We start from the raw sequence: 57671 nt of genomic DNA on the forward strand, positions 1-57671 counted from the left end.
ATGTGGGAGAGTATGTCGTCGCCTTTCTTTTGAGAATCCTCATCATTCATTTGATGGGGATTTTTTGGTTTATAATGAGTTTTTTTTACTACCATACTTACATCTTTCCGTTGGTAATAATTGCATATTGGGTTTGGTGTTTATAGCCGGTGAAGTCGAAATAAAGGAACGTGACAAAATTATTGATTTCGTGAAATCTTCAAAAAGAGGAATTATAAAAGGTTTTAATTATTGATGTTTTTATTCAAATCCTTTTTCAAAAACGGAATCAGCTGTTTTAATTTTTTTTGATGGCAATATAGATTTACATTGTTCATTTTCGATTATGGGATTCCAATCTTCTTCAAGTTTGTTGGCTGTAGTTGTATTTGCTGCAAATATTTTTTCTTTTGTGTATTCTGAAGCTTCCGTTTTATTTAATTGATGTGACCATGAAATACGATTTTTTGGATTATAACCCGGACCGTAACAATTGTATTCGGCATAAAAAGTAGTTTTCCAATTATTGTATGCTTTATGTTCTGGATCTTCGGACCATACTGACCAGCCTTCGGGTATAATATGTGATTCTTCAAAACAATGAATGAAAACTACATTGGCACCTGCTCCCCATGGTCTTCCTAGAGAAACACTTTTAGTAGCCTCGTTCGGATATGCCATTATAACACAATCTTTAAATACAAAACCAAATTTGTTTTTACCAACATCCTGATTGCTTGCTGTGATGTACGAATCTCTTTTGCTTTGTATAAAACAGTTTTCAAATAAAGCGATACCCGAGCCAAAAATAAAATCTGTAGTACCGTCAATGATACAATCCTTAATATATGTCCTTTTGTTTGCCTTTAGATAAAAAGTGTCCTGAAAACCGCTTATTTTGCAATTGTGAAAAATTGATCGGTCACCATTTACCATTAATGCAACTGCCTGACCGCCTTTTTTATATTGAGGCAAATTACTGTCTATTGTATTTTCGAAAGTGATATTTTCGGCAAAGAAATCATTTGCTTCGATCAGAGTACTGAATGATTTGCTTGTACCTCCTGCAATTTCTGCATAATCATCATAAGTAAGAATAGTGTTTTTATAAGATTCTCCAAGTAAAATTACATTTTGCTTGGCAGAATTTAGCTTTATTTTTTCTTTATAAACCCCACCTTTCACATAAATAATAGTACGTTTTATGCTATTGTCTGGAACGGCATCAAACGCATCTTGTAATTTAGTAAAAGTTCCACTTCCATCTTTAGCAACAATAATGTCGTAAATCTGTTTGTTTTTTTGTGCAAATAATGTACTGCTCAAAACAAGTAGAAGTAGAGAAGTGGTTTTAATTATCTTTTTCATTTTGGGTACAAGAATTTAATTATAAAAGAATTCCCAAGCTGATCTAACTTGGGAATTATAGAAAATCAAAAATTAATTATTAAGAAACGACATTTTTTACTTTATGTCCAAACACTCCAAAATAAAGAATAATAACAAAGCACAACAGTGGAATAATATAGCCGGATTGAATATCATCGTGCTTCATATCAATTAAAGTTCCCATTCCATATGGCAGGATCGCACCACCTACAATTGACATAACCAGCCATGAAGATCCAGTTTCTGTATTTGATTTTAAACCAACCAAGCCTAATGAAAAAATAGTGGGAAACATGATTGACATAAAAAATCCAATTCCGCCAAGTGCATAAATCACGTAAATTCCAGTTCCGTAAATTGCTACCAAACAAAGGAAGATACTAATAACACAATAGATTGAAAGCAAGACATAATCCTTCACGAACTTCAAAAAGAAAGTTCCAATAAAACGGCCGGCCATAAAAAGGAAGCCATAAATACCCAAATAATATCCTGCTGTTTTTTCATCTAATCCTGCTCCTTGTTGAGCAATTCTAATAAAAAAGCTTGTGATACAAACTTGTGCACCTACATAAAAAAATTGTGCAACAACTGCCCAACTTAAATGAGAAAATTTTAAAACAGAGAAAAAACCAGGTTTAACTTCAACTTCTGTGTGTTGTGGTTTCATAGAAGGCAAATGCATAAAGTAGAATAATATAGCTACTAAAACCAACACACTTCCCAAAATGATATAAGGTAACTTTACAGCAGAGGCTTCTTCTAATAAATAAGCTGCTTTTGTAGCATCCGGCATCGCGGCCATTTGTTCTGGTGTATGTGTTTTTCCGGATAAGATAAATAACGAACCAACAATTGGTGCAACCATTGCCGCTAAACCATTAAATGATGCTGCTAAATTTAATCTTTTTGAAGACGATTCTGCAGGTCCTAAAATGGCAGCGTACGGATTTGCACTTGTTTCTAAAATGGTTAATCCGCAGCCAATTACGAATAAAGCAAATAGAAATAATTCGTAAGTTCTTGTATTTGCAGCAGGAACAAATAGAAAAGCACCGGTAGCAAAAACTAATAATCCGGTAATAATGCTATTTTTATAACCAAACCTTTTAATCAGCATTCCTGCGGGAATCGCCATTATAAAATAAGCAAAAAACACAGCAGTGTCAATTAAAGTAGATTGGCGATTGTTTAATTCACATGCTTTTTTAAGATGCGGTATTAAAATAGAATCCAGATTATGTGCCATTCCCCAAAGGAAAAATAAGCTGGTAATTAAAATAAAAGGCAATAGATATTTATTTCCTGTTCCTTTTTCTGTAGCGACTTCATGTTGATCGCCCGTTTGGTTGGTTATTTGCATAGTTAGTTTTTTTGCCACGAAGGCACAAAGTCACAAAGTTTTATTTGAATTTTTCTTTGCGTTTTTGCTTCTTTGCGAGATTGTTTTAATATTTAGAACTTAGAATCTTAGGAACTCAGCAACTTAGATGCTTTTTTTAACTAATAATAAATGATCACATACAAGAACCACTTCACCACGTTGATTAATAATTTCTACATGTTCTGTAACAGTTCCCATATCTGGTTTTTTGGCTTCTCCTTTTTCAGAAATTGTAATTTCAGAATGGATAGTATCACCAATATGAACTGGTTTTACAAATCGCATTCGATCGTATCCCTTAGAAAAAGCTTCAGGATTTATTTCTGATGCGGTCAGGCCGATTCCAATACTAAAAACCATAGTTCCGTGCGCAATGCGTTGTCCGAATGGCTGTGTTTTACACCATTCTTCATCCATATGATGCGGAAAAAAATCTCCGGTATGCCCAGCGTGAACCACAAAATCGGTTTCGGTAATTGTTCTGCCAAAAGTGACGCGTTTATCGCCAATTTGATAATCTTCAAAAAATGTTGATTTGAAATACATAGTTTTTTGTTTTCACCATATAAGTGATATAAGTTCATTTAATACTTTATGTGAAGCTTAACAGACTTATATTAATTAGATGGTTTATTAATTCTTTTGATTGTAAATTATATGATTTTAAATTTTTCTTTGCGCAAACTGTTTAAATGACTTATATGGTAAAATATAATTCATTAAGCGAAACTCCGCAAGTTTCGTTACTGATGTAACAAGCTTCAACAACTTTCATCGTATCTAAAACATCTTGAACGCTTGCTAATAATTTGACATCAGAACCTTCTTTGAACCGCATTAGGTTTGACATTGTTCCGATGAACGCTTCGGGAAACCATGAACCTTCCAATTCAATTTTTTTCCATTCGTATTCGCCATTTTCATTTTGTACTGAATATTCAAATTCGTCTGGCAAACCATCAGGATAATTCATTAATAAACCCATTTTTGCTTTAATAGCACCTTTTGTTCCTTCCCACTTAATGTAACTTTCTTCGTGTTTTGGTCCAAAATGATGATCGTGATTCGTATTAATGATCACATGTTTGTCTTCTCCATAATCTAAAATAATAGTAGATCGGCTTGAGGATAATTTTTTCAGTGGATGTTTGGCCGTTTTTGCCATCACACTTTTCGGATTACCTAAAAACGAACGTATGCAATCGATATAGTGAACACTGTGAAAAAGAATTTCCAATCTGGGATGTTCCTTAATAAGCGGAAACAATTCCCAAGGCGTATTTACGGTAACTTTAAATTCTAAATCATATAAATCTCCAATAATTCCTTCATTGATTAAATGTCTTGCAGCGCTTACAAAAGAGGCAAAACGCAATTGAAAATTGATTCCGGCAACTAATTTTTTCCTTTCACAAACCGCAACAATTTCTCGGGCTTGCGCCAAATCATTTCCCATAGGCTTTTGAATAAGCACAGCCGCACCATCAGGAAGTTGTTCTAAAATTTCAATGTATTGATCAGGTAGCACCGTAATATCATAAACAGCATTTGAAGGTGCATTTTTTACAGCATCGGAAACATTTTCAAAAACATGCTCAATTTTAAACTGTTTTGCCAAATCGTGTGCTTTAGAAATAGTTCTGTTTGTAATGCCAAAAACGGTAAAACCCGCCATTTCATAAGCAGGCAAATGGGCATCTTTCACAATTCCGCTTGCGCCAATAATAATAATGGGCTGATTCGTTTCAGGTAATTTAGGTTTATATGGAATATTCATATTTAATATTTTTAAGTTCGCTTGGTAATCTTTATCAAAGTTTTAAACTTTGACAAAGATGTCACAACGCGATTAATTCGCTATTTCTTCAATTTTGTTCTGAGTTTCTTCTAATAATTTTTCTGATGCAATATCACTTTCAATTGCCTGTAAAACCATTTGATCTATTAACTCTGCTACTTTTGGCCAAACCGGAGTTTGTGGTAAAGTCAATGCATTTTCGTGAAGCATTTCGAGTTTATGATAAAACGGAATAATTTTATTGATATCCTCATCATTCCAGGTTGATTTTCTACAGCCAATTCCGCCTTCATTTGTCAATAATTTATCGCTTTTTGGAGAAGTCGCAAATCGTAAAAAATCATAAGCAAGTTCTTTTTGTTTACTTCCAATGCCAATGGTATACAACCAATAAACATTCAAAGAAGCCGTTTTGTGATTCGGATCGGAGGGAAGTTCTGTAATATCAACTTTGCCTTTTACCTTCGATTCTTCAATTACTTCGCACATCGAAGCAAATCCAAACCAGTTAATTGCCATCGCAGCTTGTCCTTCGGCGAAAGCCAAACCCGCTTCTACAGAACCAAAACTTTTCGATTTTGGATGAACGGCATTTTTATTGTTTACAATATTTCTATAAAAATCTAAAGCTTCAATTGCTACAGATTGATTAATGTTAATTTTATTTTGATGATCAAATAACGATCCGCCTCGTGTCCACAATTGCAGGCAAAAATCAAAAACCATATTGTGACCATCCGGATAATTGGCAAAAACACAACCGTATAGATTTTCTTTCGGACGATTAAAAAACTCAGCTATCTGAACAAATTGTTCCCATGTTTTTGGAGGATTTAATTCGTAGCCAAATTGATTTTTGAAGTTTTGCTTTTCAGTAAAATCTTCAAATAAATCTTTTCTAAAAATCAAACATTCCGGTCCATCATGAAAAGGAAGTCCGTAAACACTATTATTTATTTTCTGTAACTTTAATAGTGATTCGTGCCATCCTTCAGGATAATCCTGTGGAGGATTTTGGTTGATAAAGGATGTTAAATCCAGAACCGCTTTTTCATTTACGGCATCAAAAATCCAGTCGGTATTAATGTGGGCAATATCCCAGGTTCCATTTTTTAAACCTTTACTCGTAATGGTTTCTTCATAAAGGTCATGCAATTCAAGAGGAATCATTTCGGCTTCAGCCTGAATGTTATTCTCCAGGCAAAACAAATCCCATAACTTTTGAAGCGTGCTCTCAAAAGGATCAAATTTTCTAACTGCAATTCTTATTTTCTTCATTATACAGCTATAAATTCTTTAATAATCTTTTCATTATCCTGACCGAGTTTTGGAGAACCTTTTCCTGAAGTCAAATATTCACCATCAATTTTTATCGGACATCTTGAGGTTTGGTACGAATAGCCATCGAGCATTTCGACTTTTTGTGTGAAATCTAAAACTTTAAATCCTTCTTCGGCAAAAAGTTGTTGATAGTTTAAAACGCCCGCACACCAAATATCTGCGGGTTCTAAAATATTCAGCCAAAAATCAGTATTCTGAGTTTGTAAATGTTCTGCCAGAATATTTTTGATTTCATCTCGTAAATGAAATTTATTTTCAGGGAATTGTAATAATGCGTCACATTTTAAAAGCGAAGCCAAAACAGGAATCGAGCCCATTGCCAAAGCCAAATAACCATTCTTAGTTTTATAAATTCCGTAAGGCGCGCCCAAATAAGCATGCGCATTATTGGTTTTGGTACGAACGGGTAATTCACCGCCATCATTAAAAAAAGTAGTAATGGTTTCAAATTGAAAATCAAAAGCAGATTCCAGCATACTTACCTGAACAGAAGCTCCGACATTTTGTGTCGCTTTTCGATATAGAGCCGCTAAAATTCCCTGAGCCAAATGTGCTCCGGCCAACATATCGACAATCGATAATCCCATTGGTACAGGACCATCTTCCTGATTTCCACTCAGCCATGTTAAAGCTGTCAAGGATTGCAATAATAAATCTTGTCCCGGTAAATCTTTTAAATCCGGATGAGTGCCAAAACCAGAGATCGATCCATAAATCACATTTGGATTTATTGCTTTAACTTCTTCATAACTCAATCCAACGCGTTCCATAACGCCCGGTCTGAAATTATGCATGACAACATCGGCTTTAGCCAATAATTTTTTTAATTTTTCGAGTTCTTCAGGTTGTTTAAAATCAATGGCGAATGATTCTTTATTTCTGTTAATCGTATGAAAAACAGAAGATTCTCCGTTCATAATTAAATCAGAAGTATATAAAGTTCTGCAGATATCTCCCGTTCCCGGTTTCTCAATTTTTATAACGCGCGCGCCCAGATCAGCCAAACGTAAACTCGCCGACGGACCAGAAAGAAACTGGCTAAAATCTACTATTAAATAATCTTCTAAAGGTTTCATTTCTTTTATTCGCTTAAAAATTGTTCGTGTATTTTTATATTATCTTCCCCAACAGATGGAGCTGCTTTTTTACTAGTTAAAATTTTTCCATCAAGCTGAATGGGACTTCTTGTCGTAACCAATTTTTCTCCGGCAGAATTTTGAATCGTTTGTTTCAATTGTAATTCACTCACAAAAGATTGATTGTCCAATTCTTCATAATTGAGAACTTTTCCACACCAGATTCCTTCTTTCTGAAGCAAATTCAACCAATAATCGGCTGTTTGCGTTATTATTTTTTCAGCTAATAATTCTCTGATTTCATCTCTAAAAGTAAACCAGTCTTGTTTATCAGCATATTTCGTTAAATCAACTCCCAAAGTGTTTCCAATGAAAATTAAATCGCCCATTGCCAGGGAAATATAACCCTCCTGAGTTTGGTAAACTCCGTAAGGTGCACTAAGAAATGCATGCGCACTTCCTTTTACATCGCCTCTTTCCGGTAATTGTCCGCCATCATTTAAGAAAGAAGTAATTGCTTCAAACTGAACATCCAAAACAGATTCTAACAAACTAACTTCTACCAAAACACCTTTTCCGGTTTTGGCTCTTTTCAATAAAGCTGCTAAAATTCCCTGAACAAAATGGTTTCCGCACATTAAATCGGCTACAGCCAAACCAAACGGAACCGGTCCCTGACTTTTTCTACCGCTCAACCAGCTTAATCCGGAAAGCGATTGCAATAATAAATCCTGTCCGGGTTTCTTTGCCCACGGACCAATATTGCCGTAACCTGTAATGGTGCCGTAAATTATTTTCGGATTAATAGTCAGGGTTTCATTAAAATCCAATCCTATTTTTTCCATCACACCCGGTCTGAAATTATGCGTCATAATATCAGCTTTGGCAATTAATTTTTTGATTAGAATTAAATCTTCCGGATTTTTAAGATCCGCCGCAAAAGATTCTTTATTTCTGTTAATCGTATGAAATAATAAACTGCTGTCGTCAACAAAAAGATCTTTGATGCTCAATTGTCGGCAAGCTTCACCTTTTATCGGTCGTTCAATTTTAATAACGCGCGCGCCTAAATCGGCTAATTTTAATCCCGCAGAAGGCCCTGCCAAAAACTGGCAAAACTCTAAAACGATTAATCCTTCTAGTGGTTTCATGCCGTTATTAAATTTAGAGATTTCGCATAAAGCGAATTCATTACTTCTAAAACCAAATTTTCATCTCCACCTTTCATCAAATAATCACGAACTACATCGCCCGCATGATCCTGAAAATACATATGTCCGGAATATCTTGGACGAAGAAAAGCTCTTTCTAAAGTCGGTAACGTATTTTTAAAATAATCATGAGTTAATGAATTGATTCGGTCACTTTTCCAAGCCTTAAGATGTCCGGGTTGTCCGCCATTATCAGCAAAAATATTTTGTTGCGTATGAGATGATCCCGTAAATTCAGCATATTGAATAGCTTCAGGAATGTGTTTGCTGAAAGAAGAAACTGCCAATCCGGTTCCGCCCAAAGAGCTAATCATTGCATGATTATTCAAACGAACTAAGTCATAAAAATGAAGTAATTTTCTACCGTATCCGGTTCTCGAATAATTAGAATATCCGTAAGCAAAAGGGCAGTAGGCAATTTCATCTGAATTTACCATCGCCTCATAAACCTGAATCGGGTTTCGGTTAAAATTTGCCGGATCAATTAATTGTGCTAATTCTCTAAACATCTGCAAAGCTTTTTTTCCTGTTTCAGGAGAAATAACTTTTTCTGTCGATTGAAAAGGAGCTTCACCCAAACTACAGCAAAACATATAAAAACTCATTAAAACATCCACCGGAATTCCGGCAAAAGCAACCAATCCTTTTTTGGCAAGAGCCAATAAATCATCATAAGTCTGCGGCACTTTTAAGCCTTCTTTTTCTAAAATATCCAAACGAGCTGCCGCAACCGGAGTAGCTGCATCAATAGGCAATGCCCATAATTTGTCGTTAAAAACATAACTTCCGTAAGAACGCCCAACGGTATTTACTTCCTGATCTTTTATATATTCTGATGATAAATAATCTGATAAAGGCAAGATGCTTTTTGAGTGCGCACCAAAGCCTGTCCACGGATGATCGATTACAAGCAGATCAAATCTTTTTGCTAAATCTTCGATCGAAGCATCTGCAAATTCCTGTAAACTTCTTTTCTCCCAGGTAATTTCAACTCCCGGATTTAATTCTGTAAATCGCTGAGCCGTAGCAACCATTGGCAATAAACCTCTTGTATGATTCCAGGTTATCCCTTTTAATATCGTCATTTTTGGTAAAATTTATATGGATGGATTTTATTCGAAAAATAATAAATGTAAAAAACACAATTACAAAAATAGAAATAAGATTGAATTGAACAACAGTTGATGACTTTATTAACACTCATTTTTTGAAGTATGTTAATCTTAATGGTAATTTTTTTACAAACGGTGTAAAAAATGTTATAATTTATTAAAGTTTACTCATTTTAGGGCATTCATATGAAAATATATCTCAAATATTAATATTAAAATATACTTTTGTAATTGTGGTTTTCACATTTATTAAATTGAAATGATTTTTTGAATGTTAGAGCGACATCAAATACTAAATGACTTAATAATTATAACATGTTTTCATTAAAAAATAAAAAAGCAGTCGTAACCGGAGGAGGCAGCGGAATAGGAAGAGCAATTGCAACTTTGTTCGCCAAACAAGGTGCAGAAGTTCACATTATAGATTTAACAATCGAAAGTGCGAAAGAGGCATTAGACGAAATTTTAAATTCTGGAGGCAAAGCTTTTTCTTATGCCTGTAATGTGGCAAATCAGGAAGAAGTAGTAGCAACATTCGAAAAAATTGGTAACATTCATATTCTAATAAACAATGCCGGAATCGCACATGTTGGAAAAGTAGATACAACACCAGCAGTTGATTTTGATCGTGTTATGGATGTAAATGTAAAAGGCGTTTACAACAGTTTGTTTGCTGCGATTCCACAATTCCGACTTTCAAATGGCGGGGTAATTATCAACATGGCGTCTATCGCGGCATGGGTTGGTATTCCCGATCGCTTTGCTTATTCTACAGCAAAAGGCGCCGTTATGGCCATGACATTATCTGTAGCGAAAGATTATATAGGAGAAAATATTCGTTGCAATTCTATTTCTCCGGCAAGAGTTCATACGCCATTTGTTGATGGTTTTATTTCGAAAAACTACGCAGGTAAAGAAGCAGAAATGTTCGAAAAATTATCGCAATCACAACCAATCGGCAGAATGGGAAAACCAGATGAAATTGCAGCTCTCGCATTATACCTATGCAGCGACGAAGCCGGATTTATCACAGGCTGCGATTACCCAATCGACGGAGGATTTATTAAATTAAATAATTAACAAAGTTGCTAAGAGGCTAAGGTTCTAAGTTGCTAAGATTTTTAGCCTTAGAGCCTTATCAACTAAGAACTTAAAAAATAAATAATTAACAAAGTTGCCAACAACTAAGCAATAAATTCTAAGCAAAAAAACTTAGAACCTTAGCGACTTAGTGCCTTAGTGGCTAAAAAATAAAAGATATGAAATTAATACGTTTTGGAGAAATCGGAAAAGAAAAACCAGGAGTTTTAATTGGTGAAAAAAGATATGATGTTTCGTCAATTGTAACAGATTTTAACGAAAGTTTTTTTGAAGAAAACGGTTTAGAAAAATTACAAAAAGCATTAGAAAGTAATCCGACTTTACCAGAAGTTGATGCAAATGCACGTTTAGGTTCTCCAGTGGCGAGACCTTCAAAAATAATCTGTATCGGTTTAAATTATGTAGATCACTGTAAAGAAACTGGCGCGCCAATTCCAACAGAACCGATCATCTTTTTTAAATCGACGACTTCATTATGCGGTCCTGACGATGATGTAATTATTCCAAAAAACAGTGTAAAAACAGATTGGGAAGTAGAGCTTGCATTTGTTGTAGGGAAAAAAGCAAGTTATGTTGAAGAAGCAGAAGCTTTAGATTATGTTGCAGGTTACGCTTTATTGAACGATTACAGCGAAAGAGAATTTCAAATTGAGCGTGGCGGACAATGGGCAAAAGGAAAAGGATGCGATACATTTGCACCACTTGGACCCTTTTTGGCGACAAAAGATGAAGTGAAAGATGTTGATAATTTATCAATGTGGCTTAGTGTGAATGGTAAAAAATACCAAGACAGTAACACGTTGAATTTAGTTTTTAAGATTCCGTTTTTGGTTCACTATTTAAGTCAGTTTATGACATTGCTTCCTGGCGACATCATTAGTACGGGAACGCCTCCGGGAGTTGGTTTGGGAATTAAACCAGATCCAATTTACCTAAAAGCCGGCGATGTTGTAGAACTTGGAATTGAAGGTTTGGGCACAAGCAAACAAACAGCAGTAGCATACTCTAAATAATTAAAGAAAAATCTAAGATGAAATTTATAGTATGTGAAAAACCACAGGAATTTATTCTGAAAGAAAAGCCAATTCCCGAACCAAAAGAAGGAGAAGTTTTACTGAAGATAAAAAGAATAGGAATTTGTGGTACCGATATTCACGCTTTTGGCGGAACGCAGCCTTATTTTGAATATCCAAGAATTTTAGGCCATGAACTTGCTGCAGAATATATTAAGGGAAATGCCAAAGGTTTTGAACCCGGCGATAAAGTAACTTTTATTCCGTATTTCAATTGTGGAAAATGTGTTGCCTGCAGAAACGGATTGACAAATTGCTGCGTTAATATTAAAGTTTTCGGAGTTCATATTGATGGCGGAATGGCAGAGTATGTAACTATTCCAGAGCAATATTTACTTCACGGTCAAGGTCTTGATTATGATCAATTGACATTGGTTGAACCATTAGCAATTGCTGCTCACGGAGTTCGAAGAGCAGCAGTAAAACCAACAGACACTGTTTTAGTAATGGGCGCCGGACCAATTGGTATCGGACTGATTCAGTTTGCTAAAATTGCCGGAGCCAAAGTTATCGTAATGGATATCAACGAATACAGATTGAATTTCTGTAAAGAGGAATTGAATGCCGATGAAACTATAAATCCGTTGCACGATGATGTCGCTCAAAAACTGGCAGAAATTACAAACGGCGATATGGCCAATGTTGTAATTGATGCAACAGGAAACCAAAAAGTCATGAACAGTGCATTTAATTATATTTCGCATGGCGGAAGATTTGTTTTGGTTGGACTTCAAAAAGGAGAATTGAGTTTTAGTCATCCTGATTTTCATAAAAGAGAATCGACTTTAATGAGCAGCAGAAATGCGACTATTGAAGATTTTGAATATGTAATGGATTGCCTGAAAACAGGAAAAATTGATCCGAAGAAATACATTACACACAGAACAAGTTTCTCAGAAATGATTACTGATTTTGGACAATTAATTGATCCAAAAAATAATGTAATCAAAGCATTGATTGAGATAGAATAACTCACACTCAAAGAAACCTGACAGATTTTTATTCCGAGATTTCGGGACTGTCAGGTTTAGCTAGATAACCGTAATAACCACAAAAAATGGATTTAAATTTAAAAAACAAGATAATTGTTGTTTCTGGTTCTGCCGGAAAGCAGGGAAGTATTGGAGAAACGATCCTTAACCGAATTGCTGATGAAGGTGGAATTCCGGTAATAGTGGACAGAAACAGCAGAGGATTTGGTTATGCAGAAGCAATTCAGAAAAAAGGAATTGATGCCTTATTTGTGCAGACCGATGTTACCAATCCTGATGAAGTTGAAAATGCCGTAAAGAAAATCATTGAAAAATACGGAAGAATCGACGCAGTTATCAATAACGTTGGTGTAAATGATGGAGCAGGTTTAGATGCCACTTACGAACAATTTATGGATTCATTAAAACTGAATCTAGTGAGTTATTTTTTATTGGTAAAATATGCACTTCCATACCTAAAAGAATCAAAAGGAAATATACTGAATATTGGTTCAAAAGTAGCTTTAACCGGGCAAGGCGGAACTTCGGGTTACGCTGCTGCGAAAGGCGGAGTTTTAGGACTTACGAGAGAATGGGCGGTAGATTTAATTCAATTCGGAATTCGTTCGAACGCGATTATTATTGCCGAAAGTTATACGCCGGCCTACGAAGACTGGATTGAGACATTACCCGATGGTGAAGCGGTTTTGAAAAAAATCAATAAAAGTATTCCGTTTGAAGGCAGAATGACTAAAACAGAAGAAATTGCAGATACCGCACTTTTCATAATTTCAGATCGTTCGTCGCACACAACAGGACAATTTGTTTTTGTTGATGGCGGATACGTGCATTTAGATCGCGCATTAATCAACGATGTAAATTAAAAAAGCATGAATAACCGAATTGATGCACATCAGCATTTTTGGAAATTCGATCCCGTAAGAGATAGCTGGATAGATGAATCGATGCAGAAAATTCAAAGGGATTTTTTGCCCGAAGATCTTTTGCCGTTGCTTCACGAAAATCAGTTTTCAGGTTGTGTCGCTGTTCAGGCAAATCAGTCCGAAGACGAAACTAATTTTTTAGTAAATCTGGCAGTAAAAAATGATTTCATAAAGGGAGTTGTCGGTTGGGTCGATTTGCGCGGTGTAACAATCGAAGAACGATTACATCATTTTTCTTCCAATAAAATAATTAAAGGATTTCGACATGTTGTTCAAGGTGAATCTGATGATTTTATGTTGAGAAAAGATTTTCAAAATGGAATTTCAGCCTTAAAACAATTCAATTTTACGTACGATATTCTTATTTTTCATCGGCAATTGCCTGCTGCGATAGAATTGGCAAATCAGTTTCCGGATCAGCCTTTTGTAATAGATCATATTGCGAAACCTGATATTAAATCAGGCGATATTTTGTCCTGGAAAAAAGGAATTCAGGAAATTGCAAAAGCTGAAAATGTCTCCTGCAAAATTTCAGGAATGGTCACAGAAGCCGATTGGAAAAACTGGAAAACCGATGATTTAAAACCATATTTAGATGTTATTTTCGAAAATTTTTCTACAGATAAATTAATGTTCGGATCAGATTGGCCGGTTCTCAATGTGGCTTCAGATTATACAGAAGTTGTAAAAAATTTGGAAGATTATATCGCACAATTATCGGTTGAAAATCAGAATAAAATCTGGTATGAAAATGCCAAATCATTTTATAGGCTTTAATTTTAAAGTGATAATTTTAAACAAAGTGCTTTCAAATTTCATCAATTTGAAAGCACTTTTTTGTTTTTTGCACTTAATTTTTTAGAATTTCTATAGATGAAGTATATTTTAAATTCATTTCAAAAAACACTTTTCTTAGTCATTTTTGCCTCTTTTTTTAATTATAAAATTTTAGAGTTTCTGCCTAATTTTCATGTAATTACGAGCTTTTTCAGATTTATTATTTCGAATTCTTTTATCCTTTTCTGTATAGGATTTAGCTGTTAATATTTAGTTTTCAATTAAATACGTTTTTTTTCATAAAGGATAGTACAGGATAGTTATGTTTTTTACATTCTCTTATTTTACACAACAAGATTACAACCAAAAACAATATAGATGTCGAATACAAATACCAAACATATGAATTTTAAGCACGTGAGCTACTTTTGGGATGAAGCCAAAGCAGCGGCCTTGGCAGGGGATGAAGTAGCGCTTTTCATTTATCGTTCTAATTTACTTGGAGCCGATTTAAGATTGACCAATTACGGAGGAGGAAATACTTCGGTAAAAATCACGGACAAAGATCCTTTAACCGGAGCAAGCTCTGAAGTAATGTGGATCAAAGGTTCAGGCGGCGATATCGGAACTCTGACCAAATCGGGCTGTGCGGCATTGTATTTAGAAAGACTTCGTAATCTGGAGAATGTTTACAGAGGCATCGAATTCGAAGATGAAATGGTGGAATTGTTCAATCATTGTATTTTTGATCTGGCTTCAAAAGCACCATCAATCGACACACCTTTACACGGATTTTTACCTTTCAAACATATCGACCATTTGCATCCCGATGCAGCTATTGCAATTGCGGCGGCCAAAGACGGTGCAAAAATCACCGAAGAATTATTCGACGGCGAAATCGGCTGGGTAGGCTGGCAGCGTCCGGGTTTTGATCTTGGATTACAACTAAGATCTTGCCTTGAAGAAGCAGAGAAAAAAGGAAAAAAATTAAGAGGAATCATGCTGGGTTCTCACGGTTTATTCACTTGGGGAGATACTTCTTACGAAAGTTATATCAACACATTGGAAGTAATCGAGAAATGTGCGACTTACCTTGAGAATAACTACGGAAAAAAACGTCCAGTTTTTGGAGGACAAAAAATAAACAGTTTACCGGAAAACGAACGTAAACTAAAAGCTGCAAAAGTTGCTCCGATTCTAAGAGGATTCTGCTCATCAGAACGCCAAATGATCGGACATTATACAGATGATGCAAGAGTTTTGGAATTCATCAATTCGAATGATTTAGAGAAATTAGCTCCGCTTGGAACTTCTTGTCCGGATCATTTTTTAAGAACCAAAATCAGTCCGCTTGTTTTGGAACTCGATCCAAACGAAGATTTATCAGATGTAAACGCCATCAAAGCAAAACTACAACCTGCTTTTAAAGCTTACAGAGCAATGTACAAAGATTATTACAACGCTTGTAAAAAAGATAATTCACCAGCGATGCGTGATCCAAACCCTGTGGTTATTTTATATCCGGGAGTTGGAATGTTCACTTTTGCCAAAGATAAAACGATGGCACGTTTGGCATCAGAATATTATGTGAATGCGGTAAATGTAATGAAAGGCGCAGAAGCCGTTTCAGAATATACTTCACTTCCGCATCAGGAAGCTTTTGATATTGAATATTGGTTATTGGAAGAAGCAAAATTGCAAAGAATGCCAAAACCAAAAGCACTTTCAGGAAGAGTTGCCCTTATTACCGGATCAGCCGGAGGAATAGGAAAAGCAATTGCCAAGAAATTTGCTCAGGAAGGCGCTTGTGTAATCATCAACGATATTAACGAAGAAAGACTGGAAGAAGCTACAAAAGACTTCATAAAAGCTTTCGGAAAAGATGCAGTTTCAAGCACACTTTTAAATGTGACCAACGAAAGCAGTACAGAAAAAGCACTCGACGAAGCCTGTCTTGCTTTTGGTGGAGTTGATATTGTGGTGAACAACGCCGGAATCAGCATTTCAAAATCAATTGCTGAACATACCCTTGAAGAATGGGACAGATTATACGATATTCTGGTAAAAGGACAATTCATCGTTTCAAAAGCCGGAATCGAGGTAATGCGTAAACAAGGCTTTGGCGGAGATATTGTAAACATTGTTTCCAAGAATGCAGTTGTAGCAGGACCAAACAATCCAGGTTACGGATCGGCAAAAGCAGCCCAGGCACATTTAACACGTCTTATGGCAGCAGAATTGGGAGCGGATAAAATCCGTGTCAATACGGTAAATCCTGATGCTGTAATTTCAGATTCAAATATTTGGTCTGGAGGCTGGGCAGAAGGACGAGCCAAAGCGTATGGTATTACGGTGGAAGAATTACCGGCGTATTATGCCAAACGCACTTTATTAAATGAAATCATATTACCGGATGATATTGCCAATGCATGTTTTGCGTTTACAGGAGGATTGTTGAGTAAATCAACAGGAAACGCACTAAACGTAGACGGTGGAGTATCAATGGGTTTCTATAGATAAAAATAGTTTTTTTTAAGTTTGTTTAAGCAAAAGTGGTTTTTTGTGATCTAGCGTCCGACATTGTCGGACGTTATTTTTTATATCTATTTATTTTACCGCAAATAGCGCAAAGTTTTTTTTACTCTTAGCTTTCATGACAAAGGAAAGTTCGCAAAGCTTGTATTGATTTAGCTTTGCGAACTTTGTGCTTTTCAAAAGCATTCTTGGATAAAAATCTTTCCGTTCTTTGCGGTAAAAATGTATAATGTGTAAAAAACACACTTATTTTAACAATTTGCAGGAAGGTACAGGACACTTATGTTTTAGCCTTACTTTAAATTGGTGCCAATTAATGGTAAAAATGTTAAAATTGTCGAGATTATAAGTTTTTGATTCATAAAATTTATAGTTTGAATTATTTTTAAGCATTATAAAAATCAAAAAGATAAAATGCGTTTAACGATCCTACATAAAGTATTTCTAGCTTTTTTAATGACATTTTCTGTTTCTTCAGTTTCGGCTGCTGAGATTTGGGTTTCAACAACCGGAAAAGATACAAATGATGGTACCAAAGCAAATCCTTTGGCAACCGTGCATATGGCAATGAGAAAAGCCAGAGAATTGCGTCGCCTAAAAGATCCTTCCATAAAAGACGGTATTCATATTATAGTACAAAACGGAACATATTATTTAAATGAATCCTTGTTTATAAGACCCGAAGATTCCGGAACTCCAGAAAGTCCAACCACAATTGAAGCCGATGCAAATGCAAGACCTATAATCAGCGGTGGATTTGAAATTAAAAACTGGAAAAAAGGTGCCACTATAAACGGAGTAAAAAAAGCAAATATCTGGGTAGCCGATGCACCTCAAAAAGCAGGCGAAATTATCAATTACAGACAACTTTGGGTAAACGGAAAAAAAGCCGTTAGAGCCAAAAGTACCTCCGGAAATCAAATGGACAGAATTCTTTCCTGGGATGCCGCAACAGAAACTTGTTGGATTCCATTCAAAGATAAATCCATAAAGTACGAACCCGGAATGGAAATGTTTATCATTCAATGGTGGTCGACTGCCAATCTTCGTATCAAAAATATCGAAGTTCAAAAAGATAGCGCGAGACTTTCATTTGAACAGCCGGAAAGCCGAATTCAAAGTGAACATCCATGGCCAGCGCCGTGGATTTCAAAAAACAACGGAAATTCTGCCTTCTTTTTAAACAATGGAATCTCCATGTTGAATGAAGCCGGAGAATGGTATTTGGATAAAAAAAATGCCAAAATCTATTATATCCCAAGAGAAGGAGAAGATTTAACTTCTGCAAAAGTTACCGTTCCCGTTTTAGAGAATTTAGTCGAAATCAAAGGAACTATCGATTCTCGGGTTCATCATTTTAATTTTAAAGGAATTTCATTTCAATACAGCAACTGGCTTCGTCCTTCACACCAAGGTCATGTTCCGTTGCAGGCCGGAATGTATTTGTTGGATGCTTATAAATTAAAAATTCCCGGAACTCCAAATCAGGCAAATTTAGAAAATCAGGGTTGGGTTGGAAGACCAAGAGCAGCTGTTGAAGTAAATTATGCACATAACAATCAATTCGAATCGTGTCGTTTTGAACATTTATCTTCAACCGGATTAGATTTGAATAAAGGTACCAATCACAATACCATCAAAGGAAATTTATTCAAAGATATTGGCGGAAACGCTATAAACGTAGGCGTTTTCTCAGAAGAAGGTTTCGAAGCGCATTTGCCTTTAGTTATTAAAGATGAAAGAGAAATTTGTTCTGATGAATTAATTGCAGATAATCTGATCACAAATGTTGCCAATGAAGATTGGGGATGTTTAGGAATTGCAGCCGGTTTTGTAAAAAATCTAACTATTGAACACAACGAAATTTCGGATGTTGCTTATAGTGGAATTTCAATGGGCTGGGGTTGGACGCATACCAAAAATGTCATGGAAAACAATAAAATCATCGGAAATAAAATTCATCATTATGCCAAACATTTGCATGATGTTTCCGGAATTTACACACTTTCGTCACAGCCAAACAGTCGAATAGAAGAAAATTATATTGATAAAGTATACAATAGTCCATACGCACACGATCCGTTTTTATGGTTGTATTTGTATACAGATGAAGGAAGTCAGGGTTTTACAATCAAAAATAATTGGATTGCAACGGAAAAAATCCTAAAAAACAACAACGGTCCGGAAGGCAATATCTGGGAGAATAATAATCCGTACGTAAGCACAAAAATTAAAGAGGCTGCTGGAATCAGAGCACCTTACATCAATTTAACAAAAGAAGTTGCTATTGATGAAAAATGGGGCTTACAGGAATTACCAAAAGCCGTTGCAATCGAAATGATAGGTTCTGATTTTGATATCGAAAAAGTAAAATCAACTATAAAAGGTTTCAGAATTGTTGGTGAATCATTGTACCAATGGAAAAATCATTTGGTGATTTACGGAAAAATGAATCAGCCTGAAAGAACGAAAAAGAAATTGGCTCTCGCTTATCCATCGGCACAAATAAAAATTTACGAAAACCCAATTTACGATTTCCAGAATTTTGAAAGATGCAAAGATTCAAAACCGGCATCAGAATGGGAAAATATTGTTTTAACTGCCAATTTGGTTCAGGACGAAAAACTGCAAAAAGAGTATGTAGATTATCATACCACACAATTTGAAAAATGGCCTGAAATCGCAAAAGGTTTCTGTAATGCCGATTTTCAGCAATTGCAGGTTTTCAAAAACGATAGACAATTAATGTTGGTCATCAGTATTCCGAAAGGAGAAAATCTGGATAAACTGAATCCGAAAACAACAGAAAATAATCCCCGTGTAGACGATTGGAACGCCTTAATGAAAAAATACCAAACCGGAATCGAAGGCGCAAAACCAGATGAAACCTGGATTTTCTTAAATAAAGTAAGCTAATAAAAGGCCACGAATTCACGAATTTTACTAATCGTTGAGCTAATGATTTTATTAATTCGAATTGTATTATAGGAATATTAAAAGAAGAATTGTAGGAAAATAAATTCGTGAATTCGTGGCGGAAAATAATTTAAACCAATAACAAAAATGTTGAAAATTGCCATTCTTGGACTTGGAGAAGGTCGCAGCACAATGTCGGCAGCTTTAAAAAGCTCGAAATTGGAGCTCGTAAAAGTATGTGATCGAAACGAAGACTTGTGTAAACAAAGAGCAAAAGAATTTGATTTTCATTCATACACAACAAATTACGATGATTTATTGAATGATGATGCAATCGATATCATTGCGATTTACACACCGGACCATCTTCATGCCGATCATGTGAAGCAAGCTTTGCTTCACGGAAAACATGTCGTTTGTACCAAACCTTTTATCGATAATTTGGCAGATGCAAAAGAGTTATTAGCCTTGAGCGAGAAAACGGGAAAGAAAGTATTCATTGGTCAGAGTTCAAGATTTTTTGAGCCCGCAAAAAGACAAAGAAATGATTTTGAAGCAGGTTTAATTGGCGATTTAATTACAATCGAAGCGCAATATCACGCAGACCACAGATGGTTTTTAGAAAAAGAATGGTCATTATTGCAATCTTTCAAATGGCTTTACGGAGGTTTAAGTCATCCTGTAGATTTTATCAGATGGTATTTGCCAAACATTGAGGAAGTAATGGGGTACGGAATGATCAGCAGTAACGGAAGTGTCGCTGGATTAAAAAATGAAGATACGATGCATTTTATTTTCAAAGCAACCGACGGAAGAATTGCCCGAGTTAGCGGAGTATATACATCACCAACACAACCTGCACAAAGAGACAGCGGAATGAGTACGATTCTTAGAGCGACAGAAGGCGCAAGCCAGGCCGATTATCATGAATTGCGTTACGCCGTTACAACAAAAGATGGAGAAGAAAAAATAATAACGTGGGGTGATGCCACCTTAAAACATTATTTCCGTTTTGAAGGGCAAAGTCATCACGCAGGAGAATATCAAAATTATCTGGAATATTTCGTAGACAGTATCGAACAAAATTTCACTGCCTATCCGGACATGAAAGAAGGTATTGGTACCGTAGCTTTATTACAGGCGATGGACAAATCGTTACAAACCGGAATGCCAGTTAAAATAGCTGATGTTTTAAAAGAGTATGAGCTATGAACAGTATTTACGATAAGTTAACAACCTTAGATTTTATCATTGTTGCCGTTTATTTAGTAGCCTTATTAATTATTGGTTACGTAGTAAGTGTGAAACAAAGCAAGAAAAATGAAACACTTTTTCTGGCCGGGAATTCGCTAAAATGGTACAGCATTGGGTTTAATATGTGGGGCACCAATGTTGGTCCGTCCTCCTTATTGGCTTTTGCAAGTATTGGTTATGCAACCGGAATTGTAGCAGGAAATTTTGAGTGGTATGCTTTTGTTTTTTTACTGCTTTTGGCGATGGTTTTTGCACCGCGTTATATTGCGAGCAAAGTGAGTACCATGCCAGAATATATGGGAAAACGTTACGGCGACAGCACACAAAATATTTTGGCCTGGTATGCTTTAGTGAAAATCTTGGTAAGTTGGTTATCGTTAGGATTATTTAGCGGGGGTATTTTGGTACGTCAGATTCTCGGAATTCCGATGTGGCAAAGTGTTACCGTTTTAGTGATTTTTTCGGGAATTTTCACCTTCGCAGGAGGATTAAAAGCTATTGCAAAAGTGAATGTTTTTCAGATGATTTTATTAATTGTCGTTTCATTGACATTATCCTATTTAGGATTGCAAAAAGTGGGAGGTATTAGCGCCTTAATTGCCAAAACGCCTCCTAATTTCTGGAATTTAGTACAGCCTGCAAACGATGCGCACTATCCGTGGCCGGCTATTTTGTTGGGATACCCGGTTGCGGCGGTTGCTTTTTTCTGTACCGATCAATCGATGGTGCAGAGTGTTTTGGGAGCCAAGAATTTAGAGCACGGACAATTGGGCGTAAATTTCATTGGCTGGCTAAAAGTATTGGCGTTGCCTTTGTTTATTTTACCGGGAATTCTGTGTTATGTTTTATATCCTGAATTAGGCAAAAATTCTGATCTCGCGTATATGACAATGGTGACTAATTTATTCCCAAGTGGAATGAATGGTTTGGTTATTTGTGTTATGATCGCAGTTTTGGTAGGAACAATTGGTTCGTCATTAAATGCCTTAAGTACAGTTTTTACCAATGATATTTATGTGAAGAAAATAAATCCGACGGCGACTATCAAGGAACAAATTAAGATTGGACGCATCACAATTGCAGCCGGATGTTTGTTCGCCATTTTGATTGCCGTTGCGATTGATAATATAAAAGGACAAAATTTATTTAATATTTTTCAGGCTGTTTTAGGATTTTTAGCGCCTTCATTATCTGTGGTTTTTCTGCTGAGTATTTTTTGGAAGCGTATTACTAAAAAAGCTGTAAATGCAACACTTTCTTGGGGATCAGCTTTTAGTTTATTTGTTGGGGTTTTATATTTATGGATTTTTCCTGCTGATAAATATCCGTTTTGGCCACACTTTTTATTAATCTCATTTTACATTTTTGCGACATTATTAGTGTCGGCACTTGTTATTTCATTAGCAGATAAAAATCCTGAGATTAATTTTTCAGATGAAACTGATATTCCTAAAACTAGTAAGAAAGTCAAATTGTTGTTTGGTTTATTGGGATTGACGATTTTGGCTTTGTATTTGATTTTTAATGGGAATTAGAAATTTTGCTAAATAAAAATAATGATAGGAACGCTTTCTTTTTTAAGGAAGCGTTTTTTTAATCGATAAAAAATATGAACATTATATTTGTAGGTTAATTTTTATAAATTTGACAAATGAATTACTTGTTCGATTAAGAACAGTTAATAATAAGTTCGGTTTATATCAGAACTTTATTTATATTTGCAAAGTCATTATTATGAGAATTATTGGGAAAAAGACAATTTTAAAAATTCAAAAGAAAAACATTGGCAATAGAAAGTTATGTGCTGAAATTGATAAATTAATCAATGATTTAGAAAAATTTAATCCTGGCGAAGAAAATATCAATGATATTAGAAATGATGCAGACTGTGTTCATAGCGATGGATTTTATTTTTTTGATATCAATATTCATAGAACGCTTATATTGATTGAATTTGATGATGATGGAGAAGCTACAATATTGTGGGCTGGCACTCATCAGGAATATGAAGCAACATTTAAAAATAATAAATTAACCATTGAAAAATGGTTAAGAAAAAATGGTTACATAGAATAATGAAAACACATTTTGACATAGAAAAAATAGTAGAAAAGGGTATAATCACTAATGAATTAGATTATGAAAGGGCTCTTATTTCTGATGGAAAATTAAGACTTCTTTCTAAAGAAAATCTTCATTTTAAAAATTTAAGAACGAAACTACGTGATATAATTGAAAAATATGAAAATTCTGAATGGAATGATGTAGACAAAATTGATGAGAATAAACTTTTAGAAAGTGATAAGGCTGAACGTATTGCTGAATTAGAAAGAATATTTCTGGAAAACAGAAAACAAGCAATAAGAAAAAAGCTCAAGGAACTTGAATTAACTCAGGAAAACTTAGCCTCAATTTTAGGTCATAAAAGTAAGACTCATATGTCTGAACTAATGAATGGAATTAAACCATTCACTTTAAAAGATCTAATTATTATTAATCGATTATTAAAAATTGAAATAGCAATTTTAATACCTGTTTTTCTTTCTAAAGAGGATCAAATTAAGGTAAAAGAAGCTGTGATGAAATTAGGTAAGCCAAAAATAAAATTAACAAGTGAGGACTTGGTTTTATATTAATTAAATTCTATAGAACTAAAAAAACACATAGCATTTCAACAGAACGCTATGTGTTTTTTATTTAAATGAAATGCCTTTTTCAGACAATCCAGATACTATGTTTCTATGTGTTTACAATTATTTCTCAACAGCCTTCCTCTTCTCCAAATTAGGCAAAAATCCAGTAATTACTCCAATTAAAGGAAGAAATGCACAAATCTTAAAAACATATTCAATACTAGTTGCATCGGCGATTCTTCCTAAAATGGCAGAACCTAAACCACCCATTCCAAAAGCAAATCCGAAGAAAAGACCAGCAACAAGCCCAACTTTTCCAGGCATTAATTCCGTGGCATAAACTAGAATGGCAGAGAATGCCGAAGAAAGAATTAACCCAATGATTACAGATAAAGTTCCAACCCAAAATAAAGATACATAAGGCAATAACATTGTAAAAGGAGCAACCCCAAGAATAGAAACCCAGATTACATATTTTCTTCCAAATCTATCACCAATTGGTCCGCCAATTAAAGTTCCTGCAGCAACAGCACCCGAAAATAAAAATAAATAAACCTGCGATTGTTGAATGCTAATGTGGAATTTATCAATAAGAAAGAAAGTATAATAACTTGTAATACTGCTCATATAGAAGTATTTAGAGAAAATCAAAACCAATAAAATGATCAGTGAAGTAGTTACAGTTCTTTTCGATAAATGATGCGTTTCGATTTGATGAGATGATTTATTAGCATTTCTTAATGACAAATGTTCACTGTACCAAAGTGCAATTTTATACAAGGCAAAAATTCCGATAATAGCGATAATACAAAACCAAGCCACGTAAGATTGTCCATGAGGAATTACGATAAATGCCGCCAACAAAGGTCCGATAGCACTTCCCGCATTTCCGCCCAATTGAAAAATAGACTGCGCCAATCCTTTTTTTCCGCCCGAAGCCAAATGTGCAACTCTCGAAGATTCCGGATGAAAAATCGAAGATCCAATACCAATTAAACTAACAGACATTAACAAATAAGTAAAGTTTGTAGCAATCGAAACCAGAAAAAGTCCAACCATTGTAAAACACATTCCGATTATTAAAGAAAAAGGTTTTGAATTTTTATCAGTATACATTCCCACAAAAGGCTGTAAAATTGAGGCTACAATTTGATAAGTAAAAGTGATAATTCCGATTTGAGAAAAACTTAAATTGAAATTTTCCTTTAAAAGCGGATAAATAGAAGGAACGACAGCCTGTAAAAGATCATTAATTAAGTGAGAAAAACTAATGATAAATAAGATCGAATAAGTAGTTTTTTTAAGTATATCAGGATTTGCTTTAATAGTGTCCATGAGTTATTTTTTGATTTTTAAATAAGTTAAAAACAACAGCTGTATTATTTTTTACAAAGGTCAAAAGAATATTTATGTCAGAATTGCTATATTTGGACAATGAATAACCAAATTCGGACATATCGATTAGCGCAGGATTACGGATACCAAATTGATTCTTCAAGGCCAGTTATTGGCTATAGTGAAATGGTAACCAATGAAATATGTATCTCGCACTCACATCCCAGAGGCCAGCTTATTTATGCCACACGTGGTGTAATGAATGTTGTAGTAGGCAATAATATCTGGGTTGTGAATCCGTTGCAAGGCTTGTGGCTGCCGACCGATGTAGAACATCAGGTTACTTTTCAGAAAGACGTTAATTATTACAGCGTTTTTATCGATCCGTCGGCAATGAAAGGATTACCAATTAATAGTTTTTCCTTTGATATTCCGATGTTTTTAAAACAGTTGATTTTTAAAATTATTTCTTTTGGAACGAATGGAAATCTTACCCCTTCACAAAAAAGAATCGGCGATGTTTTTCTGGATGAATTAGCTTTAATTGAACCAAGTGCCACTTTTTTACCAACAACAAATCATGAAAGATTGCAAAAAGTAGTCGAGCTTTTACTGAACGATGTAGCAAGTAAAAACACGATTGATTATTATGCCGAAATTTCGTTTATGAGCACCAGAACTTTATCCCGATTATTTATTAAAGAATTGGGAATGAACTTTAGCGACTGGCGTACCCGATTAAAATTATTAGAAGCCATAAAACGTTTGGGCGAAAAACAATCCATAAAAGAAATCGCTTTCAATTTAGGTTACGAAACTACAAGTGCTTTTATTTATATGTTTAAAAAACATTTGGGGAAAACACCTTCTAATTATATTTTAGAAGATCAAAATGATTCTGATAAATTATCGGCTTAGATCATAATCCTAAATCAGAACGCGGATAAAACGGATTCGCTATCGCGAAGACGCAGATTGAAGCGGATTTTTTCTTTTGGTTCTCTTAATAACTTTGACAAAGTTTGCTGTGTTGATATAATTATAATCTGTGTAAATCAGCGTCTTTACGAAGTAAATCCGTTTCATCAGCGTTCATAAAATTCTAACATCATTTTTTTTGATACTAAAAAAGTGATAAGACGTAATTTTTCCCTTAAAAAATTATCAAAAAGCGCTATTTATTATGAAATAGCAGGATAGTACAGGTTGTCAAATGTATAAAGAACACTTATCTTTAGCTCCCAAATAAACTATCTATGTTAAACCGCTTTTCAATTTTTAAGATTTTACTTGTCTTTAGTGCGTTATTTTTTTCTTCTTTCCTATTCGCTCAGGAAAAAACAAAAGAAGCGACATGGATCTGGTATCCAGGTGATTTTGAAGTTTTGTTAAGCAATAAAATGCAGGTAAGACGTACAGAACGCGAAGCAGTATTTCCACCGCTTTGGCAATATTACAGTCCTTATGCTCTGGTAACTTTTCAAACAGAAGTAGAGATTCCACAGCCAGACGAGGTAAAAATCTATACGGAAGGATCTTTTCAATTGCTTTTAGATGGCGTTCAGGTTTACGGGCAGCCAAAATCATTAAAAATTCCTGCCGGGAAACACAAAATTTCATTTAAAGTATACAATCAGGAAGTGCTGCCGGCTATTTATATTGATGGTAAATATGTTAAATCTGATGCATCCTGGAAAGTGACCAATGAAGATAAACTTTGGATTGACGAAACTGGAAAAGCACAACAATCAGGTACACCATGGATGCCTGTTGGTTCCTGGAATTTTAATTCACCAGAAAATAAACCTTCCGGATTTAAACTAACAACCAAACCTTTAAGCGCAAAAAAAACAGAAAAAATTGGAGCTGGTGAGTTGGTAGATTTTGGTAAAGAAACTTTTGGTTATATTAAAATTCACGGTTTAAAAGGAAAAGGTAAAGTAGCTCTTTATTATGGTGAATCTCGTGAAGAAGCACTGGATTCTGCCAAATGTGAAACACTAGACCATTTATCTTTTGATGGAAATCACCCTGAAACCTACACACACGATGGCTCGAAAGCATTCCGTTATATTCAGGTACAAGCAGATGCAACGGTAAAATATGATTCTATTTCGATGCTTTATGAATATTTGCCATTAGACTATCGTGGCGCATTCAAATCTTCGGACCAAGAATTAAATAAAATTTGGGATGTGTCGGCTTACACGATGCATTTAACAACTCGAGAATTTTTTATAGACGGGATTAAACGCGACCGCTGGGTTTGGTCTGGCGACGCTTATCAAAGTTATTTAATGAATTATTATTTATTCTTTGATTCGGCTTCGGTAGAACGAACGCTATTGGCACTGCGTGGTAAAGAACCTGTGACGGCTCATATAAATATCATAATGGATTATTCACTGTATTGGTTTGTGGGTGTTTACGATTACTATTTACACACTGGCGATACTAAATTCATCAAGACTTTTTATCCACGAATGAAATCGCTTATGGAATTCTGCTTAAAAAGAAGAAACACAAACGGATTCCTGGAACCATTAGAAGGCGATTGGGTTTTTATTGATTGGGCAGACGGATTACCAAAAAAAGGAGAGGTTAGTTTTGAGCAAATGCTTTTAGCGAGAAGTTTAGAAGCCATGGTAGTCAGCGCTAAAATTGCAGGCGAAAATGAAGACCAAAAACAATATCAAAAATTAGCTGATGATTTAAAAACAAAATTATTTGATGTGTTTTGGGATAAGAAGGAAAACGTTATGAAGCATCAACGTATAGATGGTAAAATGCAAAATATTGTAACCAGATACGCTAATATGTTCGGTATATTTTTCAATTATTTTGATGAAGAACAAAAACAAAGCATAAAAAAGAAGGTGTTGCTCAATGATAATGTTCTTAAAATCACAACACCCTACATGCGTTTTTACGAGTTGGAAGCATTGTGTGCTATGGGCGAACAAAATTATGTTCTAAAAGAAATGAAAGATTATTGGGGCGGAATGTTAAAAGAAGGCGCAACTTCTTTCTGGGAAGAATACAATCCAAATAAAAAAGGAACAGAACATTTAGCGATGTACGGACGCCCTTACGGGAAAAGTCTTTGCCATGCTTGGGGTTCTAGTCCGATTTATCTACTAGGAAAATATTATTTAGGCGTAAAACCAACTGCTCCAGGTTATGCCGAATATGAAATCAAACCCAATTTAGGAGGTTTACAATGGATGGAAGGGAAAGTACCAACTCCAAACGGAGAAGTAGCATTATATTGCAGTACCAAAGAAATCAAAGTAAAAGCAGCGGAAGGCGAAGGGAAATTGATTTTTGAAAGTTCAGGCAAACCAAAGACAAATTCAGGAACAATTACAACATTGGCTAAAAATAAATATCAATTGATTGTTCAGCCGAATGTGGAATATAAAGTGAGTTATAAGGCAATTTAAGTTTTACGTTTAAATTATCGACCCAGTTTGTCATTTCGAGGAAACGAGAAATCGCACTCGTTACCACAAAGATTGTCGATTATAGCTGCGGAATTTCTATTGCGATTCCTCCTTCCTCGCAATGACAAGATTGGAGGAATTGCGGAGTCAATTAAAAATACAAAAACAATGTTTTCAAAAAATACAAAATACAATTTAAAAGTAAAAACAGTTTTTCTACTGATGTTTTCAGTATGCTTTCAATTTTCAGTTTTGGCACAAAATTCAAGCTGGACACCATCTTCTTTTGAAATTGTAAAATCAAATTATAAAACTTTCAAAACAACACAATACGCTCATGTTTTTTCAGGAAGCAAAAATAATATTGTTCGTTTAGCACCAGATTTACAGGGTTTACAAGGGATTCAACTTCCTTTTGAAAAATATAAAAGCGGTACAAATACTCCTTTGCAGTTAAGGTTTAAAGAACCGGTTAAGGTTATAGTTGGTATTTTTCAGGAAAATAATCCAGAATATCTTCAGTCAAATAAACTTGAAAATGCAAAATTGGTTTTAAAAAACGGATTAACCATTACAGGATTACCTTCGGTGAATGTATATGCGCTTTCATTCCCAAAAGGAAAACAAACAATAAATCCCGGAAATGGATTATTTGCAATATTAGGCGTTATAAAAGATACTCAAAAATTAAGCTTTAGAAATGCTGAACTTCCAGACGGGAAACTTTGGAATCCAACTTTTATAGTTGAAGGATTTTCAGATGAAAAACCACTTTTCGAAATTATAGGCGGAGAAAACAAAGCTGTTGTAGATGAAGGAATGTCTGGAACAGAAGGAATTCAGGGAGGTTTTGAAGGCGGGCGTGTAGTAAAAGTTGGCGATACGTATCACATGTTTCCAACAGAAAGAGCCGGAGAAATAGGAGTAGATTATTATTACGATCGTGTAAAAACCCGAATTGGTCACTGGACAAGTAAAGACGCCATTCACTGGAAAAGAGAATCAACGATTTACCAGGCAAGCGGAACTTACGCCATAACCGAAGACGATAACCCAATGAATGATCGCCGTGCCGCAATTTGGTCGTATATGCCGGTTTTTAACGAAAAGGCAAACAAATGGTACGGCTATTATTTAGCTTACACAGTTAGTAAAACCATAGAACCGAATCACTCTTTCGGAAGAATCTGGCGTTGCGAATCAACCGTAGATGGAATTGACGGAATTGGCGGTCCATACAAAGATATGGGAATCATCATGGAACCAGGCTTAGATTCTGAACCGTGGGAAGGCCGTCAAGGCGTAGCTTCTTTTTTTCCATACAAAGTAGGCGATAAATATTTTGGATTTTATAGCGGAGCATACCCTTTTAATTCTTGGGCCGATTATCCGAAGAAAACCGGAAAAGGCTGGTTTGTGGCTTTGGCCGAATCAAAAAGTTTAGAAGGTCCGTGGTCAAGAATAAAAGACGGAAGCAATCCTATAAAATCAATGCATCCTTTTTTTGTAGAAAATCCAATTGTGAGTCAGTTGCCAAACGGTTTATATATCGCCGTTTTTGATGGAGGCCCAGACGGTTGGGGACATCATTTACCGAATATGATGGCGTATTCATTATCCAAAGATGGAAAAAACTGGTCAGAAGCAAGATATCTTCCCATAGAAACAAAAGTTGATAAATGGTGGGATATTATGAGAACACCGCTTTGTTTAATCCCCGAAGGAAATGACGTTTATACAATTGTTTACGCCGCGATAGATCTAAAAAAGAGATTTCACCCAATGGGAATGGTAAAAGTAAAACTAAACAAAGAAGTAATGGAATCTCGATTGAAAGAGTTGAAATAATAGCCCACAGATTGTACGGATTAAACGGATTTACACAGATAGTTTAATTTAAAAATCTGCCAAAATCTTTTTAAATCTGCGTGAAACAAAAAATAAAACCCGTGAAAATCGGCCTAAATCCGTGTCATCCGCGTGCCATAAATTACATAAAGAATGAAAATTAAGTATCTAATCATCGCCATTACAACACTTTTCATAACTAGTTGTGCAACGACAAAATACAAGAAAAGAGAAATCAACGAAACCGTAATGCAGGAGATTTACAACGAAATCAAAACGCCTTATAAATACGGTTTGGTGATGGTTCCGACAGACAACTCATATAAAATGGATTGCCCAAGTGTATTTAGAAAAGACGGTAAATGGTTTATGACATATTTAATTTACGATGGAAGAGGTTACGAAACCTGGCTGGCAGAAAGTGATGATTTATTGCATTGGAAACATTTAGGAAAAGTAATGTCTTTTTCAGAAAACGAAAAACATTGGGATGTTAACCAAAAAGCAGGATATATTTCATTGCAAGATCCAACCTGGGGCGGAAGCTACGAATGGGAAAAATACGATGACAAATATTGGATGAGTTATTTTGGTGGAGACAGTAAAGGTTACGAAGCCGGAGTTTTGTCAATCGGAATGGCGTATACAAAAGAAGCACCTACAAAACCACATGAATTTCAAAGATTAGAAAATCCGGTTTTAACTCCAAAAGATAAAGACGCCAGATGGTGGGATAATAGTACGATGTATAAAAACAGTGTTATTCGCGATGAGGACAAAGTTACAGGACACAATTTTATCATGTATTACAATGCGCGAGGTGATAGTATAAATCCTGCTAAAGGTGCAGAGCGTATTGCTATGGCTGTGTCAAACGATATGAAAAATTGGGAACGTTATGGCGATAAACCTTTAATCAATCATCATAAAGGAATCTCAGGAGATGCCTATATTCAGCGCATTAATGATACTTGGGTAATGTTCTATTTTGGAGCTTTTTGGACGGGTTGGAATCAAGGTGCATTTAACCGTTTTGCCGTTTCGAACGATTTAGTAAACTGGACCGACTGGAAAGGTGAGGATTTAATTAAATCGTCTGAAACTTATGACAATATGTTTGCGCACAAATCATTTGTAGTAAAATATAATGGAGTAGTTTATCACTTTTATTGCGCGGTAAATAAAGCAGAGCAAAGAGGAATTGCCATTGCGACGTCTAAAGATTTAGGAAAAAGTGAAATGAATTTTGTGGCACCGCCAGAGAAAAAAGAGAAGAAATAATGAATAATTTTAAAGTACTATTTTTTATCCTGTTTGGAATAATTGCCCAAGCACAATCCGTAACCGGCGAACCTGCGGGAATTCCGGAAATACCTAAAAAACACGAATTTGCTCCGTGGGAAGATCCAACCGTAACAAGTATCAACAGACAACCATCAAGAGCAACTGCGTATTCGTATGCAAATATTGAAGACGCACTAAAAGGAGACAGAACAAAAAGCCGACTAAAAATGCTTACCGGTGATTGGGATTTTAAATATGCATCGAATCTAAAAGAAGCTTCAAAAGATTTTTATAAAGGAAGAGTTGCTGGTTGGGATAAAATCGAAGTGCCATCGAATTGGGAATTAAAAGGCTACGATATCCCGATTTACAAAAGTGCCGTTTATCCTTTTAGACCCATAAATCCACCTTTTATTCCTAAAGATTATAACGGAGTTGGTTCGTATCAACGCACATTTACCGTTCCCGAAAATTGGAAAGACATGACGGTAACTTTGCATTTTGGTGCTGTAAGTTCAGGGTTTCAGGTTTGGTTAAACGGAGAGTTTTTGGGTTATGGTGAAGACAGTTTTCTTCCGTCAGAATTTGATATTACGCCTTATTTAAAAGAAGGCGAAAATGTTGTTTCGGTTCAGGTAATTCGCTGGACAGACGGTTCGTATCTTGAAGATCAGGATCACTGGCGCGTGAGCGGAATCCAGCGTGAAGTTTTTATCATGGCCGAACCAAAGTTACGTATTCAGGATTTCTTTTATCAAACCAAATTAGACAAAGAATACAAAGACGCTTCTTTTCAATTACGTCCAAAAGTTGAAAATTTAACAGGCGAAAAAATCAAAGATTATACTTTTCAGGTACAATTATATGATGCTAATAATGTGGCATTATTTAAAGAACCGCTTCAAAAACCGGTTATCGATATGATCAACGAAAGTTATCCTCGTCTGGATAATGTACGTTTTGGAATGTTTAAAGAAAATATCGCAAATCCCAAAAAATGGAGTTCAGAAGAGCCAAACTTGTACACTTTGGTAATGTCTATAAAAGACGCCAACGGAAATATTACAGAAGCAAAAAGCTGTAAAGTTGGTTTTCGATCTATCGAATTTTCTAAGGAAAACGGAAAAATGCTCATCAACGGAAAAGAAACGTATGTGTATGGTGTAAACCGTCACGATCAACATCCGATAAAAGGAAAAGCAGTGAATAGAGACGATATCAAACAAGATATTACGACGATTAAAAAATTCAATTTCAATTTTATCAGAACAAGCCATTATCCAAACGATCCTTATTTTTATGATTTATGCGATCAATACGGAATCATGGTGATGGACGAAGCGAATCAGGAAACACACGGAATTGGCGGAAAATTAAGCAACGATCCAAAATGGACAAATGCCTATTTAGAACGCATGACCCGAATGGTCGAAAGAGATAAAAATCATCCTTCGGTAGTTTTCTGGAGTTTAGGAAATGAAGGTGGAAAAGGACCAAACCATGCGGCAATGTCGGGTTGGGTTCATGATTTTGATATCACGCGTCCGGTACATTACGAACCAGCGCAGGGAAATCCGAGATTAGAAGGTTATATTGACCCGCTTGATCCGAGATATCCAAAAACAATCGATCACGCGTATCGATTTGAAAATCCACAAGACGAACCGTATGTAGATATGGTAAGTCGTTTTTATCCGGGCGTTTTTACACCGAAGTTTTTAGTAGATCAAAAGAAAGACACGCGACCAATTATTTTTGTCGAATATTCTCATGCTATGGGAAATTCGGTTGGAAATCTCAAAGAATTATGGGATGAATTCCGTTCGCTTCCAAGAGTTATTGGCGGTTGTATTTGGGAATTTAAAGATCAGGGATTGGTAAAAAAAGATCCTGCAACTGGTCAGGAATTTTTTGCTCACGGAGGAGATTTTGGTGAAAAATATCACGACGGAAATTTTAATACAAAAGGAATTGTTGATTCAAATGGAAAACCAAAAGGTTCGATTTATGAAAATAAATGGATCTATCAGCCAGCGACAAGTACCTTAAAAGACAATTTTCAATTAGAAATAAAAAATCGTCAGGCCGTAAAATCTTTAGCAGACTACGTTCCGGTTTTAAAAATTCTCGAAAACGGAAATGTTATCAAAACTCAAATTCTAAAACCTTTCAATTTAGAAGCCGGACAATCTACCGTTTTAGATGTAAAACAGTATTTGCCAAAATTGAAAAAGGATGCTGAATATTTTCTGAATATCGAATTTCAACTTTCAAAAGATGAATTGTGGGCTTCTAAAGGTTACGCTGTCGCGGAAGATCAGTTTCGGCTAAAAAAATCAGAAGCAGTTTTAGATTTTACAAAAGATAATGTTGAGGTAAAAACTTCAGAAACAGATTCAGATTTTAAAATCAAAGGAAAAACGTTTGACATTAATATAAACAAAGCAAATGGTGCATTGAATTCCTATGTTTTTAATGGCGAAGAACAAGTTTTTGCTCCATTGCTTCCTAATTTTGTGAGACCACTTACGGATAACGACAAAAGAGGATGGAAATCGCATAAGGTTTTGAAACCGTGGTACCAGGCAAAACCAAAATTGGTAAAAACCAAAATGGAAACAACAATTGCCGGAACTATAATTACAAGTGATTATGAAGTTATAAAAGACAGTGCGCAAGTTCAGGTAATTTATAACATCAACAAAAACGGAATTATTAAAGTCGACTATAGTTTGAAAGCCACAAACAAATTACCAAACATTCCAAAAATCGGAATGCAAATGGGTGTTCAGAGAAAGTTTGACCAAATTTCATGGTATGGAAAAGGCGAATTAGAAAATTATATCGACAGAAGTTTTGGTTCGTTCGTAGGGAAATATTCTCTGCCAATTAATGATTTTCTGGAGCATTATGTAAAACCTCAGGAAAACGCCAACAGAACCGAAGTAAGATGGATGGCTTTTACAACACCACAAAAAAACAAAGGTTTATTGGTAGTAGATGATGCAAAAGTTTTAAGCATGAGCGCGTGGCCTTACACACAGGAAAATTTAAGCGCTGCCAAACATACTTTCGACTTAAAAGATCCAGGATTTTTAACTGTAAATATCGATTTGATTCAAATGGGAGTGGGAGGAAATGACAGTTGGACATCGGTTGCGCAGCCTTTAGAAAAATATCAAATTAAATCTGGAGATTATCAATATAGTTTCTATCTGGTTCCTTTTTCAGCAACAAAAAATGGATTAGAAGAAAGCTTGAAAAAGTTTAAATATTAGTTTAGGTCTTCGTAGATAAATAAAGAGTAGAGATTTAATGTCAAACATAGCCCGAGGTTTTAACCTCGGGAAACGTATTGTGAAATCACGTTACGTCTCAATGGTTGAAACCATTGGCTATGTTTTATAATGACAAATTAAACCCGACACGTTTTTAAAACCTGTCGGGTTTAAACGTAACGAATAGAAAAAACAATAAAATGTTTCAAAAAAAACACCTCTTTTTAATGTTACTTTTTGTGGGAATCCTTTCCGCACAAGAAATTCATAAAAAAGAAACAACAGAGTTTCAACCCACAATCGAATCCTCAAAGCCTTGGGTATATTGGTATTGGATGAAATCTGCGTATTCTAAAGTGGGAATTACAGCAGATTTAGAAGCTATGAAACAGGCTGGAATTGCAGGTGCTTATTTAATGACGATTAAAGGTCCGGCAAATCCGCCATTAATCGATCCGCCAGTTTTGCAATTGACACCGGAATTTTGGGATATGATAAATTGGGCTTTTAAAGAAGCAAATAGGTTAGGACTAAAAATGGCTTTTCACGGAGCTGATGGTTTTGCCGTTGCAGGCGGCCCATGGATTACTCCCGAAATGTCAATGCAAAAAGTAGTTTGGTCAATAACAGAAATTGAAGGAGGGAAATCGATTAATACAAAATTACCAGTTCCAGAACATTACAAAGATTATTATAAAGACATTGCGACTTTTGCAATTCCCGTAAAAGAATTTCAAACCAATTCGCAAATTCAATTACCAAAAGTTACTACTTCAAATAATACAGACGCTTCATTTTTGGCAGATCCTAAAAAAGACGAGAATTTTAAATTTGCAGAAAAAGGCTGGATTCAATATGAATTTGAAAAACCGTTTACTTGCAAATCCATCGTGATTGAAACCAAAGGAAGAGATTTTCAGGCGCAGCGTTTAATCGTTGAAGTAAGCGACGACGGCGTTAATTTTAAATTTCACGAAAGAATGGTTGCCCCGCGTCACGGTTGGCAGGATATGGATTTCGCACACACACATACTATTGCACCCGTTACAGCAAAATATTTCAGATTTGTTTACGATCCTGTGGGAACAGAACCCGGCGCCGAAGATTTGGATTTTGCGAAATGGAAACAGAATTTGAAAGTCAGTAAAATTACACTTTTGAATCAGGCGTTGATCGATAATTACGAAGGAAAATCAGGAGCGGTTTGGCGTTTAAGTCCGGAAACTTCTGCAAAGCAAATTCCGAATTCTGATGCATTCAAAAAATCGGAGATCATTAATATTTCAAATTTAGTTGATGCTAACGGAAATTTAAACTGGAATGCACCAAAAGGGAAATGGAAAATTATCCGAATGGGACATACTTCGACCGGACATGAAAATGCAACGGGCGGAGCCGGAAAAGGTTTGGAAGTCGATAAATTTAATCCAGAATTAATTCGTTTTCAACTCGATCATTGGTTTGGCGAAATGGTTCGTACTATCGGACCTGATTTGGCTGCAAAAACTTTAGAAATTTTACACTTTGATAGTTGGGAATGTGGAAGCCAAAACTGGTCTTCGGTTTTTCGAGACGAATTTCGAAAAAGACGCGGTTATAATTTGGTTGATTATCTACCTGTTATGGCCGGAATTCCAATTGAAAGTGCTGATGTTTCAGAGAAAGTTTTATATGATGTCCGCAAAACAATTGCCGAATTAGTTGCCGATAATTTCTACGGAACTGTAGCTCAAATTGCCAAAGAAAACAACGTAAAATTAAGTTCAGAAAACGTGGCGCCAACAATGATGAGTGATGCATTGTTGCATTATAAATATGTTGATTACCCTGGAGGTGAATTTTGGCTAAAAAGCCCGACACACGATAAACCTTTTGATATGATTGACGCCATTTCTGGCGGACATATCTATGGAAAAGATATTATTCAGGCAGAATCTTTTACTGCTTTGAGAATGGATTGGGACGAACATCCCGGAAATTTAAAAACACTTGCCGATAGAAATTACGCTTTGGGAATTAACCGATTATTTTACCACGTTTTTGTTCATAATCCGTGGACAGATCGAAAACCCGGAATGACTTTAGACGATATTGGAACTTTTTTTCAAAGAGACCAAACCTGGTGGGAACCCGGAAAAGCGTGGTTTGAGTATTGTCAAAGAGTACAATTTCAATTACAAAAAGGAAAACCGGTGATTGATTTAGCAGTTTTTATTGGAGAAGATTTTCCTTCACGCTCTTTTGTGCCGGATCGTTTAGTGCCTTTTATTCCGAATGTATTTGGAAAGGAAAGACTCGAAAGCGAAAAAATACGTTTAGAAAACGAAGGTCAGCCAACGACAAAAATGCCCAAAGAAGTTACGTATTCTAAAAATAATACCGATTTATCACAATGGATAAATCCGTTAAACGGTTATCAATATGATTCTTTTAATGCTGATGTTTTAATCAATAATGCCAAAGTTGTAAATGGAAAAGTTTCTTTTGGCGGCGGAATCGAATACGGAGCTTTATTGTTTCCGGGAAGTCATAAAATGGCGCCGAATAAAATGATTTCTTTGGCTGCAGCCGAAAAAATATTGCAGTTAGTAAAAGAGGGTGCAACAATTTTTGTGGATGAAAAACCAGATTTACAACCAGGAATGCAATCAGAAGCAGATCATAAAAAATGGCAGAATGTGATTGACGAAATATGGACGAATAACTCGAATTCATCAACATGGAAAATAGGAAAAGGAACCATTATTAAACTTCCGTATTTAGGAAATGATTTTGCTTCAATTGGAATCGAACAAGATGTTTATTTTCCGAAATTGAACAGAGCCGATTCGGAAACTATTGCGTGGACACACAGAAAATCTAATGAAGAAGAAATTTATTTTCTTTCGAATCAAAAAGGTGAGAAAAGAGATTTTGAAGCTTCATTTAGAGTAGGAGGAAAAATCCCGGAATTGTATAATCCTGTAACGGATAAAACAACTGTTTTGTCTGATTGGAAAATTGAAAAAGGAAGAACTAGTATTCCAATTGTATTAGATGCAAATGAATCTTGTTTTGTCATTTTTAAAGAAAATACAAAAGAAATATTTTCGAATAAAAAGCAAAATTATGCCGATTTAGAAACTGTTCAAACTTTAGATGAAAATTGGGATTTGCAATTTGATCCTGAATTTCACGGACCAAAAGAAGTAGTGAAAACGAATAAACTTTTTGACTGGAGTACCTCAACAAATGATCAAATTAAATATTATTCTGGAACATCTGTTTATAAAAAAGAGTTCATCTGGAAAGGGAAAACCAGCGAGAAATTCTGGCTTGATTTAGGAACAATTGCCAATATTGCTGAGATAACCATAAACGGAAAAGACTGCGGAACAATCTGGACGTTTCCATATAAAACAGATATTTCTGAAGCTTTAAAAAAAGGAAAAAACATGATAGAAATTAAAGTGACAAATACCTGGGCAAACCGATTAATTGGCGATGAAAAATTACCAAAAGAAGAAAGCTTAACCTGGACAACAGCGCCTTTTAGATTGCAGGAAGGAATATTATTAAAAGCCGGATTATTGGGGCCGGTTACGATTGTAAAAGAAAAAAAATAAAAGAAAAATAGCCACGAATTCACGAATGATTGTGGATAAAGTATTTAAAAATTCGTGAATTCGTGGCGAAAAAAAAAGATTGAAATGAAGAATATTAAAAGCACTCTTGTAATAATAACATTGTTTTTAGGAAGTTTCCAAATCAATGCAAAAATCAAATTGCCGGCATTATTTACCGACAATATGATCTTGCAGCAAAAATCGAATACACCAATGTGGGGCTGGGCAGAAAAGAATGGAAATATTTCGATCAAAACTTCATGGAATTCTAAAATCTATAAAGCAAAAGCTGATAATTCAGGAAAATGGAAAGTTGAATTACAAACGCCAGTTGCCGGAGGACCTTTTACAATTGAAGTTACGGAGGGAACAGAAAAAGTTATTGTAAAAAATGTATTAATCGGTGAAGTTTGGTTGTGTTCAGGACAATCGAATATGGAAATGCCTTTGAAAGGTTTTCAGGGTCAGCCCGTGAAAAATGGCAATGAAATCATAGTAAGATCAACCAATAAAAATATCCGATTAATTACGATTCCGCGTGCGACAGTTTTAGAACCTTTGCAAGATTTTGAAGGAAAATGGGAAGTGGCTTCTCCAAAATCAACTTCAAATTTTAGCGCGACGGCCTGGTATTTTGGTTCGCTTTTACAGGAAGTTTTAGATGTTCCGGTGGGATTAATTCATGTTTCGTACGGAGGTTCAAGTATGGAAGCGTGGATGAATCAGGAAATGCTGAAAGATTTTGCAAGCGCTAAAATTCCAACCACAAAAGAAGAATTGGCAAAAGATCCAAATCGTGTTCCGACGACTTTATTTAACGGAATGCTTTCGCCTGTAATTGGTTACGGAATCAAAGGCTGTATTTGGTATCAGGGCGAATCAAATTACGAACGAGCTTCTGAATACAAAGAGCTGATGAAAAAAATGGTAAGCAGTTGGAGAGCGTTATGGAAACAAGGCGATTTTCCGTTTTATTACGCTCAGATTGCGCCTTTTAATTATACGCAATTTCATCCAAAAGATTATGTAGAAAAATACAATTCGGCTTATTTGAGAGAAGCACAATTGAAAGCTTCAAAAGAAATTCCGAATTCGGGAATGGCAGTTTTGATGGATGTTGGCGAAGAAAATAACATTCACCCGATGGATAAAGAAAAAGGCGGAAACCGATTGGCTTTTCAGGCTTTGGCGAAAACTTACGGAATTGAAGGTTTCGAATTTGAGAGTCCGAAATACAAATCGATGGAAATAAAAGACGGTTCGGTTACGGTTTCTTTTGATGATGTTTCGAACGGAATTACCTCTTATGATAAAGAAGTTTTAGGTTTTGAATTGGCAGGAGAAGACAAGGTTTTTTATCCTGCAAAAACTATTGTCAGAAGAAAATCGGTGGTTTTGACTTCGGATAAAGTTTTGAAACCAGTTGCAGTGAGATATTTATGGAAAGATTTTGCAAAAGCTGAATTGTTTAGTGGCGGAGGTTTGCCGGTTTCGTCTTTTAGGACAGATGAATGGTAATTTCTGCGAGCTCCTGCAATCCCGAAGCTTTGGGACAAAACCTTGTAGATGTCTGATTGGAAATACCAGAATCTAAAATAAATACCTACAAGGTTTTAGAAACCTTGCAGGAAAACGTAAAAAATGAAAAACACAATTTACATATTCTTTTTCTTCATTACACTTTTCGCGAAAGCGCAAATTCCTGTGCTTGAAAATTACAATCAAGTCTGGAATACACAAAGCCATAATTCCTCTGAATCAATGCCTTTAGGCGGCGGCGATATTGGCATGAATGTTTGGGTAGAAAAAGGCGATTTGTATTTTTATTTTTCCCGAAGCGGAACTTTTGATGAACATAATACACTACTAAAATTAGGTCGGGTAAAAGTGAGTTTAACGCCAAATCCGTTTAAGGATAATGAAGGTTTTCGTCAGGAATTGGTTTTGAAAGACGGTTATGTTTTAGTTGCTCAAAATAATACTAAAATCAAACTTTGGGTTGATGTTTTTAAGCCTGTAATTCATCTGGATTTAGAAAGTAAAACGCCACTGAAAATGACGGCTTCTTATGAAAGCTGGCGTCATTTCAATCGTCCTTCAAAAGGAAAAGCAAATAACGCTAATTCATATAAATGGGCACCGCAGGGCGAAATTTTCACATTTAAAGATTCCGTTTCATTTGAAAATAATGGTGTCAAATTTTATCACAGAAATAGGGAACAAACCGTTTTTGATGTTGCTGTAAAACAACAAAAAATGGAATCGGTAAAAGAGCAAATGATGAATCCTTTGGCGAATCTAACTTTTGGAGGATTCATGACGGGAACTAATTTGAAGTCTGACGGAACTTATTCGGGAAAATATCAAGATACTGATTTTAAAGGATATTCACTTTCGAGTATAAAACCTTCGAAGAAACAAGAACTCCAAATTTATTTATATACCAATCAATCTGCAGAAAAATCTTCTTGGGAAAACGGTTTGAAAAATCAAATCTCGGACTATAAAATCAACTCTAAGAAAGGAGAAAAAAACACGATCAATTGGTGGAATAATTTCTGGGATCGCAGTTTTATTTATACTCAAAAAAATAATAGTGCTGAAAAAGATTCGGTTTATCAAATTGGAAAAAATTATCAATTGTTTCGCTATATGTTGGGTTGCAACGCTTATGGGAAATATCCAACAAAATTCAATGGCGGATTATTTACGGTTGATCCCGTTTTTACGAATCCTGATTTAAATTTTACGCCTGATTTCAGAAATTGGGGCGGAGGAACGATGACGGCTCAAAATCAAAGGCTGGTTTATTTTCCGATGTTAAAAAGCGGTGATTTTGATATGATGAAATCGCAATTGAATTATTATTTGAGCTTGCAAAAAAATGCCGAATTGCGTTCTCAGGTGTATTGGAAACACGGCGGAGCAGCATTTACAGAACAATTGGAGAATTTTGGATTACCAAATCCTGCCGAATACGAATGGAAACGTCCTGCAGATTACGATCCGGGAATGGAATATAATGCGTGGCTGGAATATGAATGGGACACGGTTTTTGAATTCTGCCAAATGATGTTACAGCAAAAAGAATTTGCAAAAGAAGATATTCAAAAGTACAATTCATTTATCATAAGCTGCCTTCGTTTTTTTGATGAACATTATCAATATCTGGCCAAACAAAGAGGTAGAAAAGCATTGGACGGAAATGGAAAACTGATTTTATTTCCCGGTTCTGGAGCCGAAACGTATAAAATGGCGAATAATTCAAACAGCACAATTGCCGCTTTGCAGGTTATTACTGAAAAGCTTTTAAACCTTTCCTCCAAACAATTATCTAAAGAAGAAATGGATTATTTAAAAGGTTTTCAAACCAGAATTCCGCCTTTGAATTTTGCAACAATTGAAAATCATAAAGTTTTGGTTCCGGCAAAATCGTGGGAAAGAATTAATAATTTTGAAGTACCGCAATTATATCCCGTTTATCCTTGGGGAATTTACGGCATAGGAAAACCAGATTTAGAAACCGCTTTGAATACTTGGAAATACGATTCAGATGCCGTAAAATTCAGAAGTCATATTGGCTGGAAACAGGATAATATTTTTGCCGCAAGATTAGGTTTAACCGAAGAAGCCGCAAAATATAATCTCTTAAAAATGAGTGATTCCGAGAGAAGATTTCCGGCTTTTTGGGGTCCGGGTTTTGACTGGGTTCCGGATCATAATTGGGGAGGTGCGGGAATGATTGGCATGCAGGAAATGCTTTTGCAGGAAGCGAATGGGAAAATTTATCTTTTTCCGGCATGGCCCAAAGACTGGAATGTTCATTTTAAATTACATGCAACTCAAAATACAATTATTGAAGTTGAACTTCAAAACGGAAACACAAAAATTATAAATGTAAGCCCGAAAGAAAGAGAAAAAGATATTATAAATCTCTTAGGGATTTCGATAGAAGAAAAGAAAAAATTAAACTAACTAGTAGCACCAACCACAATGATCAAAAAAATAGTAAGCGCCGCAGTTTTGTGCCTGCTTTTAATCACAAATGCACAAGCGCAATCCTCTGAAAAACAAATCGTAAAAGTCGATTTTGATTTTTCGGGAAGAAGAGTTGAAGAAGTAGGCGATCCTAATTACAATTCATGGCCCATAACAGAACAAACCGAAGCGGAGAAATCTTTTAATAATGTAACTTTCAAATTAAAAGGAAATTTTTCGTCGAAATGGTTCAAAGTCGGAATGAGCGCACCATTTTACAGTCGGTTAACAAGCGACGGTTTGGTTACAGATAAAAGTCTGGAAATTACCATTAACAGATTAAAAACCGGACAACATTCGCTACTGACTTTTCATAATACTTTCGACAAAATCGAAGGAAAAACATTTGCTCCGATAAAAATTTATGTAGACAATAAATTGGTGGAAACTATAATTCCGACTAACAGAGAAACTTCGACTATTAATTCTGCTACGGCCTACATTGAATTTAAGGCTCAGGCGGGAAAAAATGTGGTGATTCGTTTTGAATTAGATTCGAAAGCACCTGATTTAATTCAGCAAATGGTCATCAACGGATTTGAAATTGATACGCCAAATCTTAAAAAACAAGCACATACGCCAAAACCCGAAAACCGAGACGAACACGTTGTTTTGGGCGATAAATTTTTATTGAGTTGGAAAGCTTCAGGAGATGCTGTTTCACATCATTTATTTTTCGGAACAGATCAAAAAGCAGTTACAAATGCAACTGAAAAATCACCGGAATTTAAAGGAAAACAAACTGATACAAAATTTTCGGTTTCAGATTTATACAGTATGACAACCTATTACTGGCGCGTTGATGAAGTTGATGCAAAAGGAAATACAACATTAGGAACCGTTTGGTCATTCAAACCCGCACAGCTGGCTTTTCCGGGCGCTGAAGGTTACGGTCGTTTTGCTGTGGGAGGAAGAGGAGGAAGAGTTGTTGAGGTTACCAACTTAAATGACAACGGTCCTGGAAGTTTCCGTGCCGCAGTAAATGAAGGAACTGGTCCTAAAACAATTGTTTTTAATGTTTCGGGAAATATAAAATTAGAAGATCGATTGGTTGTCAATAATCCGTACATCACAATTGCAGGACAAACTGCACCGGGTGAAGGAATTACAATTAGCAAAGCACCAGTTGGTTTAACTGGAAATGATGGAATTATTCGATTTTTGAAAGTGAGAATTGGAAGCGGAAAAACCTACGACGGAATGGGACTTACGGGAGCAAATCACAGTATTATAGATCACTGTTCTATCAGCTGGACCATCGACGAATCGTTCAGTTCGCGTAGTGCGCACAATATTACTTTACAGCGAACCTTAATTTCTGAAGCATTGAATGTTGCGGGACATGATAAATATGAAGTGGGAAAAATGCACGGTTTTGCAGCAACAATTGGCGGTGACATTGGTAGTTTTCACCACAATTTACTGGCTCATAATTACGGAAGAAACTGGAGTATTGGCGGCGGTTTAAACGGAGACGGATATTATACAGGAAGACTGGATATTAGAAACAATGTGGTTTACAACTGGGGACAAAGAACAACTGACGGAGGCGCCAATGAAGTAAATTTTGTAAACAATTATTACAAACCCGGAGCTTCAACTAAATATTTCTTTGCTTTAAATGCACAACATGAAGGTGTTGGTAAAGGAATGCAGCGTTATTATTTTGATGGAAATATTATGCAGGGTCATTTTGATGAAAAAAATCAGGAAAAAGGCAGAACATCTACTATTTCGCATAATGAAATTGTAAAATATGAAACGTTTGTTGATAAGCCATTTTTCGAATCTTATGTAAAGACAGAAACTGCCAAAGGCGCTTACAAAAATGTCCTTTCGGATGTTGGAGCGAGTGAACCCTTTTTTGATAAACACGATAATAGAATTATTGAGGAAACTTTAAAAGGAACTTTTACTTATAAAGGAAGCAAAAGCGGTTTGGGCGGAATGATCGATTCTGAAAAAGATTTAGGGGATTTGGGAGAATATGCAAGTGAAAAGCGTCCAGCAGATTGGGATACAGATCATGATGGGTTGCCAAATTGGTGGGAAATGGCAAAAGGTTTAAACGAAAATTCTAAAGCAGACGATTTTACAGATACAAATCTGGATGCGGATAAAGATGGTTTTACACAACTTGACGAATATTTAGACTGGATGGCACAACCACATTTCTTTATTAATTCTGGAGAAAAGGCAACACTTTCAGCGGCTGATTATTTTAGAGGATATGAGAACAAACCGGTTTATACTTTCTCTGATCTTAAAAATGGAAAAGTAGTTTTAAAAGGAAAAGACATTCAGTTTACGGCAATAGAAAAAGGATTTGCATCTGTTGTAATTACGGTTAAAGATGCTGAAGGAGATTCGATGAGTCGTACTATAAATTTCTTTGTAAAATAAAAAATGGCACGCGGATGACACGGATTTAAACGGATTGCCGCAGATTTTAAATATAATAATGCAATTCAATAATCTGCTTAAATCTTTTTAATCTGCTTGAAAAAATAAATTCTCACGCAGATTTGGCAGATCAAGCAGATAAAAATCCGTTTAAATCCGTGTCATCCGCGTGCTAATTCTCATGCAGATTTAGCCAGACAGATAAAAAAATCCGCGTTCCAAATCATCACAATACAAAATCATCAAAATGAAAAAGAATATCATCATATCAACGTTTTTAATTTCAACTTCATTCTTTGCTCAGAATAAAGGTTTGGTTGCCAATTCAAACAGCCCGTATTCTAAATTGCAAAGTGTGAGTTTAGAAGATGTAAAATGGACAGACGGTTTTTGGAAAGAACAATTTGATGTTGAAACCAAAAACACATTGCCTTATATGTGGGATTTGTATCATAACGATTCGATTTCGCACGCTTATAAAAATTTTGAAATTGCAGCCGGAGAAAGTAAAGGAACTTTTAAAGGGCCTTCTTTTCATGACGGCGATTTTTATAAAATTTTTGAAGGAATGGCAGCAACATATGCTGTAACAAAAGACAAAAAATTAGATGCGGAAATGGATAAAGCCATTGCGCTTTTTGCGAAAGTACAGCGCAAAGACGGTTATATTCATACTCCGGTTTTAATTGATGAACGCTGGGGAACTTTGGGTCCGGAAGAAGTAAAAAAGCAATTGGGTTTTGAGAAATACAATATGGGGCATTTAATGACCGCAGCTTGTATTCATTATCGAGCCACGGGAAAAACCAATTTTCTCGAAATAGCAAAAGGCGTTGCAGATTATTTATATGATTTCTACAAAAAAGCTTCACCAGAATTGGCGCGAAATGCCATTTGTCCTTCACATTATATGGGAATTGTCGAAATGTATCGCACAACAAAGAATCCCAAATATCTCGAATTGGCGAATAATCTAATTGATATTCGCGGAACCACAAATGATGGAACCGATGATAATCAGGACAGGATTCCGTTTAGACAGCAAACCACCGCAATGGGTCACGCTGTTAGGGCAAATTATCTTTATGCCGGCGTTGCCGATTTGTATGCAGAAACCGGAGAAAAGAAATTACTAGACAATCTGGAATCTATTTGGGACGATGTAACCTATAGAAAAATGTACATTACCGGAGCTTGTGGCGCTTTATACGATGGAGTTTCGCCAGACGGAACATCTTATAATCCTACCGATGTGCAGAAAATTCATCAGGCTTACGGCAGACCTTTTCAGTTGCCAAACGCTACGGCTCACACAGAAACCTGCGCCAATATTGGAAATGTTTTATGGAATTGGAGAATGCTTCAAATTACGGGCGATGCTAAATATGCAGATATTGTAGAGTTGGCACTTTATAATAGTGTTTTATCAGGAATGAGTTTAGAAGGAACAAAATTCTGTTATAATAATCCGTTGAATGTTTCTAAAGATTTGCCTTTTAAACAAAGGTGGAGCAAAGAGCGTGAAGGGTATATTGCGCTTTCTAACTGTTGCGCACCAAATGTGACCAGAACTATTGCTGAGGTTAGTAATTATGCTTATAGTTTTTCAAAAGAAGGATTGTATGTGAATTTATACGGAAGTAATTCTTTAAAAACAACTTTGCCAAACGGCGAGAAAATAGAAATAGAACAGCAAACGAATTATCCGTGGGATGGAAAAATTACGTTGAAAATTGTAAAAGCACCAAATTCAGCATATGATTTTTTATTGAGAATTCCGGGTTGGAGTCAAAATGCCGAAATTTCAATAAATAATAAAAAAATCAATACTGCGGTTGTTTCGGGAACTTATTCTAAAATAAATCAGAAATGGAAAAAAGGAGATATCATCGAATTGAATATTCCAATGCCAGTTGAATTAATGCAGGCAAATCCGTTGGTGGAAGAAATAAAAAATCAAATTGCCGTAAAAAGAGGCCCTATTGTTTATTGTTTAGAGTCAAATCAGCTTCCTGCAAATACGAGCATTAATGAGGTTGTTTTAAATACTAATTCTCAATTTACAACAAGTTTTATAGAATTAAACAATAGAAAACTGCTAACTATAAACGCAACTTCATTTACAGATCAGAACTCAGATTGGAATAAAAAGCTTTATCAGCCATTATCTGCGAAAAAAACTAAAGAATATAACTTAAAATTGATTCCATATTTTGCGTGGGGAAATGATGGGAAAGCGGAAATGACGGTTTGGATGCCATATTAAAATTTATATTAAACGATTACAAAATGCTATTAATAAGAATTTACGGTTAAAAGTTAAAAAAGCTTAATAAACTTCAATAAAAATTAACATTTAGTGTTATACTAGCAGTTTTTTAATTTCTGTAGGTTTTTTATTCAGATTTGTATTGTTTATTTTAATTCTTTCTTATAAAAATATTAAATGTAATTCACTTAAAGTCAGCGACAGATGAACTGATTTTTAATGAATAAATAGCTTACAATTAATTTTGCTGATTATTTTTCGGTTTTCTACTCAAAAAAGGTTTGGATATTCAACAATGTTCAAACCTTTTTGTTGTTTTTTTCTTTACGTACATTTTTTCTTTCTTTTTTTTATTAATATTGTTTTTTTAGATAGTTTTTTTTCGGATAATGCTATTGAAACAGGATAGCACAGGACACTTGTAATACGCAATCGTTATATTTTTGGGTCACAAATAAATAAATGTATTTTTAACATTTAACCTTTTAATGTTAAAACAATCAAAATACAATATTTCTTTATTTGAAAAAACTGACTAAACTAATAACCTAACCAAAACAAAAACATTTATGAAACAAGCACTTTTAAAGAGATGTAGTTTTCTTTTGTTTGCACTAATGAGCATAGTGAGTTATGCTCAAACTTCAAACACTGTAACCGTAACAGGAACAGTTACTGATAATGTATCAGGATTGCTTCCAGGGGTCAACGTAACAGAGAAATCTACAAAGAATTCGGTTACGACTGATTTTAATGGTTCATATTCAATTAAAGTTAAGCCAAATGCAACTTTAGTTTTTTCTTTCATCGGAATGAGAAAACAAGAAATAGCCATTGGAGGTCGTACAATAGTAAATGCTAAACTAGCAGAAGATTCTAATGAGTTACAAAACATTGTAGTTGTAGGTTACGGAACTCAGAAAAAAGAGAAACTTACCGGAGCTATTGCTACTATAAATGCTTCGGATATTCAGGAGCTTCCGGTTTCAAATTTATCTGACGCATTAAGAGGTTTGGTTCCGGGTATGAATGTTATCGATGGAGGAGGACGTCCTGGTGATTCAGGTTCATTGGAGATTCGTCAAACGTATGGTTTTTCTAAAGATGGTAGCTCAAAAACACCATTAATTGTAATTGACGATATGATTCAGATCGATCCAACTACTGGTAGACCTTCTATGGAAGCGTTTAACAGATTAGATCCTTCGGAGATAGAAAGTATGACAGTATTAAAAGACGCATCTGCGGCAATTTATGGTTCTCGTGCATCTCAAGGAGCAATTGTAGTAAAAACTAAAAGAGGAAAAAGCGGTGTGCCTTCATTTAATTATTTTAGCCAGTTTGCTGTAAACGATGCTGTTAGTCATAGTAAAACAATGAGCGCGTATGATTACGGTGTTTTTTCCAATAGATTTTTTACAGGAGGAAATAATATAGGTACAAATGGATCATATCTTTTTAATCCAACAGAATTAGAAGAAATGAAAGGTTTGAATTATGACTGGTTAAAAGAAGCCTGGAAACCGGCAATTCAGCAAAAACATACCTTAAATGTAACAGGTGGTACAGAAAAAGCAACCTATTTTGCAGGAATCAATTACTTTACACAAGGACCAAACTTAGGAAAGCAAGATTATAATAAATGGAATTTCCGTACTGGAATGACAGCAAAAATTACAAGTTCTTTAGATTTTTCGGCAGCTGTTTCAGGGAACTCAGGAGATATAGAAAAATCATTTACTAAGGCTTCTTCAGGTATTAATGACAGTAGTTATGCTTCTGCATCAGGTGGAGAACAGGCTGATTACGGATTTTTGCTTCACATGCCAAAATACATTCCATGGGAAACGATTGTTAATGACAAACCATATTATATGTCGCCGTTTCCTCGTACCACTGGTACTTTAGGTAATGCAAATGCAAACAATACGATTGCAGGATATAATTATTTTGCCACATTAAACAATGGTTCTAAACAAATTTCAAGTGACTTTTCTTATAATGTAAATATGTCACTTAACTGGAAAGTTCCTTTTATTAAAGGATTATCCCTTAAAGGAACTTATTCCAGAACTCAAACTTCAGAAAGTACAGAACAAGTAGCATTACCGTATGATTTGGCAAGAATAATGGGTTACGAAAAATTAGATAATCACTTAGCAAGTGCAGCGTTACCAACAACTACAAATGATGGCGTTCATAATTATTACTCAATTGAAACCAATACACGTAGTGCCAGAGTTTATTATGATAGTTTTGATTCAAAATCGGTACAAGCCAACTTCTTTATGGATTATAACAGAACATTTGACAATCATGAAATTGGCGCAATGTTCTCTGTAGAACGTTCAGAAACAGAGTTTAACAGTACACGTTTGGCATTTGAAAATACAGGTAAAGATTATGCAGGCTCTTACCAGACTGCAGGGACTTTAACTACAAATTCAACAGCATTAAAAGGAGAGCAGGGAACATTATCTTATTTAGGACGTGTTAATTACAGTTATAAATCACGATATATGCTTCAGTTCCTTTTTAGAAGTGATGCATCTACAAAGTTTGCTCCTGAAAACTATTGGGGATTCTTCCCTTCCCTTCAGGCAGGATGGATTGTTTCAAAAGAAAACTGGTTTACTGATAATGTATCCTGGATCGATTTTCTTAAAGTACGTTACTCTATTGGTAAAACAGGAAATGATAATATTGGTCCATGGAGATGGATGAAATTGTATGATGTAAATGCAGACAAAGGTTTTCAGTTTGGATCAAACGGAGGATTGTTTGGCGGTTCTGTGACTCCTAGAGTAGAACCAAACAGAAATGTAGGATGGGATACAACGATAAAAAATAACTTAGGTCTTGATGTAAGTTTATTAAAAAACAGATTGTCTTTAACAGCTGATTTTTACTATGATAAATCTAAGGATATGTTAACTACGATGGCTGGAGTAGTAGGCGTGCCAATTTCTGTAGGTGGAGGATATGCTGAAGAAAATTACGCAGCAATTGATTCATGGGGAGCAGAATTTAGCTTAGGCTGGAAAGATAAGATCAACCAAAACTTCACTTATAATGTTGGAGTGAATTTTGGATATTCTGATAATGAAGTTAAGAAATTCCCTGAGCCACCTTTAATGCATCCATCAAATAATCTGGTACAAGCAGGACAGTCTACATTTTTTCCACAATGGGGTTTCAAAACATGGAAAGGAACTTCAACAGGAGATGGTATCTTACGTACAGATCAAGATGTTGCCAATTATTGGTCTTATTTGACAGAACGTGCAACTGCTGCGGGTGGTGCACCAAATTACATGGGAATCTCTTCTGTATCAAATATGAGACGAGGAATGTTGGCTTATGAAGATGCCGGAGGACAATTCAATGATAAAGACGGTACTCAGGCTGGGCCAAACGGACAAATTCAAAAAAATGAGGATTATGTGAAATTGGTTAATAGTAACAGAACTTACGGATTTACTACAAATTTAGGAGGAAGATATAAATCATTTTTCTTCAAAACACAAATTGGAACATCTTGGGGCGGCTACCGTGCAATAGATGTTGTAAAACAAGGAACAGGTTCTACACACAATATGTGGGCAAGAGAAACTTTCTGGAACGACATGTATGCTGATGATAACCTGGATGGTAAATATCCTAATTTAGCTAATCAGGAATATATAGCAGTACCATCTGATTTCTGGCAATTAGATACTTTCCGTTGTACAGTGAGAAATTTAACTTTAGGATTTGATATGCCAAAAGATCTTTTGGATAAAATTAAAATTGCAAAATGGTCAGTTGGGGTAACCGGTAATAACCTTTGGGATTTATACAATCCTTATCCGGATCACTACCGCAATATGTACGATAGCTCTTCTGAGAATTATCCAACGCTTAGAACATGGGCGGTTACTTTAAACATTACATTCTAATTTAATTAATACTGAAGATGAAACTAAAAATTAATAAATATATAACTATAGCACTTCTCGCAGTGCTTAGTACTTCTTGTAGTGATAATTTTTTGGAAGACAAGAAAAATTACGGAAGTGTAGATGACTCATTTTACCAAAGTCAGGAAAAAGCAACCTGGTACGTTAATAACGTTTACTTCGATTATTATTCGGCTTTTAAATCTCCAAATCAAAGTTTGGTAGGATCTTTTACAGATGTATATTCTAAAATGACGGAAGAAGTAGGAGGAATACAACCTCTTATTAATCCAACAATTACATATGTAAATGCGGCTGACGGATCTGGTTATTACGGAGGAAAATTAGAAGACAAAATCAATAACGTTCCTTATAACAGAATTAGAGATTGTAACTCTTTCATCGCAGAAATCGATGTAAAAGGAGCAAATTTAGACAAGACATTTCGCGATCAGGCAAAAGGACAATTGTATTATTTACGTGCTGTTCAGTACTTTGATTTAATGAAAGTGTATGGAGGAGTTCCAATCGTTACAGAAGTTCAGACACCAAATTCAGTAAATCCAGAAATTAAAGTGCCAAGAGCTACAGTAACTCAGGTTGTAGAGCAAATTGTAAAAGATTTAGATATGGCTGCAAGTTTATTGCCTGCAAATTGGGCAGGTGAATACGGTCGTGTTACTAAAGGAGCGGCATTAGCAGTAAAATCAAGAGTATTACTAACATACGCAAGCCCATTATTTAATAAAAATTGGGATGGTTCTAATGATCGTTGGGAAGCAGCATTAAAAGCTGGTTTAGAAGCAGAGACTGTATTATCAGGAGCTGGATACGGACTTTATGGAAATTCAGCAAAAGACTGGCAAAATATGTTTGCACTTGGTGCTAATGCTTTCTGTTCTGAAGCGATTACAACTCAGCTTTTAACAGTTACAAATAGCAATGTAGCAATGAATAACTCTTGGGAGAAAGCTATTCGCCCAATAAGCCAGGGAGGAACAGGTGCTCTTGAAGCTCCTAAAGAAATGATCGATTTATTTCCATTGGCTGATGGAAGAAGACCTACAGCTGCGAATTATGATCCTTTTCTTTTCTTTTTAAATCGTGATCCAAGATTTTACAGAACATTTGCTTTTTCAGGTGCTAAATGGGATTATAAAGAAAACGCTAAACCTGTTGTTTGGGCTTACACTTGGTTAGATAATGCAAAAAAAGTTTATTATAGTGATTCGAATAATGAAACAAGTCCTGCATTTGTTAGAAAAATGACAGATGTTACAGCTACTAATGCAAGTAGTTTTCAATACTCAGGAAATGATATTTTAGAATACCGTTATGCAGAATTATTATTAAATATTGCCGAATGTTATGCAGCACTTGGACAAACTGGTAATGCTACAGCTTATTTAGGAAGAATTAGAAAAAGAGTAGGAATTGATGCTGGAAACAATTACGGGATTGGAACATTGGCAGATAAATATGCAGCAATAGAAGCTGTTTTATACGAAAGAAGAGTTGAGTTAGCTTACGAAGGAAAACGTTTTTGGGATATCCAGCGCTGGATGCTTTATGATAACACTACACTTCCGGGAACAACTAGCGGAAGTACTATTAGTAAATTAGGTTTACAGCCAATAAACGGGACACAACGTACAGGGAATTATTTACAATACAAAAATACAGCAACAAGTGCAGATCCTTTAACGGCTTCTCGTGCAAGTATTTCTGTAGATCCTGACGCAGCTAGCTTTCAAACACAGTTAGCAGCTTTGGCAACATTTTACACTACTAATTTTGTACTCGCAGCACCGCCAACACCTATGGATAATGTTAATAATGCACCAGTTCAGATTAAATTTAATCCTAACTACTACATTATGGGCTTGCAAAATACTGTTTTATCTCAAAATCCATGGTTAACACAAACCATCGGCTGGAAAGATGCTTCAGGCGGAGAGGGAACTTTCAACTATCAGGATTAAATTAAATTATAGAAACGTCTAATCGTTTTAGATATTTCTAATACAATATAATATCAAAATAATGACAAACAATTTCACCTGTATTTCTAAAAAATACAGGTGATTTGTTTAAAAAGAATTACCAAAATTAAAAATTAGTATGAAAAATTTCACTTTATCGGCTCTTTTCCTATTGTTTTTAGGAAGTTTCCAATGTTTTGCGCAGTATCCCAAAATAAGTCCTGAAGTTCAGGCGCAATCCAAAGTTATTATGGATGAAGCTGAAAAACGTTCAGATGAAGCCTGGGAAAAAGCGCTTGTAATTATTGAGGAAGAAGCCAAACACGGTAAACCATTTATTCCGTGGGCATCTAGACCAAATGATTTACCACAGGCAGAAATCCCTGCTTTTCCTGGTGCAGAAGGAGGCGGAATGTACACTTTTGGAGGACGTGGCGGAAATATTTACACCGTTACAAGTCTTGAAGACAGCGGACCTGGAACTTTACGAGAAGCGTGCGAAAAAGGTGGAGCAAGAATAGTAGTTTTTAATGTTTCAGGAATTATCAGAATCAAAAGTCCGTTAATTATTCGTGCACCATATATTACTATTGCAGGACAAACTGCTCCTGGCGATGGGATTTGCGTGGCAGGAGAATCAGTTTGGATCAATACTCATGACGTAATAATCAGACATATGCGTTTCCGCAGAGGAGAAACTTTCGTAGGTCGTCGTGACGATGCCATTGGAGGAAATCCAGTTGGAAATATCATGATCGATCACGTTTCTGCAACTTGGGGATTGGATGAAAACATGTCAATGTACAGACATATGTACAGTCCGGGTGCGGGTTATCAGGATGTAAAAGTAGGTACGGTAAACATTACAATTCAAAACAGTTTATTCGGAGAAGCTTTAGATACTTACAACCATGCTTTCGGAAGTACTTTAGGCGGAGAAAATTGTGCTTTTATTAGAAACATGTGGGCAAATAATGCCGGAAGAAATCCTTCAATTGGATGGAATGGTATTTTCAATTTTGCAAACAATGTAGTTTTCAACTGGTATAACAGATCTACAGATGGTGGTGATTATACAGCAAACTACAACATCATGAACAACTTTTACAAACCAGGTCCGGTAACTAATTTAGCCGAGCCAATTAGCTACAGAATCTTAAAACCGGAATCAGGAAGAAGTAAATTGCCTTATATGGTTTTTGGAAGAGCTTATGTAAATGGAAACATTGTAAACGGAAATGAAAAAGTAACCAAAGACAACTGGGATGGCGGAATTCAAATCGAAAATAAAAAAGGCGAATTAATGACTTATGATGAAGCCAAAGTTTATTTTGATAAAATGAAAAGCGACAAACCTTTTCCAATGCCTTGGTTTCGCCCATTCATGAAAGCCGATGAAGCGTATGAATATGTATTAAAAAATGTTGGAGCAACATTACCAATCAGAGATAAAGTAGACGAAAGAATCGTAAGAACCGTAAAAACCGGAGTTCCTGAATATGCAAAAGGATTAGAGAAAAAAGAATTCTATCAGTTCGAACACAGACGTTTGCCGATGGATTCTTATAAAAAAGGAATCATTACAGATATTTCTCAGGTTGGAGGATATCCGGAATATAAAGGAAAACCTTATGTTGATACAGACAAAGATGGTATCCCTGATAAATGGGAGAAAAAACATGGTTTAAATCCAAATGATCCAGCTGATGCCAAACTAGATTCAAACAACGACGGATATACAAACATCGAAGATTACATTAACGGAATCGATCCAACTAAAAAAGTAGACTGGAAAGATTTAAGTAATAATCAAGAGACGCTAACAAAGTCTTTACAAGATTAATAAAGAAAAAAATCTCCTGAATCTGCTAAATCTGCGTGAGAAAAAATAGCACGCAGATTTAGCAGATCATACAGATTTATAGTGATTGTAATTTATAATTTATTAAAAATGAAATCAATAAAAAAAATAAGTGTACTATTAATGTTATTGGTATTCTTTAATAGCATCGCACAAAAAAAATTAGATCCGGTATATATCAACGTTACCAACGAAAGAGCCGCTAAAATTGTAACCAAACTTGCTTTGGCAAATCCTGAAAAAGAAAAAACAGTTACAGAAATTATCGCACAGCAATTTAGAGACTTAAGCGAAATTCAGGATGGAAGAGATGCTGAAATTAAAAAAATAAAAGAAGACAGCAGTTTGTCTAAAGAAATACAAAATGAAAAAGTTGATAAATTAAAAGGAACTGCAGATAAAGAAATTGAAAAACTGCACAAATCTTATTTAAAAAAATTAGGAACGCAATTATCAGAAGATAAAATAATAGCAGTAAAAGACGGAATGACCTATGGCGTATTGCCAATTACCGTTGCAGGTTACAACGATATGCTGCCAAATTTAACCGCAGAACAAAAAGATTATATCTACAAAGCTTTAGTCGAAGCCAGAGAATTTGCTATGGATGGAGGATCATCCAAAGAAAAACATGGCTGGTTTGGAAAATACAAAGGAAGAATCAACAATTATTTATCAAAAGAAGGTTACGACCTAAATAAAGAAAGTGCCGATTGGCATAAACGTTTGGAAGAACGAGAAAAAGCCAAATCGGGTAAATAATTTAAGAGTTCTTAGTGATTAGTTAAAAATGAGTACGATTCTAAGGACTAATTACTAAGAACTAAAAATAAGATTCTAATGGAAAATAAATTTCTAAAAATCAGCATAAAGCGAACAATAATGATCATATCATTCTGTTCTTTCTTTTCTTCTGCATATGCGCAATATCCCGAAATTCCAAAACCGCTTCAGGATAAAACCGATGCGATTTTAGCCGATGAAGAAAAAAGATTAGCTGAAATTTGGACAAGCAATTATAATATTATTCAGGCCGAAGCAAAATTGGGACGCCCGTATTTACCGTGGGCCTCTTATCCAAAAGATTTTGTTCATGCCGATATTCCTGCTTTTCCCGGAGCTGAGGGCGGCGGTGCTTTTACCCCAGGCGGAAGAGGCGGAAAAATATTTATAGTAACAAGTCTGGAAGACAGTGGTAAAGGAACTTTTCGTGAAGCTTGTGAAGCCGTTGGAGCAAGAACAATCGTATTTAATGTTTCAGGAATTATTCAGTTAAAAAAGAGAATCAGCATGCGTGCTCCGTATGTTACTATTGCAGGTCAGACTGCTCCCGGTGACGGAATTTGTATTGCCGGAGAAACTTTAGAAATTGATACACATGACGTTATCATCAGATACATGCGTTTTCGCAGAGGCGCTACAGAAGTTACCCGTAGAGATGATGCACTTGGCGGAAATCCAATCGGGAATATTATCGTAGACCATTGCTCTGTAAGCTGGGGATTAGACGAAAATATTTCCTTATACAGACATCAGTTTCAGGCCAATGATAAATCAAAATTAGAGAAATTACCCGCTTGTAATATTACCATTCAAAATACCATTTCATCAGAAGGTTTAGATACGTATAATCACGCTTTCGGAAGTACAATTGGTGGATTAAACAGCACATTTATGCGTAACTTGTGGGCTGATAATATTTCAAGAAATGCGTCTATCGGAATGTATGGTGATTTTAATTTTGTGAATAATGTGATTTTCAATTGGTGGAATCGTTCTCTTGACGGAGGAGATTATCGTTCGATGTTCAACATCATCAATAATTATTTTAAGCCGGGACCAATTACACCAACAGATCAGCCAATTCGTTACAGAATTTTAAAACCTGAATCTGGATATATGAAACCACAGACATACGGAAGAGCCTATGTTGACGGAAATTATATCGTTGGTTCTCCAGAAGTTACAGCAGACAACTGGAACGGCGGCGTACAATTGGAAGATCACTCAGAAGCTGAAACTAAAAATTATTTAGAGTTAATTAAACAGCCAAAACCGTTTTCAATGCCAAACATTACAATCATGAAAGCAGAAGAAGCGTATGAATTTGTATTGAAAAATGTTGGGGCAACCTTGCCAAAAAGAGATGCAGTCGACGAAAGAATAATCAAACAAGTTCGCACCGGAAAAATTGAAGTAAAAGATGGTTTGGAAAATGCGATTGGTGCAGAATTTATTAAAAGAAGATTACCCGCAGATTCGTATAAAAAAGGAATCATCACGAACCCAAATCAGGTTGGAGGTTATCCGGAATATAAAGGAAAAGCATATAAAGATTCTGATAATGATGGAATTGCAGATGCCTGGGAAAAGAAATTTGGTTTAAATCCAAATGATCCATCAGATGCCAATAAAGATGCAAACGGAGACGGTTATACCAATATTGAAAAATATTTTAATAACATAGATCCAAAAGGAAAAACGGATTGGACAAAATTTGAAAATAATACCGATACGTTATCAAAAGTATTATTGCAGTAAATTTAGAAGATAGAATAAAGAATATAGAGAAAAGAAAAAAGATAATAAGAGTTCCGGAGGAACGGATCATATTGTAGAATGGATTTTAATCCATTCTACACATAGTAATTTGCAAATCTTTTTTCAGCTTCTAGTGTGATTTCTCCTCCGTCGAAATGACAAGATTTTCGAAAATGTAAATTTTAAAATAGTATTGAATTGAATTTTAATCAGTTAAAAAATATTGCTTCTTTTAAAAACACATTACTTTTAATGTGTTTTGCTTTGTCTTTTGGTGAAAATCTCACAGCACAAAACGCATTTCCAGACATCGTAAAAACCAAAGAAGGCAAACTTTCTTTCACCGCAGACG

General features: G+C 35.4%; 37 protein-coding genes (1 of these 37 running past the window's edge). 28 read left to right on the plus strand and 9 right to left on the minus strand.

The window, feature by feature from the left end; translation table 11 throughout:
* The coding region (locus RT99_RS25585) for a hypothetical protein (RefSeq protein WP_042565732.1) at nt 1–235 on the plus strand (235 nt) is incomplete at its 5' end.
* Between the two features lie 5 nt (nt 236–240).
* Here RT99_RS25585 and RT99_RS15810 read toward each other — a convergent pair.
* From RT99_RS15810 to RT99_RS15845, 8 genes are all read right to left on the minus strand, one after another.
* The gene (locus tag RT99_RS15810; protein WP_052483700.1) at nt 241–1347 is read right to left on the minus strand and encodes a pectinesterase family protein; all 1107 of its coding nucleotides are present in this window, start codon (nt 1345–1347) and stop codon (nt 241–243) included.
* Between the two features lie 79 nt (nt 1348–1426).
* Nucleotides 1427–2731 (minus strand): L-fucose:H+ symporter permease, encoded by a 1305-nt coding sequence (gene fucP / locus RT99_RS15815; protein ID WP_042565733.1) that lies wholly within the window; start codon nt 2729–2731, stop codon nt 1427–1429.
* A 123-nt stretch (nt 2732–2854) separates the two neighbouring features.
* Nucleotides 2855–3298: a MaoC/PaaZ C-terminal domain-containing protein gene (locus RT99_RS15820; protein ID WP_042565734.1), complete on the minus strand. Its 444-nt coding sequence runs from the start codon at nt 3296–3298 to the stop codon at nt 2855–2857.
* A gap of 151 nt (nt 3299–3449) precedes the next feature.
* Entirely contained in the window at nt 3450–4529 is a 1080-nt protein-coding gene (locus RT99_RS15825) for a Gfo/Idh/MocA family protein (protein ID WP_042565735.1), read from the minus strand.
* Between the two features lie 72 nt (nt 4530–4601).
* Nucleotides 4602–5828: a sugar ABC transporter substrate-binding protein gene (locus RT99_RS15830; protein ID WP_042565736.1), complete on the minus strand. Its 1227-nt coding sequence runs from the start codon at nt 5826–5828 to the stop codon at nt 4602–4604.
* On the minus strand, nt 5828–6967 hold the full coding sequence (locus RT99_RS15835) for a CaiB/BaiF CoA-transferase family protein (protein WP_042565737.1): 1140 nt from the start codon (nt 6965–6967) through the stop codon (nt 5828–5830). The genes RT99_RS15830 and RT99_RS15835 overlap by 1 nt, the downstream gene beginning before the upstream one ends.
* Before the next feature lie 5 nt (nt 6968–6972).
* Nucleotides 6973–8118, minus strand: a complete 1146-nt coding sequence (locus RT99_RS15840; RefSeq protein WP_042565738.1) for a CaiB/BaiF CoA-transferase family protein — start codon at nt 8116–8118, stop codon at nt 6973–6975.
* Complete coding sequence (locus tag RT99_RS15845; RefSeq protein ID WP_042565739.1) at nt 8115–9263, minus strand: ABC transporter substrate-binding protein; 1149 nt, start codon at nt 9261–9263, stop codon at nt 8115–8117. Before RT99_RS15845 ends, RT99_RS15840 begins: the two co-directional genes overlap by 4 nt.
* A 342-nt stretch (nt 9264–9605) precedes the next feature.
* Between RT99_RS15845 and RT99_RS15850 the strand changes: the two genes are divergently transcribed.
* The 11 genes from RT99_RS15850 to RT99_RS15900 all read left to right on the plus strand — a co-directional run bounded on the left by RT99_RS15850 (nt 9606) and on the right by RT99_RS15900 (nt 23497).
* A complete protein-coding gene (locus RT99_RS15850; RefSeq protein ID WP_042565740.1) occupies nt 9606–10370 on the plus strand; it encodes an SDR family NAD(P)-dependent oxidoreductase in 765 nt (254 codons plus the stop codon).
* 179 nt (nt 10371–10549) lie between these two features.
* Nucleotides 10550–11404 carry a fumarylacetoacetate hydrolase family protein gene (locus tag RT99_RS15855; protein WP_042565741.1) on the plus strand — a complete coding sequence of 285 codons (855 nt, stop codon included), beginning with the start codon at nt 10550–10552 and terminating at the stop codon, nt 11402–11404.
* A 17-nt stretch (nt 11405–11421) separates the two neighbouring features.
* Nucleotides 11422–12435 (plus strand): zinc-binding alcohol dehydrogenase family protein, encoded by a 1014-nt coding sequence (locus RT99_RS15860; RefSeq protein ID WP_042565742.1) that lies wholly within the window; start codon nt 11422–11424, stop codon nt 12433–12435.
* Between the two features lie 86 nt (nt 12436–12521).
* Complete coding sequence (locus RT99_RS15865) at nt 12522–13319, plus strand: SDR family oxidoreductase (protein ID WP_042565743.1); 798 nt, start codon at nt 12522–12524, stop codon at nt 13317–13319.
* 6 nt (nt 13320–13325) lie between these two features.
* A complete protein-coding gene (locus tag RT99_RS15870) occupies nt 13326–14156 on the plus strand; it encodes an amidohydrolase (RefSeq protein WP_042565744.1) in 831 nt (276 codons plus the stop codon).
* Between the two features lie 378 nt (nt 14157–14534).
* On the plus strand, nt 14535–16676 hold the full coding sequence (locus tag RT99_RS15875; protein WP_042565745.1) for a bifunctional rhamnulose-1-phosphate aldolase/short-chain dehydrogenase: 2142 nt from the start codon (nt 14535–14537) through the stop codon (nt 16674–16676).
* Between the two features lie 429 nt (nt 16677–17105).
* On the plus strand, nt 17106–19607 hold the full coding sequence (locus RT99_RS15880) for an L-rhamnose mutarotase (protein ID WP_042565746.1): 2502 nt from the start codon (nt 17106–17108) through the stop codon (nt 19605–19607).
* Nucleotides 19608–19754: 147 nt separating this feature from the next.
* Nucleotides 19755–20819: a Gfo/Idh/MocA family protein gene (locus tag RT99_RS15885; RefSeq protein ID WP_042565747.1), complete on the plus strand. Its 1065-nt coding sequence runs from the start codon at nt 19755–19757 to the stop codon at nt 20817–20819.
* A complete protein-coding gene (locus RT99_RS15890; protein WP_042565748.1) occupies nt 20816–22396 on the plus strand; it encodes a sodium:solute symporter in 1581 nt (526 codons plus the stop codon). The genes RT99_RS15885 and RT99_RS15890 overlap by 4 nt, the downstream gene beginning before the upstream one ends.
* Nucleotides 22397–22595: 199 nt before the next feature.
* Nucleotides 22596–22937: a type II toxin-antitoxin system HigB family toxin gene (locus RT99_RS15895; protein ID WP_042565749.1), complete on the plus strand. Its 342-nt coding sequence runs from the start codon at nt 22596–22598 to the stop codon at nt 22935–22937.
* Complete coding sequence (locus RT99_RS15900; protein WP_242607217.1) at nt 22907–23497, plus strand: helix-turn-helix domain-containing protein; 591 nt, start codon at nt 22907–22909, stop codon at nt 23495–23497. Before RT99_RS15895 ends, RT99_RS15900 begins: the two co-directional genes overlap by 31 nt.
* 117 nt (nt 23498–23614) lie before the next feature.
* On the opposite strand, the gene RT99_RS15905 is transcribed toward RT99_RS15900, so the two are convergent.
* Nucleotides 23615–24829 carry an MFS transporter gene (locus RT99_RS15905; RefSeq protein ID WP_042565750.1) on the minus strand — a complete coding sequence of 405 codons (1215 nt, stop codon included), beginning with the start codon at nt 24827–24829 and terminating at the stop codon, nt 23615–23617.
* A 99-nt stretch (nt 24830–24928) separates the two neighbouring features.
* Between RT99_RS15905 and RT99_RS15910 the strand changes: the two genes are divergently transcribed.
* From RT99_RS15910 to RT99_RS15985, 16 genes are all read left to right on the plus strand, one after another.
* The gene (locus RT99_RS15910) at nt 24929–25747 is read left to right on the plus strand and encodes a helix-turn-helix domain-containing protein (RefSeq protein ID WP_042565751.1); all 819 of its coding nucleotides are present in this window, start codon (nt 24929–24931) and stop codon (nt 25745–25747) included.
* Nucleotides 25748–26085: 338 nt separating this feature from the next.
* Complete coding sequence (locus tag RT99_RS15915; RefSeq protein ID WP_042565752.1) at nt 26086–28272, plus strand: family 78 glycoside hydrolase catalytic domain; 2187 nt, start codon at nt 26086–26088, stop codon at nt 28270–28272.
* A 168-nt stretch (nt 28273–28440) separates the two neighbouring features.
* Nucleotides 28441–30120 carry a hypothetical protein gene (locus tag RT99_RS15920; RefSeq protein ID WP_042565753.1) on the plus strand — a complete coding sequence of 560 codons (1680 nt, stop codon included), beginning with the start codon at nt 28441–28443 and terminating at the stop codon, nt 30118–30120.
* Nucleotides 30121–30273: 153 nt separating this feature from the next.
* Nucleotides 30274–31401, plus strand: coding sequence for a glycosylase (locus RT99_RS15925; RefSeq protein WP_042565754.1), 1128 nt, complete (start codon nt 30274–30276; stop codon nt 31399–31401).
* Entirely contained in the window at nt 31401–34682 is a 3282-nt protein-coding gene (locus RT99_RS15930; RefSeq protein WP_042565755.1) for a glycoside hydrolase family 2 TIM barrel-domain containing protein, read from the plus strand. The genes RT99_RS15925 and RT99_RS15930 overlap by 1 nt, the downstream gene beginning before the upstream one ends.
* 227 nt (nt 34683–34909) lie before the next feature.
* On the plus strand, nt 34910–38287 hold the full coding sequence (locus tag RT99_RS15935) for a glycosyl hydrolase (RefSeq protein ID WP_242607218.1): 3378 nt from the start codon (nt 34910–34912) through the stop codon (nt 38285–38287).
* An 84-nt stretch (nt 38288–38371) separates the two neighbouring features.
* On the plus strand, nt 38372–39805 hold the full coding sequence (locus tag RT99_RS15940) for a sialate O-acetylesterase (protein ID WP_242607219.1): 1434 nt from the start codon (nt 38372–38374) through the stop codon (nt 39803–39805).
* Between the two features lie 123 nt (nt 39806–39928).
* Entirely contained in the window at nt 39929–42262 is a 2334-nt protein-coding gene (locus RT99_RS15945) for a DUF5703 domain-containing protein (protein ID WP_042565757.1), read from the plus strand.
* Between the two features lie 18 nt (nt 42263–42280).
* Nucleotides 42281–44728: a polysaccharide lyase family 1 protein gene (locus RT99_RS15950; protein ID WP_042565758.1), complete on the plus strand. Its 2448-nt coding sequence runs from the start codon at nt 42281–42283 to the stop codon at nt 44726–44728.
* A gap of 247 nt (nt 44729–44975) precedes the next feature.
* Complete coding sequence (locus tag RT99_RS15955) at nt 44976–46994, plus strand: glycoside hydrolase family 127 protein (RefSeq protein WP_082036972.1); 2019 nt, start codon at nt 44976–44978, stop codon at nt 46992–46994.
* Between the two features lie 572 nt (nt 46995–47566).
* On the plus strand, nt 47567–50935 hold the full coding sequence (locus RT99_RS15960) for a SusC/RagA family TonB-linked outer membrane protein (protein ID WP_042565760.1): 3369 nt from the start codon (nt 47567–47569) through the stop codon (nt 50933–50935).
* A 17-nt stretch (nt 50936–50952) separates the two neighbouring features.
* A complete protein-coding gene (locus tag RT99_RS15965; RefSeq protein ID WP_042565761.1) occupies nt 50953–52917 on the plus strand; it encodes a RagB/SusD family nutrient uptake outer membrane protein in 1965 nt (654 codons plus the stop codon).
* 139 nt (nt 52918–53056) lie between these two features.
* A complete protein-coding gene (locus RT99_RS15970) occupies nt 53057–54760 on the plus strand; it encodes a polysaccharide lyase (protein WP_042565762.1) in 1704 nt (567 codons plus the stop codon).
* Between the two features lie 108 nt (nt 54761–54868).
* Complete coding sequence (locus RT99_RS15975) at nt 54869–55540, plus strand: DUF3826 domain-containing protein (protein WP_052483701.1); 672 nt, start codon at nt 54869–54871, stop codon at nt 55538–55540.
* A 120-nt stretch (nt 55541–55660) separates the two neighbouring features.
* On the plus strand, nt 55661–57319 hold the full coding sequence (locus RT99_RS15980) for a polysaccharide lyase (RefSeq protein ID WP_042565763.1): 1659 nt from the start codon (nt 55661–55663) through the stop codon (nt 57317–57319).
* Nucleotides 57320–57517: 198 nt separating this feature from the next.
* Nucleotides 57518–57671, plus strand: the beginning of a protein-coding gene (locus RT99_RS15985) for a DUF6298 domain-containing protein (RefSeq protein WP_242607220.1). The gene runs 3002 nt beyond the window's last position; the window shows 154 of its 3156 coding nt (coding positions 1–154); its start codon is at nt 57518–57520; the stop codon falls past the right edge of the window.

Source organism: Flavobacterium sp. MEB061, assembly GCF_000834715.1.
GTDB lineage: Bacteria > Bacteroidota > Bacteroidia > Flavobacteriales > Flavobacteriaceae > Flavobacterium > Flavobacterium pectinovorum.

Coding starts and splice junctions, on each gene's coding strand:
- RT99_RS15810 (WP_052483700.1), bottom strand. CDS start 1,347: ATGAAAAAGATAATTAAAACCACTTCTCTACTTCTACTTGTTTTGAGC.
- fucP (WP_042565733.1), bottom strand. CDS start 2,731: ATGCAAATAACCAACCAAACGGGCGATCAACATGAAGTCGCTACAGAA.
- RT99_RS15820 (WP_042565734.1), bottom strand. CDS start 3,298: ATGTATTTCAAATCAACATTTTTTGAAGATTATCAAATTGGCGATAAA.
- RT99_RS15825 (WP_042565735.1), bottom strand. CDS start 4,529: ATGAATATTCCATATAAACCTAAATTACCTGAAACGAATCAGCCCATT.
- RT99_RS15830 (WP_042565736.1), bottom strand. CDS start 5,828: ATGAAGAAAATAAGAATTGCAGTTAGAAAATTTGATCCTTTTGAGAGC.
- RT99_RS15835 (WP_042565737.1), bottom strand. CDS start 6,967: ATGAAACCTTTAGAAGATTATTTAATAGTAGATTTTAGCCAGTTTCTT.
- RT99_RS15840 (WP_042565738.1), bottom strand. CDS start 8,118: ATGAAACCACTAGAAGGATTAATCGTTTTAGAGTTTTGCCAGTTTTTG.
- RT99_RS15845 (WP_042565739.1), bottom strand. CDS start 9,263: ATGACGATATTAAAAGGGATAACCTGGAATCATACAAGAGGTTTATTG.
- RT99_RS15850 (WP_042565740.1), top strand. CDS start 9,606: ATGTTTTCATTAAAAAATAAAAAAGCAGTCGTAACCGGAGGAGGCAGC.
- RT99_RS15855 (WP_042565741.1), top strand. CDS start 10,550: ATGAAATTAATACGTTTTGGAGAAATCGGAAAAGAAAAACCAGGAGTT.
- RT99_RS15860 (WP_042565742.1), top strand. CDS start 11,422: ATGAAATTTATAGTATGTGAAAAACCACAGGAATTTATTCTGAAAGAA.
- RT99_RS15865 (WP_042565743.1), top strand. CDS start 12,522: ATGGATTTAAATTTAAAAAACAAGATAATTGTTGTTTCTGGTTCTGCC.
- RT99_RS15870 (WP_042565744.1), top strand. CDS start 13,326: ATGAATAACCGAATTGATGCACATCAGCATTTTTGGAAATTCGATCCC.
- RT99_RS15875 (WP_042565745.1), top strand. CDS start 14,535: ATGTCGAATACAAATACCAAACATATGAATTTTAAGCACGTGAGCTAC.
- RT99_RS15880 (WP_042565746.1), top strand. CDS start 17,106: ATGCGTTTAACGATCCTACATAAAGTATTTCTAGCTTTTTTAATGACA.
- RT99_RS15885 (WP_042565747.1), top strand. CDS start 19,755: ATGTTGAAAATTGCCATTCTTGGACTTGGAGAAGGTCGCAGCACAATG.
- RT99_RS15890 (WP_042565748.1), top strand. CDS start 20,816: ATGAACAGTATTTACGATAAGTTAACAACCTTAGATTTTATCATTGTT.
- RT99_RS15895 (WP_042565749.1), top strand. CDS start 22,596: ATGAGAATTATTGGGAAAAAGACAATTTTAAAAATTCAAAAGAAAAAC.
- RT99_RS15900 (WP_242607217.1), top strand. CDS start 22,907: ATGGTTAAGAAAAAATGGTTACATAGAATAATGAAAACACATTTTGAC.
- RT99_RS15905 (WP_042565750.1), bottom strand. CDS start 24,829: ATGGACACTATTAAAGCAAATCCTGATATACTTAAAAAAACTACTTAT.
- RT99_RS15910 (WP_042565751.1), top strand. CDS start 24,929: ATGAATAACCAAATTCGGACATATCGATTAGCGCAGGATTACGGATAC.
- RT99_RS15915 (WP_042565752.1), top strand. CDS start 26,086: ATGTTAAACCGCTTTTCAATTTTTAAGATTTTACTTGTCTTTAGTGCG.
- RT99_RS15920 (WP_042565753.1), top strand. CDS start 28,441: ATGTTTTCAAAAAATACAAAATACAATTTAAAAGTAAAAACAGTTTTT.
- RT99_RS15925 (WP_042565754.1), top strand. CDS start 30,274: ATGAAAATTAAGTATCTAATCATCGCCATTACAACACTTTTCATAACT.
- RT99_RS15930 (WP_042565755.1), top strand. CDS start 31,401: ATGAATAATTTTAAAGTACTATTTTTTATCCTGTTTGGAATAATTGCC.
- RT99_RS15935 (WP_242607218.1), top strand. CDS start 34,910: ATGTTACTTTTTGTGGGAATCCTTTCCGCACAAGAAATTCATAAAAAA.
- RT99_RS15940 (WP_242607219.1), top strand. CDS start 38,372: ATGAAGAATATTAAAAGCACTCTTGTAATAATAACATTGTTTTTAGGA.
- RT99_RS15945 (WP_042565757.1), top strand. CDS start 39,929: ATGAAAAACACAATTTACATATTCTTTTTCTTCATTACACTTTTCGCG.
- RT99_RS15950 (WP_042565758.1), top strand. CDS start 42,281: ATGATCAAAAAAATAGTAAGCGCCGCAGTTTTGTGCCTGCTTTTAATC.
- RT99_RS15955 (WP_082036972.1), top strand. CDS start 44,976: ATGAAAAAGAATATCATCATATCAACGTTTTTAATTTCAACTTCATTC.
- RT99_RS15960 (WP_042565760.1), top strand. CDS start 47,567: ATGAAACAAGCACTTTTAAAGAGATGTAGTTTTCTTTTGTTTGCACTA.
- RT99_RS15965 (WP_042565761.1), top strand. CDS start 50,953: ATGAAACTAAAAATTAATAAATATATAACTATAGCACTTCTCGCAGTG.
- RT99_RS15970 (WP_042565762.1), top strand. CDS start 53,057: ATGAAAAATTTCACTTTATCGGCTCTTTTCCTATTGTTTTTAGGAAGT.
- RT99_RS15975 (WP_052483701.1), top strand. CDS start 54,869: ATGAAATCAATAAAAAAAATAAGTGTACTATTAATGTTATTGGTATTC.
- RT99_RS15980 (WP_042565763.1), top strand. CDS start 55,661: ATGATCATATCATTCTGTTCTTTCTTTTCTTCTGCATATGCGCAATAT.